General features: G+C 73.1%; 52 protein-coding genes (2 of these 52 only partly in view). 33 read left to right on the forward strand and 19 right to left on the reverse strand.

Features of this window, described 5'->3' with window-relative positions:
- Positions 1–447, reverse strand: the 5' portion of a protein-coding gene (locus AB0E19_RS26630) for an ATP-binding protein (protein ID WP_362184713.1). It extends 51 nt beyond the left edge of the window; 447 of the gene's 498 nt are visible here — the first part of the coding sequence; the start codon lies at positions 445–447; its stop codon lies off the left edge, out of view.
- 375 nt (positions 448–822) lie between these two features.
- Here AB0E19_RS26630 and AB0E19_RS26635 point away from each other — a divergent pair, with 375 nt between their 5' ends.
- The 4 genes from AB0E19_RS26635 to AB0E19_RS26650 all read left to right on the forward strand — a co-directional run bounded on the left by AB0E19_RS26635 (position 823) and on the right by AB0E19_RS26650 (position 5,174).
- Positions 823–1,680, forward strand: coding sequence for a helix-turn-helix transcriptional regulator (locus tag AB0E19_RS26635; protein WP_362184777.1), 858 nt, complete (start codon positions 823–825; stop codon positions 1,678–1,680).
- Positions 1,681–1,774: 94 nt separating this feature from the next.
- Positions 1,775–3,232, forward strand: coding sequence for an aldehyde dehydrogenase family protein (locus tag AB0E19_RS26640; protein ID WP_362184714.1), 1,458 nt, complete (start codon positions 1,775–1,777; stop codon positions 3,230–3,232).
- Between the two features lie 72 nt (positions 3,233–3,304).
- On the forward strand, positions 3,305–3,850 hold the full coding sequence (locus AB0E19_RS26645) for a DinB family protein (RefSeq protein ID WP_362184715.1): 546 nt from the start codon (positions 3,305–3,307) through the stop codon (positions 3,848–3,850).
- A 103-nt stretch (positions 3,851–3,953) separates the two neighbouring features.
- Entirely contained in the window at positions 3,954–5,174 is a 1,221-nt protein-coding gene (locus AB0E19_RS26650; RefSeq protein ID WP_362184716.1) for an exo-alpha-sialidase, read from the forward strand.
- A gap of 7 nt (positions 5,175–5,181) precedes the next feature.
- On the opposite strand, the gene AB0E19_RS26655 is transcribed toward AB0E19_RS26650, so the two are convergent.
- The 3 genes from AB0E19_RS26655 to AB0E19_RS26665 all read right to left on the reverse strand — a co-directional run bounded on the left by AB0E19_RS26655 (position 5,182) and on the right by AB0E19_RS26665 (position 8,475).
- The gene (locus AB0E19_RS26655) at positions 5,182–6,603 is read right to left on the reverse strand and encodes a glutamate decarboxylase (protein ID WP_362184717.1); all 1,422 of its coding nucleotides are present in this window, start codon (positions 6,601–6,603) and stop codon (positions 5,182–5,184) included.
- Between the two features lie 58 nt (positions 6,604–6,661).
- Positions 6,662–7,939, reverse strand: a complete 1,278-nt coding sequence (locus AB0E19_RS26660) for an ion channel protein (protein ID WP_362184718.1) — start codon at positions 7,937–7,939, stop codon at positions 6,662–6,664.
- A 167-nt stretch (positions 7,940–8,106) separates the two neighbouring features.
- Positions 8,107–8,475 (reverse strand): YbjQ family protein, encoded by a 369-nt coding sequence (locus AB0E19_RS26665; RefSeq protein ID WP_362184719.1) that lies wholly within the window; start codon positions 8,473–8,475, stop codon positions 8,107–8,109.
- Positions 8,476–8,647: 172 nt separating this feature from the next.
- Here AB0E19_RS26665 and AB0E19_RS26670 point away from each other — a divergent pair, with 172 nt between their 5' ends.
- Entirely contained in the window at positions 8,648–9,901 is a 1,254-nt protein-coding gene (locus tag AB0E19_RS26670; RefSeq protein WP_362184720.1) for a VTT domain-containing protein, read from the forward strand.
- Positions 9,902–9,909: 8 nt separating this feature from the next.
- Here the strand turns inward: AB0E19_RS26670 and AB0E19_RS26675 are convergent, their stop codons facing one another.
- Both AB0E19_RS26675 and AB0E19_RS26680 read right to left on the reverse strand, forming a co-directional pair.
- A complete protein-coding gene (locus AB0E19_RS26675) occupies positions 9,910–11,565 on the reverse strand; it encodes a threonine/serine exporter family protein (protein ID WP_362184778.1) in 1,656 nt (551 codons plus the stop codon).
- A gap of 133 nt (positions 11,566–11,698) precedes the next feature.
- Complete coding sequence (locus AB0E19_RS26680) at positions 11,699–12,190, reverse strand: inorganic diphosphatase (RefSeq protein ID WP_043226556.1); 492 nt, start codon at positions 12,188–12,190, stop codon at positions 11,699–11,701.
- A 102-nt stretch (positions 12,191–12,292) separates the two neighbouring features.
- Between AB0E19_RS26680 and dacB the strand changes: the two genes are divergently transcribed.
- From dacB to AB0E19_RS26715, 7 genes are all read left to right on the forward strand, one after another.
- The gene (gene dacB, locus AB0E19_RS26685) at positions 12,293–13,705 is read left to right on the forward strand and encodes a D-alanyl-D-alanine carboxypeptidase/D-alanyl-D-alanine-endopeptidase (protein ID WP_362184721.1); all 1,413 of its coding nucleotides are present in this window, start codon (positions 12,293–12,295) and stop codon (positions 13,703–13,705) included.
- A gap of 82 nt (positions 13,706–13,787) precedes the next feature.
- The gene (locus tag AB0E19_RS26690; protein ID WP_362184722.1) at positions 13,788–14,927 is read left to right on the forward strand and encodes a zinc-dependent metalloprotease; all 1,140 of its coding nucleotides are present in this window, start codon (positions 13,788–13,790) and stop codon (positions 14,925–14,927) included.
- A gap of 263 nt (positions 14,928–15,190) precedes the next feature.
- Entirely contained in the window at positions 15,191–16,207 is a 1,017-nt protein-coding gene (gene tilS, locus AB0E19_RS26695) for a tRNA lysidine(34) synthetase TilS (RefSeq protein WP_362184723.1), read from the forward strand.
- A gap of 41 nt (positions 16,208–16,248) precedes the next feature.
- On the forward strand, positions 16,249–16,788 hold the full coding sequence (gene hpt / locus AB0E19_RS26700; RefSeq protein WP_067161225.1) for a hypoxanthine phosphoribosyltransferase: 540 nt from the start codon (positions 16,249–16,251) through the stop codon (positions 16,786–16,788).
- Between the two features lie 192 nt (positions 16,789–16,980).
- Positions 16,981–18,993, forward strand: coding sequence for an ATP-dependent zinc metalloprotease FtsH (gene ftsH / locus AB0E19_RS26705; protein ID WP_360602405.1), 2,013 nt, complete (start codon positions 16,981–16,983; stop codon positions 18,991–18,993).
- Between the two features lie 102 nt (positions 18,994–19,095).
- On the forward strand, positions 19,096–19,701 hold the full coding sequence (gene folE / locus AB0E19_RS26710) for a GTP cyclohydrolase I FolE (RefSeq protein WP_362184724.1): 606 nt from the start codon (positions 19,096–19,098) through the stop codon (positions 19,699–19,701).
- 36 nt (positions 19,702–19,737) lie between these two features.
- The gene (locus tag AB0E19_RS26715) at positions 19,738–20,727 is read left to right on the forward strand and encodes a hypothetical protein (protein ID WP_362184725.1); all 990 of its coding nucleotides are present in this window, start codon (positions 19,738–19,740) and stop codon (positions 20,725–20,727) included.
- A gap of 3 nt (positions 20,728–20,730) precedes the next feature.
- Here AB0E19_RS26715 and AB0E19_RS26720 read toward each other — a convergent pair whose 3' ends face one another.
- The 6 genes from AB0E19_RS26720 to AB0E19_RS26745 all read right to left on the reverse strand — a co-directional run bounded on the left by AB0E19_RS26720 (position 20,731) and on the right by AB0E19_RS26745 (position 25,622).
- On the reverse strand, positions 20,731–21,210 hold the full coding sequence (locus tag AB0E19_RS26720; RefSeq protein ID WP_362184726.1) for a DUF3180 domain-containing protein: 480 nt from the start codon (positions 21,208–21,210) through the stop codon (positions 20,731–20,733).
- A gap of 48 nt (positions 21,211–21,258) precedes the next feature.
- Entirely contained in the window at positions 21,259–21,858 is a 600-nt protein-coding gene (gene folK / locus AB0E19_RS26725; protein WP_362184727.1) for a 2-amino-4-hydroxy-6-hydroxymethyldihydropteridine diphosphokinase, read from the reverse strand.
- Positions 21,855–22,214: a dihydroneopterin aldolase gene (gene folB, locus AB0E19_RS26730; protein WP_015034453.1), complete on the reverse strand. Its 360-nt coding sequence runs from the start codon at positions 22,212–22,214 to the stop codon at positions 21,855–21,857. Before folB ends, folK begins: the two co-directional genes overlap by 4 nt.
- A gap of 110 nt (positions 22,215–22,324) precedes the next feature.
- Positions 22,325–22,810: a nuclear transport factor 2 family protein gene (locus AB0E19_RS26735; protein ID WP_362184728.1), complete on the reverse strand. Its 486-nt coding sequence runs from the start codon at positions 22,808–22,810 to the stop codon at positions 22,325–22,327.
- Entirely contained in the window at positions 22,807–23,670 is an 864-nt protein-coding gene (gene folP / locus AB0E19_RS26740; RefSeq protein WP_362184729.1) for a dihydropteroate synthase, read from the reverse strand. The genes AB0E19_RS26735 and folP overlap by 4 nt, the downstream gene beginning before the upstream one ends.
- Before the next feature lie 107 nt (positions 23,671–23,777).
- A complete protein-coding gene (locus AB0E19_RS26745; protein WP_362184730.1) occupies positions 23,778–25,622 on the reverse strand; it encodes a phosphatidylglycerol lysyltransferase domain-containing protein in 1,845 nt (614 codons plus the stop codon).
- A gap of 160 nt (positions 25,623–25,782) precedes the next feature.
- Between AB0E19_RS26745 and AB0E19_RS26750 the strand changes: the two genes are divergently transcribed.
- Complete coding sequence (locus tag AB0E19_RS26750; RefSeq protein WP_362184731.1) at positions 25,783–26,895, forward strand: alpha/beta hydrolase-fold protein; 1,113 nt, start codon at positions 25,783–25,785, stop codon at positions 26,893–26,895.
- Positions 26,896–26,923: 28 nt separating this feature from the next.
- Here the strand turns inward: AB0E19_RS26750 and AB0E19_RS26755 are convergent, their stop codons facing one another.
- A complete protein-coding gene (locus tag AB0E19_RS26755; RefSeq protein ID WP_362184732.1) occupies positions 26,924–27,892 on the reverse strand; it encodes an ATP-binding cassette domain-containing protein in 969 nt (322 codons plus the stop codon).
- Positions 27,893–28,055: 163 nt separating this feature from the next.
- Between AB0E19_RS26755 and AB0E19_RS26760 the strand changes: the two genes are divergently transcribed.
- The 5 genes from AB0E19_RS26760 to AB0E19_RS26780 all read left to right on the forward strand — a co-directional run bounded on the left by AB0E19_RS26760 (position 28,056) and on the right by AB0E19_RS26780 (position 32,212).
- Positions 28,056–28,742 carry an ABC transporter permease gene (locus tag AB0E19_RS26760; protein WP_362184733.1) on the forward strand — a complete coding sequence of 229 codons (687 nt, stop codon included), beginning with the start codon at positions 28,056–28,058 and terminating at the stop codon, positions 28,740–28,742.
- A gap of 1 nt (position 28,743) precedes the next feature.
- The gene (locus AB0E19_RS26765; RefSeq protein ID WP_360602384.1) at positions 28,744–29,412 is read left to right on the forward strand and encodes an ABC transporter permease; all 669 of its coding nucleotides are present in this window, start codon (positions 28,744–28,746) and stop codon (positions 29,410–29,412) included.
- Positions 29,413–29,449: 37 nt separating this feature from the next.
- Entirely contained in the window at positions 29,450–30,424 is a 975-nt protein-coding gene (locus tag AB0E19_RS26770) for an ABC transporter substrate-binding protein (RefSeq protein WP_362184734.1), read from the forward strand.
- A gap of 130 nt (positions 30,425–30,554) precedes the next feature.
- Entirely contained in the window at positions 30,555–31,730 is a 1,176-nt protein-coding gene (locus AB0E19_RS26775; protein WP_362184735.1) for a hypothetical protein, read from the forward strand.
- Positions 31,727–32,212: a GNAT family N-acetyltransferase gene (locus tag AB0E19_RS26780; RefSeq protein WP_362184736.1), complete on the forward strand. Its 486-nt coding sequence runs from the start codon at positions 31,727–31,729 to the stop codon at positions 32,210–32,212. The genes AB0E19_RS26775 and AB0E19_RS26780 overlap by 4 nt, the downstream gene beginning before the upstream one ends.
- A gap of 13 nt (positions 32,213–32,225) precedes the next feature.
- Here AB0E19_RS26780 and AB0E19_RS26785 read toward each other — a convergent pair whose 3' ends face one another.
- Together AB0E19_RS26785 and AB0E19_RS26790 are read right to left on the reverse strand one after the other, a co-directional pair.
- Positions 32,226–33,368 (reverse strand): NADH-quinone oxidoreductase subunit D, encoded by a 1,143-nt coding sequence (locus tag AB0E19_RS26785; protein ID WP_362184737.1) that lies wholly within the window; start codon positions 33,366–33,368, stop codon positions 32,226–32,228.
- Positions 33,369–33,518: 150 nt separating this feature from the next.
- Complete coding sequence (locus AB0E19_RS26790) at positions 33,519–34,433, reverse strand: SAM-dependent methyltransferase (RefSeq protein WP_362184779.1); 915 nt, start codon at positions 34,431–34,433, stop codon at positions 33,519–33,521.
- A 234-nt stretch (positions 34,434–34,667) separates the two neighbouring features.
- Between AB0E19_RS26790 and AB0E19_RS26795 the strand changes: the two genes are divergently transcribed.
- Both AB0E19_RS26795 and AB0E19_RS26800 read left to right on the forward strand, forming a co-directional pair.
- Positions 34,668–35,870 carry a sensor histidine kinase gene (locus AB0E19_RS26795; RefSeq protein WP_362184738.1) on the forward strand — a complete coding sequence of 401 codons (1,203 nt, stop codon included), beginning with the start codon at positions 34,668–34,670 and terminating at the stop codon, positions 35,868–35,870.
- A 149-nt stretch (positions 35,871–36,019) separates the two neighbouring features.
- The gene (locus AB0E19_RS26800) at positions 36,020–36,694 is read left to right on the forward strand and encodes a response regulator transcription factor (RefSeq protein WP_362184739.1); all 675 of its coding nucleotides are present in this window, start codon (positions 36,020–36,022) and stop codon (positions 36,692–36,694) included.
- Positions 36,695–36,722: 28 nt separating this feature from the next.
- Here AB0E19_RS26800 and AB0E19_RS26805 read toward each other — a convergent pair whose 3' ends face one another.
- Positions 36,723–37,823, reverse strand: a complete 1,101-nt coding sequence (locus tag AB0E19_RS26805; protein ID WP_362184740.1) for a DUF5937 family protein — start codon at positions 37,821–37,823, stop codon at positions 36,723–36,725.
- 92 nt (positions 37,824–37,915) lie between these two features.
- On the opposite strand from AB0E19_RS26805, the gene AB0E19_RS26810 reads away from it, so the two are divergent.
- Positions 37,916–38,155 (forward strand): hypothetical protein, encoded by a 240-nt coding sequence (locus tag AB0E19_RS26810; RefSeq protein ID WP_362184741.1) that lies wholly within the window; start codon positions 37,916–37,918, stop codon positions 38,153–38,155.
- A 329-nt stretch (positions 38,156–38,484) separates the two neighbouring features.
- Here the strand turns inward: AB0E19_RS26810 and AB0E19_RS26815 are convergent, their stop codons facing one another.
- Positions 38,485–39,768, reverse strand: coding sequence for a beta-eliminating lyase-related protein (locus AB0E19_RS26815; protein ID WP_362184742.1), 1,284 nt, complete (start codon positions 39,766–39,768; stop codon positions 38,485–38,487).
- Positions 39,769–39,906: 138 nt separating this feature from the next.
- Between AB0E19_RS26815 and AB0E19_RS26820 the strand changes: the two genes are divergently transcribed.
- The 10 genes from AB0E19_RS26820 (at position 39,907) to AB0E19_RS26865 (ending at position 48,150) form a co-directional block, all read left to right on the forward strand.
- Positions 39,907–40,902, forward strand: a complete 996-nt coding sequence (locus AB0E19_RS26820; protein ID WP_362184743.1) for a DUF2520 domain-containing protein — start codon at positions 39,907–39,909, stop codon at positions 40,900–40,902.
- Positions 40,899–41,969, forward strand: a complete 1,071-nt coding sequence (gene panC, locus AB0E19_RS26825; protein ID WP_362184744.1) for a pantoate--beta-alanine ligase — start codon at positions 40,899–40,901, stop codon at positions 41,967–41,969. The genes AB0E19_RS26820 and panC overlap by 4 nt, the downstream gene beginning before the upstream one ends.
- A complete protein-coding gene (locus AB0E19_RS26830) occupies positions 41,966–43,639 on the forward strand; it encodes an L-aspartate oxidase (protein ID WP_362184745.1) in 1,674 nt (557 codons plus the stop codon). The genes panC and AB0E19_RS26830 overlap by 4 nt, the downstream gene beginning before the upstream one ends.
- 88 nt (positions 43,640–43,727) lie before the next feature.
- Entirely contained in the window at positions 43,728–44,741 is a 1,014-nt protein-coding gene (gene nadC, locus AB0E19_RS26835) for a carboxylating nicotinate-nucleotide diphosphorylase (RefSeq protein ID WP_362184746.1), read from the forward strand.
- Complete coding sequence (locus tag AB0E19_RS26840; RefSeq protein ID WP_360602356.1) at positions 44,741–45,547, forward strand: type III pantothenate kinase; 807 nt, start codon at positions 44,741–44,743, stop codon at positions 45,545–45,547. Before nadC ends, AB0E19_RS26840 begins: the two co-directional genes overlap by 1 nt.
- Before the next feature lie 239 nt (positions 45,548–45,786).
- Positions 45,787–46,359 carry a hypothetical protein gene (locus AB0E19_RS26845; RefSeq protein ID WP_362184780.1) on the forward strand — a complete coding sequence of 191 codons (573 nt, stop codon included), beginning with the start codon at positions 45,787–45,789 and terminating at the stop codon, positions 46,357–46,359.
- Between the two features lie 14 nt (positions 46,360–46,373).
- Entirely contained in the window at positions 46,374–46,550 is a 177-nt protein-coding gene (locus AB0E19_RS26850) for a hypothetical protein (protein WP_362184747.1), read from the forward strand.
- A 160-nt stretch (positions 46,551–46,710) separates the two neighbouring features.
- Positions 46,711–47,124: a BlaI/MecI/CopY family transcriptional regulator gene (locus tag AB0E19_RS26855; RefSeq protein ID WP_362184748.1), complete on the forward strand. Its 414-nt coding sequence runs from the start codon at positions 46,711–46,713 to the stop codon at positions 47,122–47,124.
- Positions 47,125–47,139: 15 nt separating this feature from the next.
- Entirely contained in the window at positions 47,140–47,649 is a 510-nt protein-coding gene (locus AB0E19_RS26860) for an amino-acid N-acetyltransferase (protein ID WP_190224267.1), read from the forward strand.
- Between the two features lie 165 nt (positions 47,650–47,814).
- Entirely contained in the window at positions 47,815–48,150 is a 336-nt protein-coding gene (locus tag AB0E19_RS26865; RefSeq protein ID WP_362184749.1) for an Lsr2 family protein, read from the forward strand.
- Here AB0E19_RS26865 and AB0E19_RS26870 read toward each other — a convergent pair.
- Positions 48,129–48,725, reverse strand: coding sequence for an SCO3374 family protein (locus tag AB0E19_RS26870; RefSeq protein WP_362184750.1), 597 nt, complete (start codon positions 48,723–48,725; stop codon positions 48,129–48,131). The genes AB0E19_RS26865 and AB0E19_RS26870 overlap by 22 nt on opposite strands.
- 473 nt (positions 48,726–49,198) lie before the next feature.
- On the opposite strand from AB0E19_RS26870, the gene AB0E19_RS26875 reads away from it, so the two are divergent.
- A complete protein-coding gene (locus AB0E19_RS26875; RefSeq protein ID WP_362184751.1) occupies positions 49,199–51,718 on the forward strand; it encodes an ATP-dependent Clp protease ATP-binding subunit in 2,520 nt (839 codons plus the stop codon).
- A 70-nt stretch (positions 51,719–51,788) separates the two neighbouring features.
- Here AB0E19_RS26875 and AB0E19_RS26880 read toward each other — a convergent pair whose 3' ends face one another.
- On the reverse strand, positions 51,789–54,773 hold the full coding sequence (locus AB0E19_RS26880; protein WP_362184752.1) for an NACHT domain-containing protein: 2,985 nt from the start codon (positions 54,771–54,773) through the stop codon (positions 51,789–51,791).
- 477 nt (positions 54,774–55,250) lie between these two features.
- Here AB0E19_RS26880 and AB0E19_RS26885 point away from each other — a divergent pair, with 477 nt between their 5' ends.
- Positions 55,251–55,723, forward strand: the 5' portion of a protein-coding gene (locus tag AB0E19_RS26885; protein WP_362184753.1) for a M23 family metallopeptidase. Its footprint extends 232 nt past the window's final position; 473 of the gene's 705 nt are visible here — the first part of the coding sequence; the start codon lies at positions 55,251–55,253; its stop codon lies off the right edge, out of view.

Below are 55,723 nucleotides of genomic sequence, written 5' to 3' on the forward strand. Positions count from 1 at the left end.
GGTCCCGGCGAGCGGGTGCCAGCCCCAGCTGTCGCTGAACGATTCCACGAGGAACAGGCCCCGGCCCGACTCGGCCGAGAAGTCCTCCTCGCCCTCGCGCGCCTCCGGGCTCTGCCGGCTGGGATCGCGCACCGCGCACACCAGGCGGGAGGCCCAGCGCATCAGGTGCAGGCGCACCTGCGGCGCCTGCGGGTCCTCGGGGCCGCCGTCGGGGACGGCGTGCCGCAGGGCGTTGGTGACGAGTTCGGAGACCACGAGGGCCACGTCGTCGAAGCGGTCGGCGAGGTCCCAGCTGTCCAGCGTGGCGCTGGTGAACTTCCGTGCCCCGCGCACGGCTTCGTACCGTGCGGGAAGGGCGCAGGAGGCGGAGGTGGAGACGGCGCCGGGATCGATCGGCGGGAGACCCTGCCGTAAAGGCTCGAGCACGGTCGATCCATTCGTCCCCATGCGAGGCACTCCCGGGAATCGCGGTGGTGGTGCGACAACGGTGCAAGCAGTGCGAAACATTGCGAAACATTGCGACAACACGACAACGCGAACGAGTACGCGGCTGCGCGGGGTCCATGGTTCCGAATGCGCCGACGGGATGCAAGGGCAGATGCACGTGCACGCGCGGGGCGGGTGCCGGACCTGTCCGACCCTGTGGCGAATCTGTGGAAATCTTCTTGACAGAGGCGCGCCGCCTTCCGTCCGAATCTCACCCCTGCGCATCCCCTTCCGTAATCGGATGTGTACGCGCTGAAGCGTTTGATGGCAGAATCCGGGGCTCGGACGGGGGCTCGTCACCGTGAAGGGAAGGCTGGAGCCGTGACCGCAGGCGAAATGAACGGAGCGGGCGGGAGCGTCGTCCGACGGATTCTGCTGGGCTCCCAGCTGAGGCGCCTGCGCGAATCGAGGGGCATCACCCGCGAGGCCGCCGGCTACTCGATCCGCGCCTCCGAATCCAAGATCAGCCGCATGGAGTTGGGAAGGGTGAGCTTCAAGGCCAGGGACATAGAGGATCTGCTCACTCTCTACGGAGTCACCGAGGAGACCGAGCGCGGCGCGCTCCTGGGTCTCGCCCGCGAGGCCAACCTCGCCGGCTGGTGGCACAGCTTCGGCGACGTCCTGCCGGGCTGGTTCCAGACCTACATCGGGCTCGAAGCGGCCGCCTCCCTCATCCGCGTCTACGAAGTGCAGTTCGTGCACGGCCTGCTGCAGACCGAGGAGTACGCCCACGCGGTCGTCTCCCGGGGCATGCCGGGCGCCTCGCGCGCCGAGATCGACCGCCGGATCGCCCTCCGCCTCGAACGCCAGAAGGTCCTCGTCTCCGAGCGCGCCCCGCACTTCCACGTCGTCCTCGACGAAGCCGCGCTCCGCCGCCCCTACGGCGACCGGGCCGTCATGCGGGGGCAGTTGAAGCACCTCATCGAGGTCTCCGAGCACCCCGCCGTCACGCTCCAGGTGATGCCCTTCAGCTTCGGCGGGCACGCCGGCGAGAGCGGTGCCTTCACCATGCTCAGCTTCCCCGAGTCCGACCTCTCCGACGTCGTCTACCTGGAGCAGCTCACCGGCGCCCTCTACCTCGACAAGCGCGAGGAGGTCGCCCAGTACGCCACGGTGATGGAGAAGCTGGCGAAGGACAGTCCCGATCCGGCCGAAAGTCGTGATCTTCTTCGTGGACTCCTCCAACTCTCCTGAGACATCAGTACGATGACGGCGCATCAGTAGCCCCGGCGGCCGGGCGCCCGCGCGCGCCCGGGTGACCGGCAGCCGGCAGAGGGGTTCACCGTCCATGTCGCACTTCACCGACCTGGCCCACCAGTTCATCGACGGCGAGTGGAAGCCGGGCAGCGGCTCCTGGGACATCATCGACTTCAACCCGTACACCGGGGAGAAGCTCGCCTCGATCACGGTGGCCACCGTCGAGGAGGTGGACCGCGCCTACCGGGCCGCCGAGCGCGCGCAGACCGCCTGGGCCGAGACCAACCCGTACGCCCGCCGCCTCGTCTTCGAGCGGGCCCTGCGGATCGTCGAGGACCGCGAGGCCGAGATAGCCGAGACGATCGTCGCCGAGCTCGGCGGCACCCGCCTGAAGGCCGCCTTCGAGCTGCACCTCGCCAAGGAGTTCCTGCGCGAGGCGGTCCAGCTGGCGCTGCGCCCCGAGGGCCGCATCCTGCCGTCCCCGGTCGACGGCAAGGAGAACCGCGTCTACCGCCTCCCGGTCGGCGTCGTCGGCGTCATCTCCCCCTTCAACTTCCCCTTCCTCCTCTCCCTCAAGTCGGTCGCCCCCGCGCTCGCGCTCGGCAACGCCGTCGTCCTCAAGCCGCACCAGAACACGCCGGTCTGCGGCGGCACCCTGGTCGCGAAGATCCTGGAGGAGGCGGGCCTCCCGGCCGGTCTGCTCAACGTCGTCGTCACCGACATCGCCGAGATCGGCGACGCGCTCCTCACCCACCCGGTCCCGAAGGTCATCTCCTTCACCGGCTCCGACAAGGTCGGCCGCCACGTGGCCGAGGTCTGCGCCCGGAACTTCAAGCACGCCGTCCTCGAACTCGGCGGCAACAGCGCCCTGATCGTCCTCGACGACGCCGACCTCGACTACGCCGTCGACGCCGCCGTCTTCAGCCGCTTCGTGCACCAGGGCCAGGTCTGCATGGCCGCCAACCGCGTCCTGGTCGACCGGCGGGTGGAGGCGGAGTTCACCGAGAAGTTCGTGGCGAAGGTGAAGACCCTGCGCGTCGGCGACCCGGCCGACCCCGCCACCCACATCGGCCCGCTCATCAACTCCCAGCAGGCCGAGTCGGTCGACGGGGCCGTCGAGCAGGCCGTCGCGGCCGGCGCCACCGCGCTGCTGCGCGGCGGGGTGGAGGGCAACGTCGTCTCCCCGTCGGTGCTGACCGGCATCCCCGCCGGCGCCCCCGTCCTCTCCCAGGAGATCTTCGGCCCGGTCGCCCTGATCCTGCCCTTCGACGGCGAGGACGAGGCCGTGCGGATCGCCAACGACACCCCGTACGGGCTCAGCGGCGCCGTCCACACCGCCGACGTGGAGCGGGGCGTGCGGGTCGCCAAGCGCATCCACACCGGCATGATCCACATCAACGACGGCACCGTGCACGACGAGCCGATCGTCCCCTTCGGCGGCGAGAAGCACTCGGGCATCGGCCGGCTCAACGGCGACGCGATGATCGAGGCCTTCACCACCCAGAAGTGGATCTCCATCCAGCACGGCCGGAGCAGCTTCCCCTTCTAGGACCGGATCTGTCCTAGTCCTTCCGTACCGTGGGTGACGCACCCGGAGAAGACGACGGAAGGCGGACCCATCATGGTGGCTCTTGTTCCCGCGGAGGCCCCCGGCGACGAGCGCGGCGCGTTCCTCAACTTCGTGGAGGCCCAGCGCGCCGCACTCCGCCGGGCCCTCCTCGGCCTCACCGAGGAGCAGGCGGCGAGCCGGCCCAGCGCCAGCGAGCTGAGCCTCTCCGGCCTGGTCAAGCACGTGGCCGAGGTGGAACTGAACTGGCTCCGCCTCGCCCAGCAGAAGGAGAACGAGCGGCAGCGGACCCAGGAGACCTGGGGCGAGGCCTTCCGGCTCGTCGGCGACGAGACGATCCCCGAGGTCCTCGCCTTCTGGGCCGCCGTGGCCGAGGAGACCGAGGCGTTCGTCCGTACGGCTCCGAGCCTGGACGACACCTTCCCGCTGCCGCCCGCGCCCTGGTTCCCGGCGGAAGGGCGGGTGTCGGTCCGCTGGATGCTGCTCCACCTCGTGCAGGAGACGGCCCGGCACGCCGGGCACGCGGACGTGATCCGCGAGTCCCTCGACGGCAAGGTCTCCTTCGCGCTGATCGCCGAGGAGAACGCGGCGGCCCGCTGACGGAGGCCCGGCCGGGCCGGAATCGCCGCCGCTCGGCGGTGAACTCCGGTCCGTATCCGGGTAGTCCGGAGGAGAAGGGCGCCGAGGGACAGGGGGAGGTCCGATGCGCGTTCCCGTTTCCCGGGCGCCGGCTCCGCTCCGCGCGCTCGCCGCACTGCTGCTGGCCGGGACGCTCGCCGCCTGCACCGGAGGCCCGGAGCCGGACCCGGGCGGTGAACGGCCCGGCGACGACGGCGCGTTCGGCGCCCCGCCCCGGATCGGCGACGGCGCCGGGCTGCCCGGCTGGGCCGCCGGACTCGAACTCGCCTCCGACGGCAGCGGCTTCGCCCTGCTCGCCGAGTGCGTGAACGACCCGGCCATGCCCGAGAACGGCTTCTGCCGGCAGCGGATCGCGGTCCTCGACCGGGGCGCGGAGCGGTGGGAGCTGCGCGCCTCGCCGCTGCCCGAACTGCGCGGCACGGCCGGCGTGTCGGCGCGGCTGCGGACGCTCGGCCCGGGGCGGGCGCTGGTCGAGGACGGCGGCGGCGAGGAGCCGGCGCGGGGCTGGTACAGCGGGGACGGCGGACGGAGCTGGCGGAGCGTCGACCCGCGCCTCGCCGGCCGTACCCCGGACATCCCCGCGGGCGCGGTGCTCACCGCCGAGTGCGCCACGGACCCGGGCGCGCCGCCGGAGCGGTGCGACCGGGAGCGGCTCGTCGTGATCTCGCCCCGGGACGGGCGGCGGCGGGAGCTGGTGGCACAGCCACGGCTCGGCGCGCACCCCCGGCCGGCGGAGGTCGTGGAGCCGGACGGGTCCTGGTGGGTGTCGGGCGTCGTGCCGGGCACCGGGCGGCCGGCGGTCGCGGTCTCCCGGGACGCGGGCCGCAGCTGGTCGGTGAGCCCGCTGCCGAGCCCGGCCGGCACCCCGCCCTGGCGCACGGCGGTGGTGGTGGGCCCGGACGCGGTGTACGCGGCGGAGGTGGGCGAGGTGCCGGGCGGCGAGCAGGTCCCCGATCAGCTGCGGGCGCTGTACCGCTCCGCGGACGGGGGCGGGAGCTGGCAGCGGGTGTGGACCACCGGCCCGGAGGGGGAGCCGCGCTCCCTGGCGGGGCTGCCGGTGCCGGGCCCCGGCGGCCGGGTCGAACTCGCCGCCCAGCGGTCCGGTCACCTCAGCCTGGACGGCGGCCGCACCTTCCGGGAGCTGGACGACGGCACCGCGTACGTCCGCCGCACCGGCGCCGGACTCCTGCGGGAGCACGCGCCCTGCCGGTACGAGCTGACGCGCGACGGGGTCCGCTGGTCGGAGTTCCGGCTGGCCTGCGGCGCGGAGGACGACGCCGGCTAGAGACGGCCTAGTGGTGGAAGGCGGTCGCGGCGGCCTTGTCCCGGGTGAAGGGGTGGGGCTGGCTGCGGAGTTCGGGCAGGAGGCGGTGCAGGTCCTCGACGAGGAGGCTCGCGAGGTCGGCGGAGAAGCCGTTGCGGCAGACGATCCGCAGGACGGACAGGTCCTCGCGGTGGGCGGGGAAGGTGTAGGCGGGCACCAGCCAGCCGTGTTCGCGCAGCCGACGGGAGACGTCGAAGACGTCGAAGGAGGTGACGTCGGGGGCGGTGGTGAAGGCGAAGACGGGCAGCTGGTCGCCGCGGGTGAGGAGGCGGAAGTCGCCCATGGCCTCGATGCGTTCGGCGAGGCCGCGGGCGACGTCCCGGCTGGTCTGCTGGACGGCCCGGTAGCCCTCCCGGCCCAGCCGGAGGAAGGTGTAGTACTGCGCGACGACCTGGGCGCCGGGGCGGGAGAAGTTGAGGGCGAAGGTCGGCATGTCGCCGCCGAGGTAGTTGACCCGGAAGACCAGCTCCTCGGGGAGTTCCTCGACGCCGCGCCACAGGGCCCAGCCGACGCCGGGGTAGACGAGTCCGTACTTGTGGCCGGAGGTGTTGATCGAGGAGACGCGGGGGAGCCGGAAGTCCCACACCAGGTCCTCGTCGAGGAAGGGCGCGACCATGGCGCCGGAGGCGCCGTCGACGTGGACGGGGACGTCGAGGCCGGTGCGGGCCTGGAGCTCGTCGAGGGCGGCGCAGATCTCGGCGACGGGCTCGTAGGAGCCGTCGAAGGTGGAGCCGAGGACGGCGACGACGCCGATGGTGTTCTCGTCGCAGAGGGCGGCGGCGGAGGCGGCGTCGAGGTGGTAGCGGTCCCCTTCCATGGGGACGAGGCGCGCCTCGACCTCCCAGAAGTCGCAGAACTTCTCCCAGCAGACCTGCACGTTGACGCCCATCACCAGGTTGGGGCGGGCGGTGGCCGGATAGCGGTCGGCGTTCTTCTTGGCCCAGCGGCGCTTGAGCGCCATGCCGGCCAGCATGCAGGCCTCGCTGGAGCCGGTGGTGGAGCAGCCGACGGCGGCGGCCGGGTCGGGGGCGTGCCAGAGGTCGGCGAGCATGGCGACGCAGCGGCGTTCGAGCTCGGCGGTGCGCGGGTACTCGTCCTTGTCGATCATGTTCTTGTCGCGGCACTCGGCCATGAGGACACCGGCCTGGGGCTCCATCCAGGTGGTGACGAAGGTGGCGAGGTTGAGCCGGGAGTTGCCGTCCAGCATCAGCTCGTCGTGGACCAGCTGGTAGGCGCTGGACGGCGCCAGCGGCCCCTCGGGCATGCGGTGCCGCGGCGGGGCCTCGGTCATCCCGCCGACGGGGTCGGCCTCGCCGAAGAAGGGGTTGAGGGCGAGCCGCCGGAAGTGCTCGCTGTCGGTGACGTCGGTTCCCTTGTGGAGGGGTGCCATCGGGGGCTCCTTCTGCGGCGGGAGGGCGGGGGCGGGGGGTTCAGGCGGAGGCGGGGGTTCAGCGGAGGGACTTGCCCTGGTGGTCGAGTTCGAGCTGCGGGCGGCCGGTGACGACCAGCCAGGCGGGCAGGGTGGCCAGGCAGAGCAGCGAGAGCATCGCGGGGGAGGAGGCGATGACGGCGGCGATGAAGAGGCTCACCCACCCCTGCCGGGTGGTGGCGAGGAGGACGCCGAGGACGGCGGAGGAGACGGCGACCGCCGGGTGGATCTCCGGGACGAGCGCCTGGGCGACGAGGCCGAAGGCGGCGCCGATGAAGACCGCGGGGAAGACCCGGCCGCCGCGGAAGCCGCAGGCGGCGGCCACCAGCAGGGCGGCGAGCTTCACCACGGCCAGCTTCGCCAGCTCCCCGGAGGAGTACACCCCGATGGAGCCGACGAGCTCCTTCGTCTCGTGGAGGCCCTTGAAGAGGGTCAGGTGCCCGCCGAGGGCGCCGAGGAGGCCGAGGACCAGTCCGCCGAGGGGCAGCATCAGCATCGGGTGCCGCAGCCGGCCGAAGGCCCGGTGGAGAAGGGGGAAGGCGTAGCAGCCGAGGAGGCCGAAGAGGGCGCCGAGGGTGGCCACGACGAGGGCGGCGAGCAGGTCCTCCCAGCCGGGGTCGGTCAGCGGCGGCAGGCCCATGGCGAAGCTGGGGTCCGAGAGGAGCTGGGTGGTCATCGCGCCGGCGCCGGCGGCGAGGAGCGGCGCGAAGAGCCGGTCCCACAGGGAGCCCCGGCCGGGCTGCCCGGTGAGCGCCTCGGAGAGGACGAGGGCGGCGGCGACGGGGGTGCCGAAGAGGGCGCCGAAGGTGCCGGCGATGGCGAGCGAGACCCAGAAGGCGCCCGGCACGTCCGGCGCGGCCCGCAGGCCCAGCCAGGCCGCCAGGGAGATCGCGGCGGCGATCGTCGGCTGCTCGGGGCCGAGGCTGACGCCGCCGGCGAGCGCGAGGGTGGAGGCGACGAGGAGGCCGGGCACCACGAGGGGCGGCAGCGGCGGCCCGCCGAGCCCCTCGGAGGCCGGGTCGGGCCCGGCGTGCCCGGGCGCCTTCCAGACGACCAGGCCGACGGCGACACCCGTGACGGTGAGGACGGTGATCATCCACAGCGAGGAGTACCGGCCGATGTCCAGGGCGTCGGGCACGGTCTCCCAGAGCACCGACTGGAGCTCCTCGGCGAGCGTGCTGACGCCGAGGAAGAGCAGGCCCGATCCGACGCCCACCGCGAGGGCGGGCAGCACCTGCGGGAGCAGGATCCGTGCCGGGGCTTCGGTGGGGGCGGTCGCGTCATGATCGGTGGCCACCGCCCCACCATAGGTGAGCAAATGCCGCACAACACCTCGAAAGGCCGGGCGTGTGGGCGTGTGCCTCACGTCACGTCAGGAGCGGGGCCGACACGTCGGGAGGGAGCCGACGGCGGCGGCGGTGGCCCACCGAGGCCCACCGCCGCCGCCCGCCGTACCGCCCGGGGTCAGGCCCGCGGCGCGATGACGACGGCGGTGCCGTAGGCGCAGACCTCGGTGCCGACGTCCGCCGCCTCGGTCACGTCGAAGCGGAACATCAGCACCGCGTTGGCGCCGCGCGCCCTGGCCTGCTCCACCAGGCGGTCCATCGCCTGGTTGCGGGTCTCCACCAGGGTCTTCGTCAGGCCCTTCAGCTCGCCGCCGATCATCGACTTCAGACCGGCGCCGATCTGGCTGCCCAGGTGCCGGGACCGCACCGTCAATCCGAAGACCTCGCCGATCACCTGGCGTACCTCGTAGCCTGGGACGTCGTTCGTCGTCACCACCAGCACGTCGGGGTGCGGTCCCTGACCGCCTCCGTACTCCTCGATGCCCATCGGCCATCACCTCCTGGTCACCCAGGGTCGCCGGAAGCCGGCCGTCCCGCATCCCCGGCCACCGGATGGAACCGGGGCCCACCCTTCCGCGTTGATAGCTTGGGGCGCGCCGCAGGCATGTCCCGCCCGCACCGCGACATGCCCCCACCCCGAACCGCAGGAGCCCGGAACCGTGAACACGCTTGCCCTCGGACCGAGCTGGCTGGATCCGGACTACCTGATCCAGACCTTCGGCCTGATCGGCGTCCTCGCCATCGTCTTCGCCGAGTCCGGTCTCCTCATCGGGTTCTTCCTCCCCGGCGACTCGCTGCTCTTCACCACCGGCCTCCTCGTCACCACGGGCAAGCTCGACTCCCCGCTGTGGCTGGTCTGCACGCTGATCGTGGCCGCGGCGATCCTCGGCGACCAGGTGGGCTACCTCTTCGGCCGGAAGGTCGGCCCCTCGTTCTTCCGGCGCCCCGACTCCAAGCTCTTCAAGCAGGAGAACGTCGAGAAGGCGCACGAGTTCTTCGAGAAGCACGGCCCGAAGTCCCTCATCCTGGCCCGCTTCGTGCCGATCATCCGCACCTTCACGCCGATCATCGCCGGCGTCAGCCGGATGAACTACCGCTCCTTCATCACCTTCAACATCATCGGCGGCGTGCTGTGGGGCGCGGGCGTGACCCTGCTCGGCGCCTCCCTCGGCAAGATCGACTTCGTGCACCGGCACATCGAGGCGATCCTCATCGCGATCGTCCTCATCTCGGTCGTCCCGATCGTGATCGAGTACCTCAAGGCCCGCTCCCAGTCGAAGAAGGCGGCGGCCCGGGCCGCCGCCGAGGGCACGCCCCCCACCGCCCCGGCGGCCCCCGCCGACCCGACGCCCCCCGGCGACCAGGCCGGCTACGGCGAGCAGGGCGGGTACGGCCACCAGGGCGGGTACGGCCACCAGGACGGCTACGCGAACCAGGGCGGCTACGCGAACCAGGGCTACGGCTACGGCACCCAGAACGGCTACGGCGAGCAGGGCGGCTACGGCAACCAGGGCGGCTACGCCGAGCAGGGCAACGGCTACGCCGGTCAGGGCGGCGGCTACGCCGGTCAGGGCGGCTACGGGTACGGCAACCAGGCCGGGTACGCCGGTCAGGGCGGCTACGACGGCCAGTCCGGCCAGGCCTACGACCGACAGCAGCCCGGCTACGGCTACGGCCAGCAGCCCGCCCAGCAGCAGCCCGGCTACGGTCAGCAGCCCGGTTACGGTCAGCAGCCCGCACAGCCCGGCTACGGCGGCTACGACGGCCAGGGCGGTTACGAGGGTCAGGGCGGTCAGGGCGGCCAGGGCGGTTACGAGGGTCAGGGCGGCCAGGCCGGTTACGGCGGTCAGGACGGCCAGGGCGGCCAGGGCGGCTACGACGGCCAGAACCCGCCGCCGCACGCCCCCCGCTAGTCCACCGGCTAGAAGCCCCGGGTCCGCTTCGCCGCGCTGCGGGCGGATCCGGCGCCCGGGGCCCGCATGAAGAGGCGGGCCAGCTCGCCTCCCAGGTTCACCCCGATGGCGATCGCCAGGGCCAGGGCCGCCGCCTTCGCCAGCGAGGCGAAGCCCTGGTCCAGGTTGTTCTGGGCGATCGCGAGGACACCGAAGTACGTCGCCGAACCCGGCAGCAGCGGCCCGATCGCCGCCGTCACGTACGGCAGCGAGGACGTGTGGTGGTAGCGGGCCATCAGCTGCCCGAAGAGACCCACCAGGCCGGCCGCGAGCGCCGTCGCCATCACCGTCGACCCCTCCGCGGTCACCGCGATCGACGCGTACACCACCCAGGCCACCCCGCCGTTCAGCGTCGCGAAGAGCACCGTCCCCCGCGACTGCTGCAACAGGATGGCGAAGGTCGCGCACAGCACCATCGACGACACGATCTGCGTCACCGGCCGCTCGGCCGGGCTCAGCGCCCCCTCCGGATTGAGCTGGGCGTCGAACTGCACGGCCACGTACAGCACCGACAGCACGCCCACCACGATCGCCACGAAGAAGTAGGCGACCTCCAGGAGCCGCGCCGAGGCCGTGATGTAGAAGCCGGTCAGGCCGTCCTGCACCGCCGCCACCAGCGCCCGCCCGGGGATCAGCGCGAACAGGCCGCCGGTGATCACCGCCGACGGCCGCAGATCCGCGTGGAGCAGCGTCAGCAGCACCCCCATTGCGGCCGGCGGCATCGCCGCCACCAGGAACTGGTAGAACTCCGGCAGCCCGCGCCCCGCGCACAGCCACGCGAGCCGGTCGCCGAGCACCGCGCCGAGCGCGGCCACGAAGAAGACCCACGGCCCGCCGCCGAGCAGCGTCGAGGCCGCCCCCGCGAGGACGCCCGCCGCGGCCGTCAGCACCCAGCCCGGGTACGGGTGCCGGTTGCGGCGGATCTCCGCCAGACGCCGGTAGGCCTCCTCCGGCGACACCTCGTGCGCCGGCGCGTTGATGTCCGCGAGCAGCTGGTAGACGGCCTCCAGACGGGTGTAGTCGGTGCCCCGGCGGCGTACCGTCCGGTTCGCCGTCACCGGGTCGTCCACCAGCGACGGCTGGTAGGTGATCGACAGCAGCGTGAACGTCACCGTCGGCTCGCAGCGGTCCAGGCCGTACGAGCGGCAGATCGCGAACATCGCCGCCTCGACGTCCTCCGCGCCCTCCCCGCCCGCGAGCAGCAGCTCGCCGATGCGGAGCGTCAGGTCGAGCACGCGCGGCACCGAGGGCCCCGTCTCGTCCTTCGCCGCGGGCGCCTCCGGCACCGGCCGGTCACCCACCGGCAGCCGCAGCATCGTCCGCATCCGGTCCTGCCACGGGGCGTTGTGCGGCAGCCGCGCCAGGGGGACCCCGTACGCCGGGGTGAAGGCCGCCGGGGAGTCCTTGGCGGAGTAGGTCGACGGCATGGCGAACGCGGAGCCCTCCGGCTCGGGGGACGCCGGCTCGGCGGCCAGCCCCTCCGGCACCACGAACGCCGAGCCCTCCGGCTCCGGTGGCGGCTCGGGAACCAGCCCCTCGGGCAGGGCGAACTCCGAGGTCGCCTCGTCCGACAGGGGCTTCCGGTCCTCCGGAGCCTCCTCGGGGCCCGCCGGCTCCGCCACCACGCTCTCTCCGCTCACACCCAGGGAATCTTGGATTCCAGTATGGGCGTCAAACGGACGTACGAAACGTGGATGCGCGAAAGGCGGTACACCCCGAAGGGTGCACCGCCTTCCACGAGGTCCACGGGACCGGGCGTCAGTGAGCGCCCTGCTCCTTGGCGCGCGCGATCGACTTCTCGATCTCGGCCTCGGCCTCCTCACGGCCGACCCAGTCGGCGCCCTCGACCGACTTGCCCGGCTCCAGGTCCTTGTAGACCTCGAAGAAGTGCTGGATCTCCAGGCGGTCGAACTCCGGCACGTGGTGGATGTCGCGCAGGTGCTCCATGCGCGGGTCCGTCGCCGGAACGCACAGCAGCTTGTCGTCGCCGCCGGCCTCGTCCGTCATGCGGAACATGCCGATGGCGCGGCACTTGATCAGGCAGCCCGGGAAGGTGGGCTCGTCGAGGATGACCAGCGCGTCGAGCGGGTCGCCGTCCTCGCCGAGGGTGTTCTCCACGTAGCCGTAGTCGGTCGGGTACGCCGTCGACGTGAAGAGGCGACGGTCCAGACGGATACGACCGGTCTCGTGGTCGACCTCGTACTTGTTCCGCGATCCCTTGGGGATCTCGATGAGAACGTCGAACTCCACGGGTGGCTCCTCCTGAATCAACACAAGTGAATGCTCGCGACGGCGCGCGGTGATTAAGTGTCTCTCACGCAGGTACGTGATCGCGAAAGGGGCTGGTCAGCAATGCCGGAGCCGAGGGTGTGGCAGCTCACGGCGGGCTCCGCCGTGCTCGGTCTGGCTCTCGCCGCCGCGGCGGCGACCGCGGCAGGCCCCTGGGACGGAGGCCAGCGTACGGCCGAGCGGGCCCGCGCCGCCGCCCCCGCGACGGGTGGCGAGCGTCACGCCGGTGCCGCCCCCGCCCCGGCCGCCGCCCCCGCCGCCCGCCAGCGCCCGGAACCGGCCCCCGCCCCCAGCGCCCCCGACGTCCTCACCGGCATCGCCGGACCGGACGACGGCACCCTCCCCGCCGACCTCGCCCGCACCCTCGTCCCCCTCCTGGCCGACCCGGGCCTCGGCACCGCCCGCACCGCCTCCGTCGTCGACGCCGCCACCGGCAGACAGCTGTACGGAGAGGGCGCCGGCACCCCCATGACACCCGCCTCCACCGTCAAGCTCGCCACCGCCGCCGCGGCCCTCTCCGCCCTCGGCGCCGACCACCGGATCGCCACCACCGTCACCGCCACCCCCGACGGCAAGGCCGTCACCCTCACCGGCGGCGGCGACCCCACCCTCGACGAGCCCCGCCTGAAGGCCCTCGCCGCCGACACCGCCCGCGCCCTCGGGAAGCGGGGCCGCACCTCCGTGCGCCTCGCCTACGACGCCGGCCTCTACCGGGGACCCGTCCTCCACCCGATCGGCCCCAACGAGAACCTCGCCCCCGTCACCGCCCTCATGACCCGCGGCGGCCGCCTCGACGACAGCACCACCGGACCCGCCCCCCGCTCCGGCGACCCCGCACGCGACACCGCCACCGCCTTCGCCGCCCACCTCGCCGACGCCGGAGTCGAGGTCACCGGCGCCCCCGCCCCCGGCCGCACCCCCAAGGGCGCCCCCCTCGCCCGTACGAACTCCGCCCCCCTCGCCGACCTCGTCGAGCGCACCCTCACCCACAGCGACAACGACCTCGCCGAGGCCCTCGCCCGGCAGACCGCCCTCGCCCACAAGCAGCCCGCCTCCTTCGCCGGTGCCGAGAAGGCCGTCCGCGCCGAACTCGCCCGCCGCGCGTTCCCCGTCAACGGCGCCCGCTTCGCCGACGGCAGCGGCCTCGACCGCCGCGACCGCGTCTCCGCCCTCTTCCTCACCACCCTCCTCTCCCGCGCCGCGGGAGACCCCGGACTGCGCCCGCTCCTCACCGGCCTCCCCGTCGGCGGCTTCACCGGCACCCTCGCCGGCCGCTACGGCCAGGCCCCCGCCGGCGCCGGCCTCGTCCGCGCCAAGACCGGCACCCTCACCGGGGTCAACACCCTCGCCGGCACCGTGGTCACCGCCGAAGGCCGCCTCCTCGCCTTCGCGTTCCTCGCCGGCCGCACCCCCTCCCCGGACCTGGCCCAGCCCGCCCTCGACCGCCTCTCCGCCGCCCTCACCGGCCAGAACTGACCCCCGAGACCGACCGGAACCGGCCCCCGGCGCCACCCTCCGGACCGGACCCGAACCGGGCCCGAACCCGTACCGTTGACCCATGACGAGCATCGGTGGTGCAGGCACGTCCGGAATGGTCGACTGGAACCTCGCGGTGGCGACCGCGACCAGGCTGGTCCGCCCCGGCCCCGACGTCGGACGCGACGAGGCCCGCGCCGTCGTCGCCGAGCTCCGCCGCCACGCCAAGGCCGCCGAGGAACACGTCCGCGCCTACACCCGGATGCTCCCCGAAGGCACCGAGGCCCACGACACGCCCGTCCTCGTCGTCGACCGCGCCGGCTGGATCAAGGCCAACGTCGCCGGCTTCCGCGAACTCCTCACCCCGCTCCTCGGCAAGATGCAGGAACGCCGCACCACCACCCCCGGAAGCACCGTCCTCGGCGCCGTCGGCGGCAAGGTCACCGGCGTCGAGCTCGGCATGCTGCTCTCCTTCCTGGCCTCCCGCATCCTCGGCCAGTACGAGACCTTCGCCCCCGTCACCCGCGACCTCCCCGGCGCCCCCGAAGGCGGCGGCCGGCTCCTCCTCGTCGCCCCCAACATCGTCCACGTCGAACGCGAACTCGGCGTCTCCCCCCACGACTTCCGCCTCTGGGTCTGCCTCCACGAGGAGACCCACCGCACCCAGTTCACCGCCGTCCCCTGGCTCCGCGACCACCTCCAGGGCGAGATCCAGTCATTCCTCGCCGCCACCGAGGTCGACCCCGGCACCTTCCTCGAACGCCTCCGCGAAGCCGCCCAGAGCCTCGCCGGCGGCCGCCCCGAGGCCGAGGAGGGCGACGCCTCCCCCTCCCTCGTCGAACTCGTCCAGACCCCGGAACAGCGCGAGATCCTCGGCCGCCTCACCGCCGTCATGTCCCTCCTCGAAGGCCACGCCGACTACGTCATGGACGGCGTCGGACCCCAGGTCGTCCCCTCCGTCGCCGAGATCCGCGAGAAGTTCCAGGCCCGCCGCGCCCGCGGCGCCTCCCGCCTCGACCTCGCACTGCGCAAGCTCCTCGGCCTCGACGCCAAGCTCCGCCAGTACCGCGACGGCGAGCGCTTCGTCCGCGCCGTCGTCGAGCAGGTCGGCATGGACGGCTTCAACCGCGTCTGGACCTCCCCCAACACCCTCCCCACCAAGAGCGAGATCGCCGCCCCCGCCGACTGGATCGCCCGGGTCCACCGCAAGGCCGACTCCTGAGCGGACTCCCGAGCGGACCTCCGGGCGGGGGCGCACCGTAAGGCAGACTCCTGGGGCGGAAGCGGCGGACGGCACCGAAACACGACAGAACACGCCACCAATCACCCATCCGAGGGACCCTGAGCGTGGGGTGAGGCGTGCAATGCTCGGGTAAGGGCCACGTTTCTGTCACCATCGACGCACTCTGAGTGACCGAACACCCCATTCCGACCGTTAAGACTCCGACCGAGGCACCCCACCCCATCCACGAAGGGCACCGAACCATGGGTCCCCATCCTGCGGTCGCGGCGATACGCCTGGCGGTCCGCCGCGTACTCCACGACGTCCTCACCGAGCACCCCGCCGACCCCGCCACCCCCCGCGACACGCACCCCCTCGTGCTCGTCGCCTGCTCCGGCGGAGCCGACTCCATGGCGCTCGCCTCCGCCCTCGCCTTCGAGGCCCGCAAACTCCCCGTCCGCGCCGGCGGCATCACCGTCGACCACGGCCTCCAGGACGGCTCCTCCGGCCGCGCCGACGAGGTCGCCGACCGCATGACCGCCCTCGGCCTCGGCCCCGTCGAAGCCGTCTCCGTCACGGTCGGACGCGAAGGAGGACCCGAGGCCGCCGCCCGCGACGCCCGCTACGCCGCCCTCGACGCCGCCGCCGAGCGCCACGGCGCCACCGCGATCCTCCTCGGCCACACCCGCGACGACCAGGCCGAGACCGTCCTCCTCGGCCTCGCCCGCGGCTCCGGCATCCGCTCCCTCTCCGGCATGGCCGCCGTCTCCGGGACCCAGGGCCGCTACCGCCGCCCCTTCCTCCAGCTCGACCGCCAGACCGTCCGCAAGGCCTGCATCGCCCAGGAACTCGCCGTCTGGGACGACCCCCACAACAGCGACCCGGCCTACACCCGCTCCCGGCTGCGCCACGAAGGCCTCCCCGCCCTGGAGAAGGCCCTCGGCAAGGGCGTCGTCGAAGCCCTCGCCCGGACGGCCCAGCTCTCCCGCGACGACGCCGACGCCCTCGACACCTGGGCCGCCGACGCCGAGACCGCCGTACGCGACGAGGCGGGCGCCCTCGAATGCGCCAAGCTCTTCGGACTGCCCCCCGCCGTACGCCGCCGCGTGCTGCGCCGCGCCGTCATCGCCGAGGGCGCTCCCGCCGGCTCCCTCTTCGCCCGCCACATCGAAGAACTCGACCGGCTCATCACCGGCTGGCGCGGTCAGGGCGCCATCAACCTGCCCGGTCGCGTCGAAGCCCGCCGCCAGGGTGGCAGACTGGTCATCCGGCAAGGCTGACGCACGCTGCAACGAAAGTGACCCGGGTGAACGAGAAGGACATGGGCACCGACCTCCAGTCGGTGCTCATCACCAAGGAAGAGATCGACGCCAAGCTGGCCGAGCTGGCGGCGAAGATCGACGCGGAATACGCGGGCAAGGACCTGCTCATCGTCGGAGTCCTCAAGGGCGCCGTGATGGTGATGGCGGACCTGGCACGCGCCCTGTCCACCCCCGTCACCATGGACTGGATGGCCGTCTCCTCCTACGGCGCCGGCACCCAGTCCTCGGGCGTCGTCCGCATCCTCAAGGACCTCGACACCGACATCAAGGGCAAGCACGTCCTGATCGTCGAGGACATCATCGACTCCGGCCTGACGCTGTCCTGGCTCCTGTCGAACCTCGGCTCGCGCGAGCCGGCCTCCCTGGAGGTCTGCACCCTGCTGCGCAAGCCGGACGCCGCCAAGGTCGCCATCGACGTCAAGTGGATCGGCTTCGACATCCCCAACGAGTTCGTCGTCGGCTACGGCCTCGACTACGCCGAGAAGTACCGGAACCTTCCGTTCGTCGGCACGCTCGCCCCGCACGTCTACGGCGGCTGAGCAACCCCCGCGCAGCGGGGAACCCGCACCGCCTTCCCCCCGTTGAACCACGGGAAGGCGGTCGCGGGCGACGATGCTGAGGTACCGTCCGAAGAACAGCTTTTCCCACACCGTGCTTCTCGCACAGCTTTTCTCATAACAGCGGCATTTACCTACGGGCAGGAGGGACGGGGCGATTCTCGCTCCGTATGGATGGACGTGAAGCGATACTTCCGTGGGCCGGTCATGTGGATCGTGCTGGCCGTCCTCGCCGTGGTCGTGCTGATGCAGGTCGTCGGCTCGTCCGAGGGCTACAAGACGGTGGACACCGGCAAGGTCGTCCAGGCGATCGACAAGAACCAGGTCAAGCAGGCAAAGATCACCACCGGTGACGAGCAGATCGTCAAGATCGAGCTCACCGGCGACACGAAGATCGACGGCAGCAGCAAGGTCCAGGCCAGCTACATCGGCACCCAGGGCGCCGACCTCGCCGACAAGCTGCAGGAGAAGTTCGAGGCCGGACAGATCGAGAAGGGCTACACCGTCTCCCCGACGAAGCAGTCGCCCTTCGTCTCGATCCTGCTCTCGCTCCTCCCCTTCGTCCTCATCGTGGTCGTCTTCCTCTTCCTGATGAACCAGATGCAGGGCGGCGGCTCCCGCGTCATGCAGTTCGGCAAGTCCAAGGCCAAGCTCATCACCAAGGACACGCCCAAGACGACCTTCGCGGACGTCGCCGGCTCGGACGAGGCCGTCGAGGAACTCCACGAGATCAAGGAATTCCTCCAGGAGCCCGCCAAGTTCCAGGCCGTCGGCGCCAAGATCCCCAAGGGCGTCCTGCTCTACGGCCCGCCCGGAACCGGCAAGACGCTCCTCGCGCGCGCCGTCGCCGGCGAGGCCGGGGTGCCCTTCTACTCGATCTCCGGCTCCGACTTCGTCGAGATGTTCGTCGGCGTCGGCGCCAGCCGCGTCCGCGACCTCTTCGAGCAGGCCAAGGCGAACGCCCCGGCCATCGTCTTCGTCGACGAGATCGACGCGGTCGGCCGCCACCGCGGCGCCGGCCTCGGCGGCGGACACGACGAGCGCGAGCAGACCCTCAACCAGCTCCTGGTCGAGATGGACGGCTTCGACGTCAAGGGCGGCGTCATCCTGATCGCCGCCACCAACCGCCCCGACATCCTCGACCCCGCCCTCCTGCGCCCGGGCCGCTTCGACCGGCAGATCGCCGTCGACCGCCCCGACATGCAGGGCCGCCTGGAGATCCTCAAGGTCCACCAGAAGGGCAAGCCGGTCGCGCCGGACGTCGACCTCGGCGCCGTCGCCCGCCGCACCCCCGGCTTCACCGGCGCGGACCTGTCCAACGTCCTCAACGAGGCCGCGCTCCTCACCGCCCGCAGCGACCAGAAGCTGATCGACAACAAGGCTCTGGACGAGGCGATCGACCGCGTGGTCGCGGGCCCGCAGAAGCGGACCCGGATCATGTCGGACAAGGAGAAGAAGATCACCGCGTACCACGAGGGCGGCCACGCCCTGGTCGCGGCGGCCTCCCCGAACGCCGACCCCGTCCACAAGATCACCATCCTGTCCCGCGGCCGCGCCCTGGGCTACACGATGGTCCTCCCGGACGAGGACAAGTACTCCACCACGCGCAACGAGATGCTCGACCAGCTCGCCTACATGCTGGGCGGCCGCGCCGCGGAGGAGCTCGTCTTCCACGACCCGACCACGGGCGCCGCGAACGACATCGAGAAGGCCACGGCCACCGCCCGCGCGATGGTCACCCAGTACGGCATGACCGAGCGGCTCGGCGCCATCAAGTTCGGCGGCGACAACACCGAGCCCTTCCTCGGCCGCGAGATGTCCCACCAGCGCGACTACTCGGAAGAGGTCGCCGCGCTGGTCGACGAAGAGGTCAAGAAGCTCATCGAGACCGCGCACAACGAGGCGTGGGAGATCCTGGTCGAGAACCGCGACGTCCTCGACAACCTGGTCCTGGCCCTCCTGGAGAAGGAGACCCTGGGCAAGGAGGAGATCGCCGAGATCTTCGCCCCGATCGTCAAGCGCCCGGCCCGCCCGGCCTGGACCGGTTCGGCCCGCCGCACCCCGTCCACGCGCCCGCCGGTCCTCTCCCCCAAGGAGCTGGCCCTGACGAACAGCGCGAACGGCACGGCCTCGGTGGACACCACCAAGGGCATCGACATCGCCCCCGAGGACACCCCGGAGCCCTGAGCCCCGGCCCCCCCGGAATGGAAGCCGCGCCCCCACAGGTTCTAGCCTGTGGGGGCGCGGCTTTTTTGCGCGCCATGTCAGACCAGACGGAACGAGGCACAGATGACCGACCCGGTGACGCTGGACGGCGAAGGCACGATCGGCGAGTTCGACGAGAAGCGCGCCGAGAACGCCGTACGAGAGCTCCTCATCGCGGTCGGCGAGGACCCGGACCGCGAGGGTTTGCAGCAAACCCCTGCACGCGTTGCACGTGCATACAGGGAACTCTTGTCGGGGATGCGGCAGGAGCCCGAGGATGTTCTGACCACGACTTTTGACCTCGGTCACGATGAGATGGTCCTCGTGAAGGACATTGAACTAGTTAGCTTCTGTGAACATCACTTGCTCCCGTTCCACGGTGTGGCCCACGTGGGCTACATCCCGGCGGAGAGTGGCAAGATCACGGGACTGTCCAAGCTGGCCCGCCTGGTCGATGTCTACGCCCGCCGCCCGCAGGTGCAGGAACGTCTCACCACGCAGGTGGCGGACTCGCTGATGCGCATCCTTGAGGCGCGCGGGGCGATCGTGGTGATCGAGGCCGAGCACATGTGCATGTCGGTACGAGGCATCCGCAAGCCGGGCGCGAAGACGACGACCTCGGCGGTACGCGGGCAACTTCGCGACGCTACCACCCGCGCCGAGGCCATGTCTCTGATTCTGTCCCGTTAGGGGCGAATAGCCCGCCGTGCTCCCTACTGTCGCGGCATGGGATACGGCCTTGCGAGCAAGATGCTCGTCAATCTGGTCGGAGGCTGCGTTCAGGCGAAGAACGTGGCCTCCGGCGACCTCATGTGGACGCTGGACGGCGATCGGACCGTGCAGACCACTGTCACCGGCGTGACCGCCGCCAAGGCGCGGCACGCCGTCGAGGTGGTCACCGACCATATGACCTTCCTCGCCAGCCCGGACCTGCTGCTGCTCACGCCGGACGGGTGGACGCATGCGGCGGACGCGGCGGGGACGACGGTCGCGTGGACGCCTGCGCGAAAGCTGTGCCGGGAGCGGCCGACGATCAGGCCGGGGTACGACTTCGGCTACTTCGTAGGTGCTACCTGCGCGGACGGCACGGTCGGCAAGAACTACGTCTCCCTCGTGGTGAACGAGGAGGGCTTCGCGAGCCGGTACGCGGCCGCGCTGACGGCGTGCACGGGGTTGCCCGCCCGGCTGGAGGCCGTGACCCGTCCATCGGGCTACCTGAGGCGGGATCTGCCGGGCTTCCGTGTGCGGGTGGTCTCCTCGTTCCTCTCCGACGCCCTGCGCCACTATGCGGGCGGCGACGCCCACCATCTGCGACAGCGTTTTCCGCGCGTGGTCCTACGGGACGCCGAGACCTTCGGGGGCTTCCTCGACGGATACATCGAGGGCGACGGCTGTGCGAAGGGCCGGGCCGGCCGCGTGGTCGTGAGCGCCAATGTTTCCTTCCTGGCAGAGCTGGCGCGGATCATCGGGGCCAGGTTCACCCCCTCGAAGAGGGGGGTGCGCTCAGAGCTCTACGTCTCCGGGCGCTGGCAGTCCCGTGGCACCTTCGCCCCCGAGAACCACCCCCTGGCCCCGCCCGAGTCCACCTGGGTCCAGGTCCACGAGGTCCGCCCCCGTCCCGCGCTCGGCGCGAAGCCCTTCACCTTCTACGGGTACCGGCTCGCCCCGTACCCGACCTTCCTGGTGAACGGGCACCTGGCCCGGGCGTCCTGGTAGGGATCAGGCGGCGGGGGCGTGGCCCTTGTCGTCGTCCTCCGGGAGCTTGCAGACGCGTTCCAGGAAGAGGGCGGCGGCGATGACGCCGAAGCCGGCGACGACCGCGGCGGCGGCGTAGAGGGCCTGGTCGCGGCGGGCGGGGACGTCGAGGGAGCCGAGGAGGAAGACGCCCACGCCGCCGTAGAGGCCGGCGACGAGGGCGGCGACCAGGGCGCTGGCCTGGCCGAAGACGACCGCGCGGGCGGCCATCAGGGGTTCGACGCCCTTGGCGCCGGGGCGGCGCTCGCGCTGGGCCTTGAGGCGGACCCGGATCGAGAGGGCGGTGGCGGTGAGGACCACCGCGATCACGGCCAGGACGATGGGCGCGGCGAGCGGCACGCTGGGGAGCGTGCCGACCGAGTCCCAGAGGCGGGCGCCGCCCCAGGAGAGGATGCCGGCGACCAGGAAGAGTCCGGCGAGCACCTTGAGCCGCAGTTGTTTCACCGGGTGTCCTTCACGTGGTCGCGGGCGGTCTGCCACGTAGCGTAACGATTACTCGGGGAGACGGAGTTCCAGGTCGGGGCGGGGTGTCAGGCCTTCGTGGCCGAGGGCGGCCAGGAGGGCGGCCACGGGGCCGTGGCCGGGGAGCTGCGCCTCGGGGTCCACGTCGTGCCAGGGGGCCAGCACGAAGGCGCGCTGGTGGGCCCGGGGGTGCGGGAGGGTGAGGACGGGGTCGTCGGAGACCACGTCCGCGTAGGTGACGATGTCGACGTCGAGGGTGCGGGCGCCCCAGCGCTCGTCCCGGACGCGGTGGAAGGCCTCCTCGACGGCCTGGGCGCGCTCCAGGAGGGAGGAGGGCGGCAGGGTGGTCCGTACGACGGCGACGGCGTTGAGGTACGAGGGCTGGCTGCCGGGCTCGACGCCCCAGGGCGCGGTCTCGTAGACCGGGGAGACGGCCTTGACGCGGAGGCCGGGGGTGTCGGCGAGGGCGTCGACGGCTCCCTGGAGGTTCTCCAGGCGGTTGCCGAGGTTGGCGCCGAGGGCGACGACGGCCCATCGGGGGTTGGAGAGGGTGGTGTCGGCGGCGTCGACGGTCGCGACGACGGAGGCCGGCACGGGCTGGACGGTGGGGTCGCTCTGGCTCGGTTTCATCGTCGGCTCCGGGTGATCGTGATGGTGACGTCGTCGAAGGGGACGGTGATGGGGGCGTCCGGCTTGTGGACGACCACCTCGACCTCCTGTACGCCCGCGTGGCTGAGGCACTGCTGGGCGATGCGCTCGGCGAGGGTCTCGATCAGGTCCACGGGCTCGCCCTGGACGACGTCGACGACCTCCTCGGCGACGACGCCGTAGTGGACGGTCTTGGTGAGGTCGTCGTCGGCGGCCGCCGGGCGGGTGTCGAGGCCGAGGACCAGGTCCACGATGAAGGTCTGCCCCTCCTCGCGCTCCTTGGGGAAGACGCCGTGGTGACCTCGGGCCTTGAGGCCGCGCAGCGCGACACGATCCACGCGAATCACTCCTGCTGTCGTAGGTAGGGGGCACGCAGCCGGGTGCGGACGGCCGGGTGTCCTCCATCGAATCTACCTGCGGGCCCCGACAGCGCTTGCTGTCGGGGCCGTCAGGCGGAGGGTCCGGTGTCGTCGTCGGGGGCCGCGGGGGGCGTGCCGCTGTCGGCTTCGGCGATGACGGGGGAGGCGTGGTGGGACCAGATCCGCCACCCTTCGGGGGTCCTGCGGTAGGCGTTGGTGGCGACGACGAGCTGGCCGACGAGGGGGCCGAGCTCGGCGCCGTCCTCGGCGGGGCCGCCGCTGAGGATGTTCTCGGTGCAGGTGACGAGGGCGGTGTCGCCGGCGAGGGAGACCCGGACGTCGGTGAGGAAGAACTGGATGTAGTCGGTGTGCGCCATGATCAGCGCGTACGAGCGGAGGACCTCGCCGCGGCCGGTGAGGACGGGCCAGCCGGGGTGGACGCAGGAGATCCCGGTGGCGCCGTCGTCGAGCCAGAGGTCTTCGAGGCGGTCGAAGTCGCCTTCCTCCATCGCGGCGTAGAAGGCGGTGTTGGCGGCTTCGACGGCGGCGAGGTCGGCTTCGCGTCCGGTGGTCACCGGGCTCCTTCGACGGCGCGGGCCACGCGGACGGCGTCGGCGGTGGCGCGGACCTCGTGGACGCGGACGGCCCAGGCGCCCTCGTGGGCGGCGAGGGCGGAGACGGCGGCGGTGGCGGCGTCGCGTTCGCGGGCGGGCGGCGGGGTGGCGCCGGGTCCGCGGGTGAGGACGTGGCCGAGGAAGCGCTTGCGGGAGGCGGCGACGAGGAGGGGGCGGCCGAGGGCGCGCAGCTCGGGGAGGTGGGCGACGAGGGCGAGGTCGTGGGGGGCGAGTTTGGCGAAGCCGAGGCCGGGGTCGAGGACGATCCGCTCGGGGGCGACGCCGCCGTCGACGACGGCCTCCATCCGGGTGCGGAGTTCGGTGACGACCTCGGTGACGACGTCGTCGTAGACGGCGAGGCTGTTCATGTTCTCGCTGAAGCCGCGCCAGTGCATGACGACGAAGGGGACTTCGGCGGCGGCGACGGCGGGGACCATGCCGGGGTCGGCGAGGCCGCCGCTGACGTCGTTGACGAGGGTGGCTCCGGCCTGGACGGCGGCGGTGGCGACGGAGGCCCGCATGGTGTCGACGGAGACGGTGACGCCTTCGGCGGCGAGGCCGCGGACGACGGGGACGACGCGCCGGAGTTCCTCCTCCTCGTCGACGCGGGTGGCGCCGGGGCGGGTGGACTCGCCGCCGACGTCGACGAGGTCGGCGCCCTGGGCGACGAGGTCGAGGCCGTGTTTGACGGCGGTGGTGGTGTCGAACCAGCGGCCGCCGTCGGAGAAGGAGTCCGGGGTCACGTTGACCACGCCCATGACCGCGCAGCGGTCCCACTCGGGGAGGCCGAGGGGAGCGCCCCGGTCGATCGTCGTACTCATACGACCAGCGTAGGGCCCGGCGGGGGCGGGGGCGGTGTCAGGCGGTGTCGATCTCCGGTCTCAGGCGGTGCCGACCTCCGGTTCGGGCGCTGCCGACCCCTCCGGTCTCAGGCGGTGCTGATCTCTTCGTGGCCGGTGCGCTGGGGGACGACGTGGGCGCAGGGGCGGGGGGTCTTCGCGGGGCGGCGGCGGGTGAAGGGGCGGGGGAGGGCGAGGGTGAGGAAGCCCTCGGCCTGCATGGCGGCGAGGCCGATGCGGGGGAGGTCGCGGCCGGCGCGGTAGACGACGAAGCGGGGTTCCCAGCGGGGCTGGAACTTGGCGTTGAACTTGTAGAGGGACTCGATCTGGAACCAGCGGGAGAGGAAGAGGAGGAGGCCGCGCCAGAGGCGGAGGACGGGTCCGGCGCCGATGCGTTCGCCGCGGGCGAGGGCGGAGCGGAACATGGCGAAGTTGAGGGAGACGCGGCGGATGGCGAGGCCGGGGGCGGCCTGGAGGGCGGCGACGATGAGGAGTTCGTTCATGCCGGGGTCGGCGGAGCGGTCGCGGCGCATGAGTTCGAGGGACATGCCGTCGGGGCCCCAGGGCACGAAGTGGATCATGGCTTTGAGGTCGCCGTAGGGGCCGTCGGGCCGGTCGGGGTCGGTGAGGTGGGCGGTCGCTATGACGGCGTCGCCGTCTCCGGGGGCGCCGATGCGGCCGAGGGCCATGGAGAAGCCGCGTTCGGTGTCGGTGCCGCGCCAGGCGGCGGCGGCTTTCCGGACCTGGTCGAGTTCGTCGTCGGAGAGGTCGCGGACCCGGCGTACGCGGGTGGTGTAGCCGCCGCGTTCGATCCGCTTGACCATCTGGCGGACGTTGCGCATGGCGCGGCCGGAGAGGGAGAAGGCGTCGACGTCGATGACGGCCTCGTCGCCGAGTTCGAGGGCGTCGAGTCCGGTCTCGCGGGTCCAGACCTGGCCGCCGGTCTCGGAGCAGCCCATGACGGCGGGGGTCCAGGAGTGGGCGCGGGCCTCGTCCATGAAGCGTTCGATGGCGCCGGGCCAGGCCTCGACGTCGCCGATGGGGTCGCCGCTGGCGAGCATGACGCCGGAGACGACGCGGTAGCAGACGGCGGCCTTGCCGCTGGGGGAGAAGACGACGCCCTTGTCGTGGCGGAGGGCGAAGTGGCCGAGGGAGTCGCGGCCGCCGTGGCGGTCGAGGAGGGCGCGGAGCCGGGTCTCGTCGTCGGCGGTGAGGCGGGCGGCGGGGTGTTCGGGGCGGAGTGCGAGGTAGAGCGTGGTGAGGGCGGTGAGCATGCCGAGGGCGCCGAGGGAGTAGCCGACGGTCCAGTCGACGCCGTGGGTGTAGGCGACGGGGCCTTCGACGCCGACGAGTCCGAGGAGGACGTGTTCGAGGCGGTCGGTGAGGCTGGGGTCGCCGACGACGCGGCGGGGGTGGGCGCTGACGACGACGAGGCCGAGGGCGAGGGAGCCGGCGCCCAGGACGATGAAGTTGGCGAGGGCGCGCCAGCGGCTGCGGGGGTCGGGGAGGGCGGCGAACTGGTCGCGGTGGCGCAGCAGCAGGGCGAGCAGGGTGAGGGAGAGCAGGGAGCCGAGGACGGAGTGGCGCCAGACGAACTGGGCGACGGCGCCGAGCGGCAGGAGGAGGACGACGGCTCGCCAGGCGCGGCGTTTGTGGCGTTTGAGGCCGTGGGCGAGGAGGAGCAGGAGGACGCCGGCGGAGAGCGAGACGGCGGCGGAGAGGGGGCCGAGGGTGCCGGGGAGGACTTCGGCGAGGGCGTGGACGCGGCTGGCGCGGAAGCGGGGGAAGACTCCGGCGGCGATGTCGAGGAGTCCGACGAGGGTGCAGGCCGTGCCGATGAGGGAGGGGACCCGTTCCGGTCGTGGGCCGCGGAGAATTCGGCGGACCCGAACCGGAACCGATGATGTTTTGTCCCCATCTACCGTGACAGACATCGCTTCCTGCGCTTCCCGTGCTTCCGTGGTCGTTTTCGGCCCTGTTCGGGGCGCTCCTTAGGACGGGGCTGCGCGGGGGCGGGTTCATTCGGGCACAGGAAATTCTCAGGAAGTCGTCGGGACGTCCGGGAAGTCGTACTCGGGAAGGTGCGGACGTCTGATGGGTCTCACGAGTGGCGGGGCGCTGGTCACGGCGGTGGCGGTGGCCCTCGCGCTGTTCGCGGTCACGGTGGTGCTGTGGCCGCGGCTGGCACGCCGGGGGTGGCGGCCGGTGTTCGGCAGGGTGGGGCTGCTGTTCGCGACGCAGCTGGCGCTGTTCGCGGCGGTGGGGCTGGCGGCGAACCGCTCCTTCCTCTTCTACGGCTCCTGGGCCGATCTGTTCGGCCAGGAGCAGGAGATGGGGGTGGTCGTCGACCACGGCGCCGCGGCGAAGGACGTCCGGGTGGTGGGGACGCGGGCCGTGGACGTGCCGGGCGGGGCGCGGCCGTCGGTGGGCGGGCAGATCCAGGAGGTGGTGGTGCGGGGCGACCGGTCGGGGATCACCTCGCCGGCCTTCGTCTACCTGCCGCCGGAGTACTTCCAGGAGCGGTACGCGAAGCGGTCGTTCCCGGCGGCGGTGGTGCTGACGGGGTATCCGGGCACGGCGGAGAACCTGATCAAGGGGCTGAAGTACCCCCGGACGGCGTACCTCCAGGCGAAGGAGGGGCGGATGCAGCCGATGGTTTTGGTGATGCTGCGGCCGACGGTGGCGCCGCCGCGGGACACCGAGTGCGTGGACGTGCCGGGCGGCCCGAAGACGGAGACCTTCTTCGCGGAGGATCTGCCGCGGGCGGTCTCGGAGTCGTACCGGGTGGGGTCGAAGCCGCGGAACTGGGGGTTCATGGGGAACTCGACGGGGGGTTACTGCGCGCTGAAGATCGCGCTGCACCACCCGGACCGGTTCGTGGCGGGGGCGGGGTTCTCGGCGTACTACCGGGCGGCGGAGGACGTGACGACCGGTGACCTGTTCCACGGGGACCGGGAGCTGCGGCGCCGGTCGGACCTGCTGTGGAGCCTGGACCACCGGCCGCAGCCGGCGTCGTCGTTCCTGGTGACGACGTCGCGGCAGGGCGAGGGGAACCTGAAGGGGACCCGGGAGTTCGTCCGCAAGGTGAAGAGCCCGGCGCGGGTCTCCTCGATCACGCTGGAGAGCGGCGGGCACAACTTCACCACGTGGAAGCGGGAGATCCCGCCCGGCCTGGTGTGGATGAGCGGGAAGCTGCGGGCGGACTGAGCTCCGCGGAGGGTCCCCGCCGCGCGGCTCAGCCCGCGCGGCGCAGGGCCCGGTGCACTCCGGCGGGGGTGAGGGTGCCGAGCGGCCGTCCGTCGGTGCCGGTGACGGTCAGGTGGCCGGAGTCGTCCTGGAGGAGCAGGGCGAGCGCCTCCTTGAGGGTGCCTCCGAGGGGTACGGATCGGGGCGCGGGTGCCGCGTCCGGTGCGGGTGCGCCGGCGGGCAGCGGGTCGAGGTCCTCGGCGGTGACGGGGGTGACGGCGAGGCGCTTGAGGGCGCGGTCGCCGCCGACGAAGTCGGCCACGTACGGGGTGGCGGGGGAGGCGAGGACGGTGGCCGGGGTGTCGAACTGCTCGATGCGGCCCTGTCCGTAGACGGCCATGCGGTCGCCCATCCGGACGGCCTCCTCGATGTCGTGGGTGACGAGGAGGACGGTCTTGCGGACGGTGGCCTGGAGGGCGAGGAACTCGTTCTGGAGCCGTTCGCGGACGACGGGGTCGACGGCGCCGAAGGGCTCGTCCATGAGGAGGACCGGCGGGTCGGCGGCGAGCGCGCGGGCCACGCCGACGCGCTGGCGCTGTCCGCCGGAGAGCTGCGCGGGGTAGCGGGTGCCGTGGACGGCGGGGTCGAGGCCGACGAGTTCGAGGAGTTCGGCGGCACGCGCGCGTGCGGCGGCCTTCTTCCAGCCGAGGAGGGCGGGGACGGTCGCGGTGTTGTCGAGGACCGTGCGGTGGGGGAAGAGCCCGACCTGCTGGATGACGTAGCCGATCTTGCGGCGGAGGGCTACGGGGTCCACCCCGGCGATGTCGTGGCCGTCGACGAGGACGCGGCCGGCGGTCGGCTCGACCAGCCGGTTCACCATCATCATCGTGGTCGTCTTGCCGCAGCCCGAGGGGCCCACGAGCGTGACGAGCTCACCTTCGGCGACCTCGAAGGAGAGGTCGTCGACCGCGGTGGTGCCGTCCGGATAGCGCTTGGTCACCTGTTCGAACCGGATCATGGGCCCATTGTGTCCCCTCGTCATCCGGCGTGTGTGAAGGAGGTGTTGCGGCGAGGTGGCGGATGGGCGCCACAGGGCCGTGGACCGGCCGTTTCGCGGGTGGGGCGGGTTAGGGTCGTCGTCAGACACACGTTCTAGTGGCGGCGGCCTGGGGGAGGTCCGGATGAGCGCACCGAACTGTCTGGTCGCCAACGACTGGATCTGCGGGGAGTATCTGCGCACCCGCCGCGAGGAGCTGACCGACGCCCTGGTCCAGCACATCGGCCTCACCGCCGCCTCCGTGGCCATCGCGCTGCTCGTCGCCGTGCCGCTGGCCCTCCTGGTCCGGGCCCGCCCGCGCCTGGCCACCCCCGTCCTCGGGCTCACCACCCTGCTCTACACGGTGCCGTCGCTCGCCATGTTCTCGCTGCTGCTGCCCGTCTTCGGGCTCTCCTCCGCGCTCGTCGTCACCGGTCTCGTGCTGTACGCCCTGACGATCCTGGTGCGGAACGCGCTGGCCGGACTCGAAGCCGTGCCGGCCGAGACCCGGGAGGCCGCCCGGGGCCTCGGCTTCGGTCCCTGGCGGCTGCTCTGTCAGGTCGAACTGCCGCTCGCGCTGCCGGTCCTGATGGCCGGCGTCCGGATGGCCACGGTCTCCACCATCGCGCTCACCACCATCGGCTCGGTCGTCGGCCGCGGCGGCCTCGGCAATCTCATCGAGGACGCCCTGCCCACCTTCTTCAAGGCGCAGGTGCTCGCCGCCTCCGTGCTCTGCGTGCTGCTCGCGGTCGCCGCCGACCTCCTGCTCCTGGGCGTCCAGCGGCTGCTCACGCCCTGGTCGAGGGCCCAGGGCGCGCCGGGGGGTGAGTGAGGTGGGGGTCGTGACGGACGCGTGGACCTGGCTCACCACCGGCGCGCACTGGACCGGCGAGGAGGGCATCGCGGCGCGCCTCGCCGAGCACGTGTACGTGAGCGGGCTGGCGCTGCTGATCGCCGGCGCGGTCGCGCTGCCGCTGGGACTCTGGCTCGGCCACCTCGGGCGGGGCGGCGCCCTCGCGGTGAACGTGTCGAACGTGGGGCGGGCGGTCCCGGTCTTCGCGGTCCTCGCCCTCTTCATGGTCTCCCCGCTGCGGAACGCGGGCTATGTGCCGACCGTGACCGCGCTGGTCCTCTTCGCGATACCGCCGCTGCTGACCAACGCGTACGTGGGCGTGCGCGAGGTCGACCGGTCGGCCGTCCGGGCGGCCCGGGGCATGGGGATGACGGGCGCCCAGGTCTTCGGGCGGGTCGAGCTGCCGCTGGCGGCCCCGGTGGTCATGACGGGGGTACGCTCCGCCGCCGTGCAGGTGGTCGCCACCGCGACGATCGCCGCCATGGTCGGCCAGGGCGGCCTCGGCCGGATCATCACCGCGGGCTTCGCGCTGTACGACACCGCGCAGGTGGTCGCGGGCGCCGTCCTGGTGGCGCTCCTCGCGCTCGTGGTGGAGGGGGTGCTGGTCGGCGTGGACCGGCTCCTGGTGCCCCGGCCGCCTCGGACTTGACGTATTCGGTACACCGTAAAGAGAAGGACGGAAAGACGTGAACAGGATCTCGCGCGCCACCGGCGCGCTGCTTGGTGCCGCCGTGCTGGCCGTCTCGCTCACCGCGTGCGGCGGCGACAGCCTGGAGAAGGGCAAGGAGACGAGCTCCGGCGGCTCCGGCGGCGACAAGGGCACCCTGGTGGTCGGCGCCGCCGCCTTCACCGAGTCGAAGGTGCTCGCCGAGCTGTACGCGCAGCTGCTGCGCGACGCCGGCTACTCGGCCTCGGTCACCACCGTGAAGAACCGCGAGCTGTACGAGCCCGCCCTGGAGAAGGGCGAGATCGACGTCGTACCGGAATACGCGGCGACGCTCGCGGAATTCCTCAACGCGAAGGCGAACGGCCCGAAGGCGCCCGAGGAGAAGCCGGTCGCCTCCGGTGACGCGAAGGCCACCGTGGACGCGCTGCGGAAGCTCGCGGAGCCGCGCGGACTGAAGGTCCTGGAAGTCGGCGGGGCGGTCGACCAGAACGCCTTCGCGGTGTCGAAGGAATTCGCCGAGAAGAACAAGCTGAAGACCCTTTCGGATCTCGGCGCGGCGAAGCTGAAGGTGAAGATCGCGGCGGGCGACGAATGCGCGGTCCGTCCCTTCTGCGCCCCCGGTCTGAAGAAGACCTACGGCATCGACGTGACCGGCGTCGACCCCAAGGGCGTCGGCACCCCGCAGGCCAAGCAGGCCGTCAAGGACGGCGTGGACCAGCTGGTCCTCACCACCACCACGGACGCCACGATCGAGGGCTTCGGCCTGGTGTTCCTGGAGGACGACAAGCACCTGCAGAACGCGGACAACGTGCTGCCGGTGGTGAACGCCAAGGAGGCCGGCGCGCCCGAGGTCGCCGCCGCCCTCGACAAGCTCACCAAGGTGCTGACCACCGTGGATCTCGCCGAACTCAACCGCAAGGTCGACGCCGAGCGGGCGAAGCCGGAGGACGTCGCCGCCGCCTATCTGAAGGAGAAGGGGCTGGTCGGCAAGTAGCCGCCGGAGAGGGGAAGTCGGCCCGAAGCGGAAGCGGAACGAGGTCTGCCCGATTCCGTTGTCGAGAAGTGGCCAAATGATTGCCGGGCCGACCCCCCACGCCGCGCCTACGCACGGTAAATTTCAGGCCATGCCACGTGGACGCCACCGCCATTCCCCGCCTCTGCACAAGCTGATGCCGCCCTCCGCGGTCGCCGGCGCCGCGGTCGTCTGCGCCGCGGCGGCCTGGATCCCCGGGGAACTCGTGGTCGTGCGGCTGCTCGCCGTGGCGGCGTCGGCCGCCGCCGTCACCGGTGCCGTCCTCATGCGCGGCTGGGACCGCAGCGCCGGCCGCCAGGTCGCCGAGCTGACCCGCGCCCGCACCGCCGACCAGTGGAAGGCCGAGGAGCGCCTCGCCGAACTGGAGGCGGACCTGGAGGAGTCCCGCGCCCTGCGCATCCGCCTCGACGCCAAGCTCCGCGCCAAGCGCGTCGAACTGGCCGGGCTGCGCGGCGAGCACGCCGACCTGCTGCGCCGCTACGCGACCGCCGAGACCGAGCGCGCCAGCGCCCTCGAAGGCCGTCGCGTCCTGGCCCAGGCGAACGCCGAGGCCCCCAAGGAACTGCCCGCCGCCGGGTCGACGCCCACCCCGGAGGCGTACCGCCGCGCCGCCCAGGCCCTGCGCGACCTGCCGCGCAACGCCGCCGCCCAGCAGGCCCGCCGCACCGCCGAGGCGGCCCGCGCCCGCGACCTCGCCGAGCGCGCCGCGCAGACCGAGGAGCCGCGCGGCCGGCACGCCGCCGAGCACACCCACCCGGCGGGCCAGGACGCCCCGGCGGCGCTCGCCCCCGCCGCCACCGCGAAGGCCCTGCCCCCGGCGGCCCCGGACCGGAGCCCGGCCGTCCCGGCGGCCAGCGCGATCGCCCCGTACGCGGCCCGCCGGCCCGCCCCGCGCACCGAGGGCGGCTTCGACTTCTTCGGCACGCAGGCCGGCCCGCAGACCGGCACGCACAAGGCGGCCATCGAGGCCGTCCAGGACACCGACCTCGCCGACGTGGTGGGCGAGGAGGTCCTGGAGGAGGCCCGCGCGGCCGCCGCCCTCCCGGCGCAGGGCCCCGCCCTCACCCCGGTCCCGGCCTCGGCCGCCGTCGGCCCCCGCCCGGACCGCGCCGACGAGGCGCCGGCCGGGGAGGCTCCCGCCGAGGAGGAGCCCGTGGCGCCCCGCCCCTCCGCCGCCGGACCGATCGGTCAGGTCATCGACCTGACCGCGCACGACGAGACCGAGCAGCTCGATCTCGCCGAGCTGCGCGGCGCCGTCAACCAGTGACCCACCGCCTCGGCCTCCTCCGCCCGGAGGAGGTCCCGGCCCGCCGCGACGAGCTGATCGCCCTGTGCGCCCAGGCCTTCGCCGGCGCCCCCTGGCACGACACCCCGCTCGGCGCCGTACGGACCGCGGACCGGCTCCTGGAGTCGGCCGCCCGCGGCGACGGCTTCCACGCGGTGACGGCCCTCGGCCCCGACGGGGAACTCCTCGGCCTCGCCGCCGGCTGGACCGGCACGGCCCTCTCCGGGGCGGAGCCCGCCTTCGAGCTCGCCGAACTCCTCGTCGCCCCCGCCCACCAGGGCCGCGGCCTCGGCCGGGCCCTCCACGACGCCCTGCTGGTGATCGCCGAGGCCGGGCCCGCCCTGCTGATGACCCTCGACGTGCCGGAGCTGACGGACCGGTACGCCCGCTGGGGCTGGAGGGTCGTCGACCGCCGCCGCCCCGGCCGGGAGGAACGCGACTACGTGGTGATGCGCCAGGGCTGAGCGCCCCGGCCGGTCACTTGTCGATGTCGCCGACGACGAAGAAGAACGACCCCAGGATCGCGACCATGTCCGCGACCAGCGTCCCCGGCAGCAGCTCCACCAGCGCCTGGATGTTGTTGTACGAGGCCGAGCGCAGCTTCAGCCGGTACGGGGTCTTCTCGCCCTTCGACACCAGGTAGTAGCCGTTCAGCCCCAGGGGGTTCTCGGTCCAGGCGTACGTGTGCCCCTCCGGCGCCTTCAGGACCTTCGGCAGCCGCTGGTTGACCGGCCCCTGCGGCAGCTCGGCGAGCCGGTCCAGACAGGCGTCCGCCAGCTCCAGGGAGTTGTGGGTCTGGTCGAGGAGGCACTCGAAGCGGGCCAGGCAGTCGCCCTCCTGGCGGACCACGACCCGCAGGGTGTCCTGGAGCTCCCCGTAGGCCAGGTAGGGCTCGTCGCGCCGCAGGTCGAAGTCGACGCCGGAGGCGCGGGCGATCGGCCCGGACACCCCGAAGGCGTGCACGGTCTCGGGGGCCAGGACGCCGACCCCGCGCGTGCGGGCCCGGAAGATCTCGTTCCCGAGGACCAGCCGGTCGTAGACGTCCATCCGCGACCGCACGTCCGCGACCGCCTGCCGCGCCCGGCCGAGCCAGCCCGCCGGCAGGTCCTCCTTGAGGCCGCCGACCCGGTTGAACATGTAGTGCATCCGGCCGCCCGAGACCTCCTCCATCACCGTCTGGAGCTCCTCGCGCTCCCGGAAGGCGTGGAAGACGGGCGTGATCCCGCCCAGCTCCAGCGGATAGGACCCCAGGAACATCAGATGGTTCAGGACCCGGTTCAGCTCCGCGAGCAGCGTCCGCAGCCAGACCGCCCGCTCCGGCACCTCCATGCCGAGCATCCGCTCGACGCCCATCACGACGCCCAGCTCGTTGGAGAAGGCGGACAGCCAGTCGTGGCGGTTGGCCAGCATGACGATCTGGCGGTAGTCGCGCGCCTCGAAGAGCTTCTCGGCACCCCGGTGCATGTAGCCGACGACGGGCTCGGCGTGCCGGATCACCTCGCCGTCGAGCACCAGCCGCAGCCGGAGCACGCCGTGCGTGGAGGGGTGCTGCGGGCCGATGTTCAGCACCATGTCGGTGCTCTCCGCCGCGCCGCCGATGCCGACCGTGGTCTCCGTCATGCCGGACAGTATCCCCCGCCGCACGGCCCGCCGACGGGCCAGGGCCCCAGCCTGTGGACAACCCCGCCCCTGGGGAAACCCCGGAGCCCTGGGGGGGCTCACAGCGACGGCTCACAGCGACGGATCACACCGGCGGCTCACACCGGCGGATCACACCCGCTGGCTCAGCCACAGGAAGTCGCCCAGGCCGCCCCGCGCGGTCAGTTCGGCCGCCTCACCGGCACCGGACAGCGCCCGCACGTACGCCGCCGGGTCCGTCGAGGCGAGCGCGAGGGGCGGGCGGGCGCCGGTGACCCCGAGGCCGCGCAGCGCCTCCCGCTGGGTCGTCAGCTCCGCCGGCACGCGCGCGTGGACCGCCGCCGCGCAGGCGTCCAGGGCCACGTGGGAGGTCAGGTCGCCGGTGCCGTCCGGGACCGGCGCGACCTCCCGGCCCGCCCGGAAGCCGGTCAGCGTGCCGAAGGGCGGCCGGGAGTCCCGTACATGCCCGTAGTCCACGGCCACCGCCAGGCCCGCCGCCAGCGAGCCGACCGCCGCCGCCCACGCCTCGTCCCGGGGCCGGCCGATCTCGGCCCGCCCGCCCGGCTCGGCCAGCGGCCACCAGCGGGCCAGCCACCGCGCGTCCGGACCCGTGACCGGGGCGCCGAGCCGCTCCGTGCCGTCGGCGCGGACCTCCACGTACCGGACGGTGCCGTCCTCGCCCACCTCGGCGACGTCCACCGGCACGTTGTCCAGCCACTCGTTCGCGAAGAGCAGTCCCCGCACGCCCTCGGGAAGCCGGTCGGTCCACTCCACGCGCGCGTGCAGCCCGTCCGGCCGGGCGGCCCGCTCCACCGCGTACGCCCGCACCCGCAGCCCCTCCGGGACCGCCGCCAGCACCCCGGCCAGCAGCTCGCCCCGGCCCGCGCCCACGTCCACCACGTCGACCTCGTCGCTCCCCAGCTCCTCCGCCGTCGCGACGAGCAGTCGGGCCACCGCCGCCGCGAAGAGCGGCGAGGCGTGCACCGAGGTGCGGAAGTGGCCCGCGGGGCCCTCGGGGCGCAGGAAGAAGCCCCCGGGGCCGTACAGCGCCTCCTCGGTGGCCTCCCGCCAGCCCCGCCACTCCCGGCCGCCCCACTCCCGGCCACCCGGCTCCCGGCCGTCCCGCGGCCGTGCCGTCGCGCCCGTCGCTCCGCCCGTCACCCCGTCCGTCCCGTCATCCGTCACGCGCCCCAGTCTCCACCCCGGGGTGTACGGGTCCCGCCGCAAGGATCGACCGCTCGGTTGATCCCCGGCCCCCGGGCTTTCCCTACTCTGGGTTACGTGCAGCGCCTCTACGACTTCATCCGCAGCCACCCGACGGGCGTCGACGTCTTCTGGGCCGTCGTCCTCCTCGGGTTCTCCGGGCTGTGGATCGGGTCGATGACCCCGGCCCTCGACCACGCCGTCGGCTACGGGGCGGTCGCCACGCTCTTCTCCCTGGTCGTCGCCCTGCGGCGGCGGGCACCCGAGAAGATGCTGGTCCTGGCCGTCGCCCTCGGCGTCGTCCAGCTGGTCCTCGACATCCAGACCTTCATGGCGGACTTCGCCATGCTCGTCATCATCTTCACCGTCGCCGCGCACGACGGCCCCCGCTGGGCCTCCCGGCTCGCGCTCGTCGGCGGACTGTGCGCCGCCCCGCTGTCCCAGCTGAGGTGGCCGCTGGAGGAGACGGTCTCGGTCCCCGCCCGGGTCTTCTTCACGGTGATCATGGCCGTGCCGTTCGCCCTCGCCTGGGTCCTCGGCGACTCGCTGCGCACCCGCCGCGCCTACTTCGCCCAGCTGGAGGAGAAGGCCGCCCGGCTCGAACGGGAGCGGGAGGCGCAGGCCAAGGTCGCGGTGGCCGCCGAGCGGGCCCGGATCGCCCGCGAGCTCCACGACGTCGTCGCGCACAACGTGTCGGTGATGGTGGTGCAGGCCGACGGCGCCGCCTACGTCATGGACTCCTCCCCGGAGACCGCCAAGCAGGCCCTGGAGACCATCTCCACCACCGGCCGGCAGGCGCTCGCCGAGATGCGCCGCCTCCTCGGCATCCTGCGCACCGGCGAGCACCAGGAGGCGGGGGAGTACGTGCCGCAGCCCGACGTGGAGCAGATCGAGGAGCTCGTCGAGCAGGTGCGGGGCGCCGGGCTCACCGTCGACCTCGCCGTCGAGGGCACCCCGCGCGAGCTGCCCACCGGCGTCGGCCTGACCGCCTACCGGATCGTCCAGGAAGCCCTCACCAACACCCGCAAGCACGGCGGCCCCGACGCCGGCGCCAGCGTCCGGCTCGTCTACTTCGACGACGGCCTCGGCCTGCTCGTCGAGGACGACGGCCGGGGCGCGCCCCAGGAGATGTACGAGGACGGCGGCGCCGACGGGCGCGGTCACGGTCTCATCGGCATGCGGGAACGGGTCGGCATGGTGGGCGGCACCCTGGACGCGGGGCCGCGCCCCGGCGGCGGTTTCCGGATCAGCGTCCTGCTGCCGCTCAAGCCCGCACACTGAGAGTCCGCGCACGGAGAGTCCGCGCACGGAGAGTCCGCGCACGGAGAGTCCGCGCACGGAGAGTCCGCGCACGGAGAGTCCGCGCATTGGAAGCTCGTGCACGGAGAGTCCGCGAGTCCCGTTCCGTCCTCACCCACCGAAGGAACCCCATGTCCATCCGCGTGATGCTCGTCGACGACCAGGTGCTGCTGCGCACCGGTTTCCGCATGGTGCTCGCCGCCCAGCCGGACATGGAGGTCGTGGCCGAGGCGGGCGACGGCGCGGAGGCCCTGGAGGTGCTGCGGACCACCGAGGTCGACGTCGTCCTCATGGACGTCCGGATGCCGCGCCTCGACGGGGTCGAGGCGACCCGGCGGATCTGCGCGGTGCCCGACGCCCCGAAGGTGCTCATCCTGACCACCTTCGACCTCGACGAGTACGCCTTCTCCGGCCTGAAGGCGGGTGCGAGCGGCTTCATGCTGAAGGACGTGCCGCCGGCCGAGCTGCTGGGCGCGATCCGCTCGGTGCACAGCGGCGACGCCGTCGTCGCCCCCTCGACCACCCGCCGGCTCCTGGACCGCTTCTCCCCGATGCTGCCGTCCTCCGGCCGCGAGCCCGAGCACCGCGAGGTGGAGAAGCTGACCGAGCGCGAGCGCGAGGTCATGCTCCTGGTCGCCCAGGGCCTGTCCAACGGCGAGATCGCCGCCCGGCTCGTCCTGTCGGAGGCGACGGTCAAGACCCACGTGGGCCGCATCCTCACCAAACTGGGCCTGCGCGACCGCGTCCAGGTCGTCGTCCTCGCGTACGAGACGGGCCTGGTCCGCGCGGGCGGCGCCAAGGGCTGAACGCGCGGAGCCCCGGCGCGGCGGCGGCTCAGCGCAGCACCGACTCCAGGAAGTCGCTGCCCAGGCGGGCGACGACGGAGAAGTCGAGCTGGTGCAGGACGTAGCGGCCCCGGCGGCGGGTGGTGAGCAGGCCGGCCTTGCGCAGGACGGCCAGGTGGCGGGAGACCTCGGGAGCGGTGATGCCGTGGGTGTCCGCCAGCTCGCTCGTCGAGTACGGGCCGCGCGCCAGGCTCCGGCACATCCGCATCCGCACCGGGTGGGCGAGCGCTTCGAGGCGGAGCCCCACGGTGCCGACGGACTCCAGGCCGCCGACCTCGCGGCTGGCCGCCGGATACATGATCACCGGCTGCCAGCCGGGCGTGTAGAGGGCGATGAGGTGGGGCCGGCCGAAGGCGCTGGGCACCAGGGTCAGGGCTCCGGCCCTGGCCTCCGTCCGGGCCTCGACCAGCTTGTCGACCACGATCCGGGTGCCCTCGTGGTCCTCCTCCAGGCACAGCGCCCGGGAGGCGTCCGCGAGGGCGTCGGCCAGGCCCTTGCGGCGCATCAGCTCCGTCTTGTGGCGGGCGTCGGCGGCGAGCTGCACCCGGACCCGCCGCCAGGTGTCGGCGAAGAAGGCCTGGTCGCAGTCCTCCAGGAGCCGCCGGAGCCACGCGCGCGTGGCGGTGGGGGCGGAGATCATCCGCTCCGCGAACGCGGCCTGGCGCGGGCCGCGCGCGGCGGCCAGGTCCAGGGCGCGCCGCCGGGACCCCTCGTCGACCAGCGGCGACGGGATGCCGCCCCGGGCGTAGCGGGGGCTGCAGGAGATCTCCAGGGCGGAGCCGACGAAGGTCTCGTCGTCGATGCGGTCGAGGTCGTCGAGCTCCTCGGCCAGGGTCTCGCGCGGCCGGGCGGGCAGCAGGAAGTCCGAGCGGGTCGACCGCCACATGAAGTCGGCTTCCAGGAGGCGGTCCGCGAGGCCGGGTTCGAGCGCGGCGTTGGTCGCCGTCGCCCACGCGTGGTGGGCGGGGTGGTGGCCCGGTTCGGCGAGGACGTGGACGGCGTTGCCGAGCTCGGCCAGCGGCGAGGGGCTGAAGGCGATCCGCTCGGGCGGCACGCCGGTGATGTCGATGGTCACGCTCACGCCCCCCATGGTGCGGGATGTCCCCGGGCGGCCGTCGCGCCGATTGACGAGGGCCGTCAATCGGCGCGCGGGGCGGGCCGGGGCGGGCCCAGGGTGAGCCCATGGACGCGCTGCAGCAGCACCTCTTCGACAGCTACCGGGCCGTGCGGCGGGGCGAGCCCGCGCCGCCCGCCCCCGGCACCCACGACCTGGCCGTGCTCCGGGCCCTCCGCGACCGACGCCGCTTCGCGCGCGTGCTCGCCGGCCGCCCCGCGACCGGCCCCCTCGGCACGGCCCTCGCCGCCCTCCTGTCCCGCCTCGGCCTCCGCCGCCCGCGGGGCGGCCCCACGGGCCGCCCTTGACCGGGGTCTCGGGCTGTCCTGACCGGGGCCTCGGGCCGCCGGCAGAGCCCGTACGGAGTCCCTGACCCAGCTCCGGCGGTCGTACGGGTACGGCTTCCGGCCGTGGGCTCGGCGGCCGGGCGGGTTACGGCTCCCGGTCGGCGCCCGGCCGCGACCCCGCCCGTGGCCCCGCCCGTGGCTGTGGCCCCGCCCGTGGCCGTGGCCGTGGCCGTGACCCCGGCCGCCCGGAGGGCGTGTACGCCCCGGGGGGCAGGCCCCCGGTCGTCGGGAGGCTCGTACGCACCCGCACCCGCACCCGCACCCGCCCCCCGGGGGCCCGGCCCGGGAGCTCAGCCGTCCACGAGCGCCAGGAAGTCGCGTACGGCCTTCCTGACGTCCTCGGCCGTCCACTCCAGGCCTCCCTCGGCCACCGTCACCTCGGTGACGGCCGTCCCCGGCGGGCCGCCCGCGCCCGGCGCGAACCAGCGGCGGAAGAGACAGGCACCGGTCCGCTCGGTCAGCGCGAGCGCCGCCGCCGTCAGGACGTCCGGCTCGTACGGCAGCCACACCTGGAACTGGTGGGTGTGCGGCACCTCCGGATGGACCCGGAACCAGCCGGGACCGTCCTTCTCCGCGAGCGCCTCGCGCAGCGCCTCCGCGACCACGCGCGCGTGGGCCACGTACGAGGGCAGCCGGGGCAGCTCGGTGTCCAGGCCGCGCAGCGCCGAGAGCACGGTCGGGTACTGCTGGAAGACCAGGCCCCCGTACCGGTGGAGCCAGACCCTGGCCTCCGCCACCAGCTCCTCGGGCCCGGCCAGCACGGCCCCGGACATCCCGCCGAGGGACTTGTAGAACGACACGTACACGCTGTCCGCGAGCCCGGCGATCTCCGCGAGCGGGCGCCCGAAGTGCGTCGGGCACTCCCACAGCCGGGCACCGTCGAAGTGGACCACCGCGTCCCGCTCCCGGGCCGCCTCGACGGTCGCGGTCAGCTCCTCCCAGGACGGCAGCACGAAGCCCGCGTCCCGCAGCGGCAGCTCCAGCATCAGCGTGCCGAAGGGCTCCGGATGGTCCCGTACCTCCTCGGCCGTCGGCAGCCGGGGCGCGTCCGTCGGATGGACCGTGCGCAGCCCCGACACGGTCCGGAAGGCGTCGTCCTCGTGGACCTCGGGGTGGGCGAGCGGGTGGAGAGCGACGACCGGGCTGCCGGTGCGCCCGGCCCAGCAGCGCAGCGCCACCTGCTGGGCCATGGTGCCGCTGGGGAAGAAGACGGCGGCCTCCATCCCCAGCTCCTCGGCGACCCGCCCCTCCAGGACCTCCACGAGACCGTCGCCGTAGAGGTCGGGGAGCGCGTCCGCGAGGTCCGCCGCGTCCGTCCAGTCGGCCAGCTCGCGCAGTCGCCCGCCGACCGTGCCGTCCACGGACGGGCGCCACAGCGAGCGCGCGGCCCCGCCCCACACCTGGCTCCGGTACCGCCGCGCCGCACCCTCGTCAAGGGCCTTCCCGGCCACCTCGCCCGATACCTCGCCGGTCCCGTCTCCGGTCCCGTCTCCGGTCACCTCTCCGGTCCCGTCTCCGGTCACCTCTCCGGTCCCGTCCTCGGGCGTCTCCGGTGGCAGCTGATCCCTGTTCATGGAGGGATCATCACACCGCCCCCCGCACCCCCGCCTGCGGGTTTCGGGCGGCCGGGAGGAGGGACGAAACGCTGGCGTAGCATGACGAGAAATCGTCCGGTACCCGCCGAGGACTGGAACGGAAGGCCCGTAACCACCGTGAACGCACCCGCAGCGCCAGAGCCCAGGGCCGAGGACCGGCCCGCCCGGCTGACCGTCGGGGTCGTCGGCGCAGGCCGCGTCGGCCCCGCGCTCGCCGCCTCCCTCCGGCTCGCCGGACACCGCCCCGTCGCCGTCTCCGCGGTCTCCGACGCCTCCCGGCGCCGGGCGGCCGCGCTGCTGCCGGACGTGCCGGTCGTGGAGCCCGCGCGGGTGCTCGCGCTCGCCGACCTCGTCCTGCTCACCGTCCCGGACGACGCCCTGCCGGGCCTCGTCGAGGGCCTCGCCGGGACCGGCGCCGTCCGGCCCGGCCAGCTGATCGTGCACACCTCGGGGCGGTACGGCGCCCGGGTCCTGGACCCGGCCCGGCGCGCGGGCGCGCTCCCGCTGGCCCTGCACCCGGCGATGACCTTCACCGGCACCGCCGTGGACGTGCAGCGGCTCGCCGGCTGCTCCTTCGGGGTGACCGCGCCGGAGGAGCTGCGGCTCGCCGCCGAGGCGCTGGTCATCGAGATGGGCGGGGAGCCCGAGTGGATCGCCGAGGAGGCCCGGCCGCTCTACCACGCGGCCCTCGCTCTCGGCGCGAACCACCTGGTCACCCTGGTGGCCCAGTCGATGGAGCTGCTCCGCACGGCCGGCGTCGCCGCCCCCGACCGGATGCTCGGCCCCCTCCTGGGCGCCGCGCTCGACAACGCGCTGCGGTCCGGCGACGCGGCCCTGACCGGCCCCGTCGCGCGCGGCGACGCCGGCACGGTCGCCGCCCACGTCGCCGAGCTCCGCAAGCACGCGCCCGGCACCGTCGCCGGGTACCTGGCGATGGCCCGGACGACCGCCGACCGGGCCCTCGCGCACGGCCTGCTCAAGCCGGAGCTGGCCCAGGACCTGCTGGGCGTCCTCGCCGCCGACCCCGCCGCCGACACGACCGGCCCCGCCGACACGACCGGCCCCGCCGACACGACCGGCCCCGCCGACGGGCCGCGAGGAGACGACCGATGACCCTGACCGACCGGAAGAAGCCCGGGCGCCACGCGCCGGCGGAGCTGGTCTCCACGGTCGCGGAACTGGCACGCGCGCGTGCGGGCTTCGGCGGCCCGCCGGGGCACAACGCCGTCGTCATGACCATGGGCGCCCTCCACGAGGGCCACGCCACCCTGATCCGGGCCGCCCGCGAGCGGGTCGGCGCGGACGGCTTCGTCGTCGTCACCGTCTTCGTCAACCCGCTCCAGTTCGGCGCCGGCGAGGACCTCGACCGCTACCCCCGCACCCTCGACGCCGACCTGGAGTTGGCCTTCGCCGCCGGTGCCAGCGCCGTCTTCGCGCCCTCCGCCGACGAGGTCTACCCCGGCGGGCAGCCGCAGGTCCGGATCACCGCCGGTCCCATGGGCGACCGCCTGGAGGGCGCCTCCCGGCCCGGGCACTTCGACGGCGTCCTCACCGTCGTCGCCAAGCTGCTCCACCTCACCGGGCCCGACCTGGCCTTCTTCGGCCAGAAGGACGCCCAGCAGCTCGCCGTCATCCGGCGCATGGCACGGGACCTGAACTTCCCGGTCGAGATCGTCGGCGTCCCGACGGTCCGCGAGGACGACGGCCTCGCCCTGTCGAGCCGCAACCGCTACCTGTCGGCCGCCGAGCGGCACACCGCCCTCGCCCTGTCCCGGGCCCTGTTCGCGGCCCGCGACCGGCTCGCCGCGCAGGAGGCGCTGCACGCGCGCGCCGTCGCCCTGCCCGGCGCCCAGGGGCGGGCCGGGAACCGCGCCGAGGGGCTGTCCCGGCTCGGCGAGGCCCGGGCCGCCGCCGACGCGCACGCGGTCGCGCAGGCCGCCGAGGGCGGCGGCGCCGAGGCCGTCCGGGCCGCGGCCCGCGCCGTCCTCGACGAGGCCGCGAGGGCCGAGCCGCCGCTCGTCCTCGACTACCTGGCGCTGATCGACCCCGCCGACTTCACCGAGGTCGAGGACGGCCACCGGGGCGAGGCCATTCTGGCGCTCGCCGCGCGCGTGGGCACCACCCGGCTGATCGACAACATCCCGCTGACCTTCGGAGCCACCCAGGGAGCCGCCTCGTGACCGGAATACGACTGCACGCCCCCGCGCCCGGCTGGGCCATCGACGCCGACGTCGTCGTGGTGGGCTCGGGCGTCGCCGGACTGACGGCCGCCCTGCGCTGCACCGCCGCCGGGCTCCGTACGGTCGTCGTCACCAAGGCCAACCTGGACGACGGCTCCACCCGCTGGGCCCAGGGCGGCATCGCCGCCGCGCTCGGCGAGGGCGACACCCCGGGGCAGCACCTGGACGACACCCTCGTCGCCGGCGCCGGGCTCTGCGACGAGCCGGCCGTCCGCCTCCTCGTCACCGAGGGCCCCGACGCCGTCCGCCGCCTCATGGCCACCGGCGCCGACTTCGACCGCACCGACGACGGCGAGATCGCCCTCACCCGCGAGGGCGGCCACCACCGCCGCCGGATCGCCCACGCGGGCGGCGACGCCACGGGCGCGGAGATCTCCCGCGCGCTGGTCGAGGCCATCCGCGAGCAGGGGGTCCGCACCATCGAGCACGCGCTCGTCCTCGACCTCCTCAAGGACGACGAGGGCCGCACGGCCGGCGTCACCCTGCACGTCATGGGCGAGGGCCAGCACGACGGCGTCGGCGCCGTCCGCGCCCCCGCCGTGGTCCTCGCCACCGGCGGCATGGGCCAGGTCTTCTCCGCGACCACCAACCCGTCCGTCTCCACCGGCGACGGCGTCGCCCTCGCGCTGCGCGCCGGCGCCGAGGTCTCCGACCTGGAGTTCGTGCAGTTCCACCCGACGGTGCTGTTCCTCGGCGCCGGCGCCGAGGGCCAGCAGCCGCTGGTCTCCGAGGCGGTCCGCGGCGAGGGCGCCCACCTGGTCGACGCGGACGGCGTCCGCTTCATGCTCGGGCAGCACGAGCTGGCCGAGCTCGCGCCCCGGGACATCGTCGCCAAGGCGATCACCCGCCGCATGCAGGAGCAGGGCGCCGAGCACATGTACCTCGACGCCCGCCACTTCGGCGCCGAGATGTGGGAGCACCGCTTCCCCACGATCCTGGCCGCCTGCCGGTCGCACGGCATCGACCCGGTCACCGACCCGATCCCGGTCGCCCCGGCCGCGCACTACGCCTCCGGCGGCATCCGCACCGACCTCGACGGCCGCACCACCGTCCCCGGCCTGTACGCCTGCGGCGAGGTCGCCTGCACCGGCGTGCACGGCGCCAACCGGCTGGCCTCGAACTCGCTCCTGGAGGGGCTGGTCTTCGCGGAGCGGATCGCCGCCGACATCGCCGAGCACGGCCCGCACCGCGAGGGCGTGGCGCGGAACGAGAACGGCGAGGTGCTGACCCTCGTCGCGCCCGAGACCCGCCGCGAGATCCAGCGGATCATGACCAGGGACGCGGGCGTGCTGCGCTCGGCCGCCTCCCTGACGGCCGCCTGCGACGCCCTGGAGGCGCTCCGGCAGGACACCGAGGAGGAGCGCAAGGCCGCCGAGCCGGGCGTCGACTCCTGGGAGACCACCAACCTGCTGTGCGTCGCCCGGGTCCTGGCCGCGGCCGCCCTGGCCCGCGAGGAGACCCGCGGCTGCCACTGGCGGGAGGACCGCCCGGACCGGGACGACGAGAAGTGGCGCCGCCACCTGGTCGTCCGGATCGCCGCCGACCGCCGCCCGGTGGTCCGCGTCACCGAGGGCGCGGACTTCCCGCCCGTGACCCCCGCAGCCCCGTGATCCCCGAAGCCCCGTGACCCGGGGCCTCTCGACCTCCCGCATCCCCGTCATCCCCCCGAAGCCCCGTCACCCCCAGGGAGCAGCAGCCGTGAGCACGCCCGAGGAATCCCGTCCCGAGCCCGTGGACGTCCCTCTCATCCAGATCAGCTCGTACGAGGAGTCCGGCGGCTGCGGCGACGGCTGCGGCTGCGGCGACGCCGAGGAGTACGAGTGCGGGCTCGACCCCGCGCTCGCCCAGCTGCTCGCCGACGCCGGCCTCGACCCCGTACAGGTCGAGGACATCGCCCACCTGGCGATCGCCGAGGACCTCGACGGCGGCGTCGACGTCACGACCGTGGCGACCGTCCCCGAGGACGCCGTCGCGACCGCCGACTTCGTGGCCCGGGAGGCCGGCGTGGTCGCCGGTCTGCGGGTGGCGGAGGCGGTCCTGTCGATCGTCTGCACCGAGGAGTTCGAGGTCGAGCGGCACCGGGAGGACGGCGAGCGCGTCGAGCCCGGCGACCTGCTGCTCAGCGTCACCGCCCGCACCCGTGACCTGCTCACCGGCGAGCGCAGCGCGCTGAACATCCTGTGCCGCCTCTCCGGCATCGCCACCGCCACGCGCGCGTGGGCGGACGTCCTGGAGGGCACGAAGGCCAAGGTCCGCGACACCCGCAAGACGACGCCGGGCCTGCGCGCCCTGGAGAAGTACGCGGTCCGCTGCGGCGGCGGCGTCAACCACCGGATGTCGCTGTCGGACGCGGCGCTGGTGAAGGACAACCACGTGGTGGCGGCCGGCGGTGTCGCCGAGGCCTTCCAGGCCGTCCGCGAGGCCTTCCCCGAGCTGCCGATCGAGGTCGAGGTCGACACCATGCACCAGGTCCGCGAGGTCCTCGACGCGGGTGCCGACCTGATCCTGCTCGACAACTTCACCCCGGACGAGACCGAGGAGGCGGTGGCCCTGGTCGACGGCCGCGCGGCCCTGGAGTCCTCCGGCCGGCTGACGCTGGAGAACGCGGCGGCGTACGCGGCGACCGGCGTGGACTACCTGGCGGTCGGCGGTCTCACGCACTCCTCCCCGATCCTCGACATCGGCCTCGACCTGCGCGAGGTGCGCGACTGATGCTCCTCACCATCGACGTCGGCAACACGCACACGGTCCTCGGGCTCTTCGACGGCGAGGAGATCGTCGAGCACTGGCGGATCTCCACGGATCCCAGCAGGACCGCCGACGAGATGGCGGTCCTGCTCCAGGGCCTCATGGGCATGCACCCGCTGCTCGGCGCGGAGCTGAGCGACGGGATCGAGGGAATCGCGATCTGCGCCACGGTCCCCTCGGTCCTGCACGAGCTGCGCGAGGTGACCCGCCGCTACTACGGGGACGTGCCGGCGGTCCTCGTGGAGCCCGGCGTGAAGACGGGCGTGCCGATCCTCACCGACAACCCGAAGGAGGTCGGCGCGGACCGCATCATCAACGCGGTCGCCGCCGTCGAGCTCTACGGCGGCCCGGCGATCGTCGTCGACTTCGGCACGGCGACCACCTACGACGCGGTGACCGCGCGCGGGGAGTACGCGGGCGGTGCGATCGCCCCCGGCATCGAGATCTCGGTCGAGGCGCTGGGCGTGAAGGGCGCGATGCTCCGCAAGATCGAGCTGGTCAGGCCGCGCGGGGTGATCGGGAAGAACACGGTCGAGGCGATGCAGTCCGGCATCGTCTTCGGGTACGCGGGCCAGGTCGACGGGGTCGTCGCCCGGATGAAGCGCGAACTGGTCGGCCCGAAGGGCGACCCCTCGGCGGTGACGGTCATCGCCACCGGCGGCCTGGCCCCGATGGTCCTCCGCGACTCGGCCGAGATCGACCGCCACGAACCCTGGCTGACCCTCATAGGCCTCCGCCTGGTCTACGAACGCAACGTCTCCCGCATGTGACCCACCGGCCTCCGCCGTCCTCTGCGGGGGCCGTCCCCCGCCCCGGCACCTGCCGGGGCTCGGCCACCGGGCCCGTCCCGCGCGAGCGGTTGCCACCGCGACGGGGCGTGCGCGGGCGGGCGACGTCTCCGCAGGTGGAAGGGGTTCCGTACCGACGCGCCGGATGATCGCTAAGCGAAAATTGTCCGATTAGCGCGTATCGTCGCCCCATGCCCACGCCCTACGGATCCCGCGGCGGCATGGCGTTCAGCGCGGACGAGCTGCGTGTGCTCCGACGCGCCCTCGCCAACGCCCTCCACCCCGCCCCCCTCCCGGACGAGGACGTCCGTGACGCCCTCCGTCTGGCCGATTCCGTGGACGAGGCGGTGCGCGAGGCGGGCCGGCTGCGCGCCTTCCTCCTCGCCGACCTGGTCCGCTACCGCGAGAGTCTCCCCGGCTCGCTCGCCGGCTACCTGGAACGCCTGGAGGAGGCCCTGGCCGGCGGGTACGACCCCGGGGCCGACGACCTCGCCGCCCTGCGCGCCCTGCGTGCCAACCCGCCCGCCGCCCGGCTGCTCGACCGCTGCCAGGCCCTCGCCGAGCGCTCCGTGCGCGCCCGCCTCGCCCGCGTCTCGCAGGCCACCGCGAGCGTCCCGACCGCCTCCCGCGCCCGCCTGCTCTCCCTGCCCGGCGGCCGCGCGGCCCAGGAGCCCCGTCCCAAGCCGCCGACCCCGACCCCCTCCGAGCGGCCGGTCCCCAAGCCCTCCGAGGTCTTCCCGCCACGCCGCCGCCCGGTTCCCCCGCCCCCGCCCGAGGAACGGGTCGCGGGCTAGCTACTCTGGTCGGCATGGACTACGTCTCCGCGCTCGTGCCGCCCGTCGTGATGGCCGCGTTCTTCATCGCCCTCATCGTCGTGATCGTCAAGACGCAGGGCGGCCCCAACAAGGCCAAGGAGGACGCCGTGGTCGACGCGGCCCTGGCCCGCGCGGAGGCCGCCCGCCAGTCGGACGGCCCCGACGCGTAGCTCCCTCCGGACCCCGAGGGGCGTACGACCGCAAGCGGTCGGCGCCCCTTTTGTCGTGTTACAGGACGTTGCGGCGCGTGACGACGGGCTCTCACGCGCTACGGCCGCGCTTCGACTGCCAATAACCGTTATTCCCGTTACCTCCCACTAGGGTGAGCCTGTGCCGCGCCCCTTGGGAGAACTCGAAGACGCCGTCATGACGCGCATCTGGCAATGGAACCGCCCGGTGACCGTCCGGGAAGTCCTGGAAGACCTCCAGCAGGAACGCTCCATCGCCTACACCACCGTCATGACCGTCTTGGACAATCTCCATCAGAAGGGCTGGGTGCGCCGGGAAGTCGAAGGCCGCGCCTATCGATATACGGCGGTCTCCACCCGCGCCGCCTACTCGGCCGCCCTGATGAACGAGGCCTGGGCGCAGAGCGACAACCCGGCCGCCGCCCTCGTCGCCTTCTTCGGGATGATGTCCCCGGAACAGCGCGAGTCCCTGAACGACGCCATCCGGATCGTCCAGCGCGACAGCCCGCTCCCCGCCCCGCCCGAGGAGGGCGAGGGCGGACCGGCGCCCTCCTAGCGGTACCGTCCCCCCATGTCGAAAGCCGTCACCGTACGCCGTGCCCGCACCTCCGACGTCGCCGCCGTGCGACGTCTGGTCGACCCCTACGCGCGCCGCGGCATCCTCCTCGACAAGGCGACGGTGACGTTTTACGAGGCCATCCAGGAGTTCTGGGTCGCGGAACGCGACGAGGACGCGGAGGTCGTCGGAGTCGGCGCACTCCATGTCATGTGGGAAGACCTCGCGGAAGTCCGCACGCTCGCCGTCGATCCCGACTTCAAGGGCGCCGGCGTCGGTCATCAGCTGCTCACCAAGTTGTTGCAGACCGCGCGCTGGCTCGGTGTGCGCCGGGTTTTCTGTCTCACCTTCGAAGTCGAGTTCTTCGCGAAGCACGGCTTCGTCGAGATCGGCGAGACGCCGGTCGACGGAGATGTCTACGCCGAGCTCCTCCGTTCCTATGACGAGGGTGTCGCCGAGTTCCTCGGTCTCGAACGAGTGAAGCCGAACACCTTGGGCAACAGCCGGATGCTTCTGCACCTGTGACCTATCCTCCTGGCGGAAGCCCGCTGGAACCCCGGTGGAACCCTATGTCCGAATCGCGCATGTTTCCCGCGTTCCCGGGGATCTGAACCTCTCCCAGGGGTTTGTGTTTTTCCGGGAAAAGCGGTTTCCTTTCCGCGTACTGCATTTTCGATGAAAGGAAATCCGGTGGCACAGAAGGTTCAGGTCCTTCTTGTCGACGACCTCGACGGCGTCGAGGCGGACGAGACCGTGACGTTCGCGCTGGACGGCAAGACCTACGAGATCGACCTCACCACCGCCAACGCGGAGAAGCTCCGTGGCCTGCTCGAGCCGTACACCACGAGCGGGCGCCGCACCGGCGGCCGCACCACCGCGGGCCGCGGCAAGGGCCGCGTGACCGCCTCCGGCAGCCAGGACACGGCGAAGATCCGCGCCTGGGCCAAGGAGAACGGCATGGAGGTCAACGACCGCGGTCGCGTCCCCGCCCACGTCAAGGCGGCCTACGAGGACGCGAACCGCTGAGGCGTCCCCCGCTGAGCCGCCGGCCCGCCGGCCCGGGCGCTCAGCAGCCGCAGCCGGTGGCACTCCACCGCGGCCGCGGCCACCAGGCGCGTCAGACACGGGGCCTCCGCACGGCCCCACGGCCCGGACCGCGGAGCCGGCAGCGAGGACTCCACCTCGCGCCCCGGCTCGGGGGCCCGCAGCCAGGCGCCGACGCCCGACGCGCCGGATCCGCCCCGCCCCGGCGGCGGGGGAGCGGTCATCCGGCCGTCGGCGCCGAGCGCCACGAGGTCCAGTGAGATCCCGCCCCACTCCAGCCACTCCAGCAGGCCGGGCAGCTCCTCCGCGCTCCCCGCGGCCACGAGGAGACGCATCCGGCGCCCCAGGAGGGCCACGGGACCGGTCGCCGCGCCCACCCGGCGCAGCACCCCCCGGCCGGCCGCGGCGGGCAGTTCGAGGACGTCGAAGCGGAGCCCCGTCACCAGCTGCGCCGGCGGCCCCGGCACCGTCGCCCACCCGAGCTCCCGCTCGTACCAGAGCGCGAGCTCCCGGCCGCCGTCGAGCGGCGAGCGGGGAGACGGGACGGTGAGGGCCATGCCCGGGGAACTCCCGGGGGGCCGGGGAGGTTACGGCCCCGGGCGTCACCGGTGACGTAACGTTCCGGTCCGGGGACCCGAGGTGTCCGGTAATGGGGCGTACGAGCGCATTCGGCGACGCAACTCTGTTCGCTGGTAGCGGAGGGGACCCGGGTGTGCCGCATGGAGTGTCGGACCGTACGGGTAAGACATTCCTAGTGGAGAGGGGTGACCCGTACGGCCGGTCCGTCTCGCGTTCGCCATCGGCGTACTCAAGGCGGGGGTAACTACTTGGCCTGCGGGAACATCGTCTCGCACCATCGAGTTGGAGCATTTGTCGGCTGTTCGGCAGCGGGCCACCCCAGGGACAAGGGGGTGATCCGGACGGATGTCGGCAGTTGGAATGAGCGGTCCCCGCTTGCGGGACTAAGCTGCGGAAGGACAGGGAGGGGATCGACCCCTAACTGACTGACCGCTCTGAGGAGCGATTAACGATGTTCGAGAGGTTCACCGACCGCGCGCGGCGGGTTGTCGTCCTGGCTCAGGAAGAAGCCCGGATGCTCAACCACAACTACATCGGCACCGAGCACATCCTTCTGGGCCTTATCCACGAGGGTGAGGGTGTCGCCGCTAAGGCCCTGGAGAGCCTCGGGATTTCGCTCGAGGCGGTCCGCCAGCAGGTGGAGGAGATCATCGGCCAGGGCCAGCAGGCCCCGTCCGGCCACATCCCCTTCACTCCTCGCGCCAAGAAGGTCCTGGAGCTCTCGCTCCGCGAGGCCCTCCAGCTCGGCCACAACTACATCGGCACCGAGCACATCCTGCTCGGCCTGATCCGCGAGGGCGAGGGCGTCGCCGCCCAGGTCCTCGTGAAGCTGGGCGCCGATCTCAACCGGGTGCGGCAGCAGGTCATCCAGCTGCTCTCCGGCTACCAGGGCAAGGAAGCCGCCACCGCCGGCGGCCCTGCCGAGGGCACCCCCTCGACGTCCCTGGTCCTCGACCAGTTCGGCCGCAACCTCACGCAGGCCGCTCGCGAGTCCAAGCTCGACCCGGTCATCGGGCGCGAGAAGGAGATCGAGCGGGTCATGCAGGTGCTGTCCCGCCGCACCAAGAACAACCCGGTCCTCATCGGCGAGCCCGGCGTCGGCAAGACCGCCGTCGTCGAGGGCCTGGCGCAGGCCATCGTCAAGGGCGAGGTGCCCGAGACCCTCAAGGACAAGCACCTCTACACCCTCGACCTCGGCGCGCTGGTCGCCGGCTCCCGCTACCGCGGTGACTTCGAGGAGCGCCTGAAGAAGGTCCTCAAGGAGATCCGCACCCGCGGCGACATCATCCTGTTCATCGACGAGCTCCACACCCTCGTGGGTGCGGGCGCCGCCGAGGGCGCGATCGACGCCGCCAGCATCCTCAAGCCGATGCTGGCCCGCGGCGAGCTCCAGACCATCGGTGCCACCACGCTCGACGAGTACCGCAAGTACCTGGAGAAGGACGCCGCGCTCGAGCGCCGCTTCCAGCCCATCCAGGTCGCCGAGCCGTCGCTGCCGCACACCATCGAGATCCTCAAGGGCCTGCGCGACCGGTACGAGGCGCACCACCGCGTCTCCATCACCGACGAGGCGCTCGTCCAGGCCGCGACCCTGGCCGACCGGTACATCTCGGACCGCTTCCTCCCGGACAAGGCGATCGACCTGATCGACGAGGCCGGCTCCCGGATGCGCATCCGCCGGATGACCGCGCCGCCGGACCTCCGCGAGTTCGACGAGAAGATCGCCGGCGTCCGCCGCGACAAGGAGTCCGCGATCGACTCGCAGGACTTCGAGAAGGCCGCGTCCCTGCGCGACAAGGAGAAGCAGCTCCTCGCCGCGAAGGCCAAGCGGGAGAAGGAGTGGAAGGCCGGCGACATGGACGTCGTCGCCGAGGTCGACGGCGAGCTGATCGCCGAGGTCCTCGCGACCGCCACCGGCATCCCGGTCTTCAAGCTGACCGAGGAGGAGTCCTCGCGTCTGCTCCGCATGGAGGACGAGCTCCACAAGCGCGTCATCGGCCAGAAGGACGCCGTCATCGGCCTCTCGCGGGCCATCCGCCGTACCCGTGCCGGCCTGAAGGACCCGAAGCGTCCCGGTGGCTCGTTCATCTTCGCCGGTCCGTCCGGTGTCGGTAAGACCGAGCTTTCGAAGGCCCTCGCCGAATTCCTCTTCGGCGACGAGGACGCGATGATCTCCCTCGACATGTCGGAGTTCAGCGAGAAGCACACGGTTTCGCGTCTCTTCGGTTCGCCGCCCGGATACGTCGGCTACGAAGAGGGCGGCCAGCTCACCGAGAAGGTGCGCCGCAAGCCGTTCTCCGTCGTCCTCTTCGACGAGGTCGAGAAGGCCCACCCCGATATCTTCAATTCCCTGCTCCAGATCCTGGAGGACGGTCGCCTGACCGACTCCCAGGGCCGGGTCGTGGACTTCAAGAACACGGTCATCATCATGACGACCAACCTCGGGACCAGGGACATCTCGAAGGGCTTCAACCTGGGCTTCGCCGCCCAGGGCGACACGAAGTCCAACTACGAGCGGATGAAGGCGAAGGTCAGCGAGGAGCTGAAGCAGCACTTCCGCCCCGAGTTCCTCAACCGTGTGGACGACATCATCGTCTTCCCGCAGCTGACCCAGGACGACATCCTCCAGATCGTCGACCTGATGATCGGCCGCGTGGACGAGCGCCTCAAGGACCGGGACATGGGCATCGAGCTCTCCCAGTCCGCGAAGGAGCTCCTCGCCAAGAAGGGCTACGACCCGGTCATGGGCGCCCGGCCGCTGCGCCGGACGATCCAGCGCGAGGTCGAGGACTCGCTCTCCGAGAAGATCCTCTTCGGCGAGCTGCGCCCCGGCCACATCGTGGTCGTGGACACCGAGGGCGAGGGCGACGAGCAGAAGTTCACCTTCCGCGGCGAGGAGAAGTCGGCCCTGCCCGACGCTCCGCCGGTCGCGGCGGGCGAGACGGGCCCGAACCTCTCCAAGGACGCCTAAGCGGTAGCGGTACGCCCAAGGGGCGGCCCCGGAACCATCACGGTTCCGGGGCCGCCCCTTTCGTGTGGGGTCAGTACTGTCCGACCCAGACGGAGGGCTCCAGTGCCTCGGCGCCCGTGACGGTGCCGACCGTGCGGAGGTGCCGCAGGGAGCGGAGGACGGAGAGCGGGGCGACGTCCGGGACGGCGCCGCCCTCGCCGCGGAGTTCCAGCTGCTCCAGGAACGGGAAGGTCCGGGGCAGCTCGTCGAGCGCGGGCGCGTCGTAGTAGGCGAGCCGGACCGTCCGTACGCGGTCGAGGACGAGGTCCTCGGGGCGGCTCCGGAGATCGGTCTCGGTCAGCGAGAGGGTGTGCACCGCCGGGAGGGAGGCGAGGGCCCGCCAGGTGTCGGCGTCCAGCGGGTCCGTCTGCCACACCTGGAGCGAGGTCAGGCTCCCGAGCCGGGCGAGGCCGCCGAGCCCCTCCCTCGGCCAGCTCTCCGGAAGGTCGATGTGGGCGAGGGGCGCGGCCACGGGCAGGTCGGCGACCGACCACGAGGTGGCGGCGCTCGTCTCCAGGGTGAGGGAGGCCAGGCGCGTCAGGGAGGACAGGGCGGAGAGGCCGGCCCGCTCGCCGAGGCGCTGGAGGTGGAGCGTGACGGGGTCGCAGGCGCCGAGGAGCCGGGCGAGGGCCTCGCCCGAGAGGCCGTCGCCGACGTCCAGCCGGGACGGACGCAGCCCCAGCCGGAGCAGCTCGTCGGCCTGCTCGTCGCCGGCGACGCTGTACCGCAGGTCCGTCGGATCCAGACGCGCGACGATCTCCTCGCCGTAGAGACGGGTGTCGTAGCGCGACCAGGCGTGGATCAGCTGGGACCGGATCATCAGCGACGGGTGGCCGGCGAAGCGGGCCAGATAGGGGACGGCGGCCTCGGCCGGGATGTGGGAGGCCGCGGTCACGCAGTAGGAGGCGGACATCTCGTCCAGTTCCCCGGGTCCGCCGAGCAGGCGCAGCACCGCGGGGCCGCCCGCCGCCAGCTGGCGGGCCTCCTCGAAGGAGCGGGGCGGCACGATCTCGGCCGTCCGGGCCAGGATCTCCGCGCGGACCTCGGGAGCGACCTCCGTGGCGTGCTCCAGGGCCGTCGCGGCGAGCACCAGGACGCGCAGCTGCGTCGCGCGTTCCTTCGCCGCGTCCGCCGCCTTGAGGAGTTCGCGGAGGATCTCCGCGCATTCGCGGGGCCGGGCGTGGCCCACGGCCATGCGGATGACGTCCTCCCACTGGTCGTCGGAGGCGTGCTCGACCAGGACGCCGATGTCCCAGTCGTCCACCAGCGCCTTGGCCGCCAGGTAGTCCTGGAAGGTGCGGTGGACGAAGTCGACGGTGTCGGCGGTCGGCTCGCGGAGCAGTCCGCTGCGGTGCAGGAGATGGGTGAAGACCTGATCGGGAGGGCAGTCGGCGGCCACGGCGGGGACGGCCTGCGCGACGATCGTCTCGGCGCGGGCCCGGTCGATCTCGGTGCGGCCGTTGCGCGTGAGCCAGTACGCGAGGCGCTGGACCAGCTGGATCTGCGGGGCCTCGTCGAGGGCGATGCCGTACGGGGTCCCCATGTCCCGTTCGCGGTCGCGTCGGGAGAGCAGCATGGCGAGGGCTGCCTCGTAGAGCGCCTTGCGGCCGCGCGGCAGGTAGCCGCGCCGGTCGCGGTGGAGGGCGCAGATGAGGCCGCACATGAGGGGGTTGGTGGCGAGCTGGGCGACGGGTGAGTCACCGCGCAGGGCGTCGAGGAGCGTCTGCTCGTACGGGGCGGCGTCGGGCCCGGCGGCCCGGTGCCAGCGGTGCACGAAGGTGGCGACCCCGGCCCGGGTCATGGGGGAGAGCGTCAGCTCGGTGAAACCGTCACCGGCGAGCCAGTCGCCGTCCACGGCGGTGGGGCGTGAGGTCACGAGCCAGCGGTTGCCCTCGTACGCGCCGGTGAGGTCGCGGAGCCAGCCGCGGGCCCGGCCGCGTTCGGCCTCGGGGATCTCGTCGATGCCGTCGACGAGGACGAGGCCGCGGCCGGCCGCGAGGACCCGGTCGGTCCAGCCGTCGGGCGGGGTGAGCGGGCAGCCGGCGGCGGTGAGGAAGCGGTCGGGGGAGGGGAGCCGTTCGCCGTGCCGGGTGAGGGTGCGCAGGGGGAGGACGAAGGGAATGCGGCCGTGGAGGTGGGCCATGCCGTCGGCGCGGCCGGGGTCGGCGGCGGAGACGGTGAGCCACTGGACGAGGGTGGTCTTGCCGGAGCCGGCGAGGCCCCGGAGGAGGACCCGGTCGTGGCGGGCCAGGGCGAGGTCGGCGCGGACGGGGGCGGCGATGTGCTCGTGCTCGTGGGGGGCCCGGCCGATGGCCTCCAGGGAGAGGTAGGCGACGTCGAGGGGCCACTCGGCCGACGAGTCGCGCAGGTCGATGCCGTAGATCGTCAGCCGGCCGTGCTTCTTCGCCAGGTGCGCCAGGTAGCGGCGCTCGAAGGCGGCGTCCTCGGCGAGCGGGCCGGGGTGCGCCGCCGCCATCGCGTCGAGCTTCGTGGACAGCGCGGCCTGGCCCCGGGTCTGTTCGACCAGGGTGCGGGCGACGAAGGAGGGGCGGCTGGTGAAGAACTCCAGGATGTGGCGGCAGGCCCGGGTGGTGGCGGCCTCCAGGTAGTGGACGGAGTCGGCGGAGAGGCCGTCGGGGGCGGGCGCGGCGGCGCGCAGGCGCCGGGCGAGGGCCTCGTGGCCGAGGTGGACGGCCTGGACGTCGTCCATGTCGAGGTCGCCGAGGGCCAGCAGGTTCGCGGTGAGCGCGTCGGTGACGGCCTCGGTCTCGTCGGCGGGGAAGGGCCGCTCGCCGGGGCCCTCGCAGGTGCGGGCCACCAGCGTCGCGGCCAGTTTCGCGACGTCCTTCTCGGTGAGGGTGCGCTTCTCGCCGCGGAAGGAGAGGAGGGAGGCGAGCCGCACGGGGCGGTCCGCGCCGGTGAGTCCGGCCCCTGGCGCGTCGCCGGCCAGCAGTTTCTTCAGCAGCGGGCCGATCGCGGCCGACGCGAGGCGCGTGCCGATGAGTGCCGGTTCCATGTCTGTCCCCCCGTACGTCCCCGGATGCCGTCAGCGTAGTGCGGGACGGTCTCCGGGCGGCTCCGGTTGCGTGACCCAGGTCGCAGTGGCAGGGGGGGGCGCGGTGACAAGCGGCACAGGGCTTTCGAGGGGTACTAGACGGGATCGTAGTGTCGATAAGGGGCGAATCGGGACGTTCGGTGGTCAACCACCGGGACGGAGGTCCCGAGCGGCTCGAATCGGGCGAGGCGCCGCCTTTCGGGCCTTTCCCGGCCTTGGCGACATGGGCTTAAACCCGGAATCTTGGGTTGGTATGTCCGATTTGAGGGATGGGCGTCCCGGGCGTCAAGAGTCGTATTCCTGGGGAGATCGCTACGATCTCGTGTCGTAGATGGGGTGTTTTGGGATGACCTGGGTGGCGGGTTACCAAGGAACAGCCAGCCCGGCGCAACGCACCGATCGCGTCGGGTCCCGTTCTTCCCGGAGGTCTTCCCCCGTATGTCGAAGCGCGTCATGAACCCCGCCGTCCGCACCACCGCCGTCGCCCTCGCCACCGCGGGTCTGGGAGCGACGCTGGTGGCCGGAGCCGGGTCCGCCTTCGCCGCCGAGAGCAAGGCCGCCCCGGTCGCCGGTACCGCGGCCGCCGCCGTCGCGGCGCAGGCCGAGACCCAGGCCAAGGCCGCCGCCCAGGTGAAGGTCGCCAAGGCGCAGGCCGCCAAGGCCGCCCAGGTGAAGGCCGCGGCCAAGAAGGCCGCCGCCAAGCCCGCCGCCGCGAAGAAGGCCAAGGGCTGGGTCAAGCCGGTCGCCTCGTACGCCCTGAGCGCCAGCTTCAACCAGGGCGGCGCCATGTGGGCCCACAAGCACTCCGGCCAGGACTTCGCCGTCCCGACCGGCACCCCGGTCAAGGCCGCCGGCGCCGGCACCGTCGTGAAGGCCGGCCCGAACGGCGGCGGCGACGGCCCCGCCTACGG

Origin of the sequence: Streptomyces sp. NPDC047974 (genome assembly GCF_040653375.1) — a bacterium.
Taxonomy (GTDB): domain Bacteria; phylum Actinomycetota; class Actinomycetes; order Streptomycetales; family Streptomycetaceae; genus Streptomyces.

Excerpts from the sequence above, each read along its gene's own strand:
- AB0E19_RS26635 (WP_362184777.1), top strand. The coding sequence starts at position 823 with ATGAACGGAGCGGGCGGGAGCGTCGTCCGACGGATTCTGCTGGGCTCC.
- AB0E19_RS26640 (WP_362184714.1), top strand. The coding sequence starts at position 1,775 with ATGTCGCACTTCACCGACCTGGCCCACCAGTTCATCGACGGCGAGTGG.
- AB0E19_RS26645 (WP_362184715.1), top strand. The coding sequence starts at position 3,305 with ATGGTGGCTCTTGTTCCCGCGGAGGCCCCCGGCGACGAGCGCGGCGCG.
- AB0E19_RS26650 (WP_362184716.1), top strand. The coding sequence starts at position 3,954 with ATGCGCGTTCCCGTTTCCCGGGCGCCGGCTCCGCTCCGCGCGCTCGCC.
- AB0E19_RS26655 (WP_362184717.1), bottom strand. The coding sequence starts at position 6,603 with ATGGCACCCCTCCACAAGGGAACCGACGTCACCGACAGCGAGCACTTC.
- AB0E19_RS26665 (WP_362184719.1), bottom strand. The coding sequence starts at position 8,475 with ATGGGCATCGAGGAGTACGGAGGCGGTCAGGGACCGCACCCCGACGTG.
- dacB (WP_362184721.1), top strand. The coding sequence starts at position 12,293 with ATGCCGGAGCCGAGGGTGTGGCAGCTCACGGCGGGCTCCGCCGTGCTC.
- AB0E19_RS26690 (WP_362184722.1), top strand. The coding sequence starts at position 13,788 with ATGACGAGCATCGGTGGTGCAGGCACGTCCGGAATGGTCGACTGGAAC.
- tilS (WP_362184723.1), top strand. The coding sequence starts at position 15,191 with ATGGGTCCCCATCCTGCGGTCGCGGCGATACGCCTGGCGGTCCGCCGC.
- hpt (WP_067161225.1), top strand. The coding sequence starts at position 16,249 with ATGGGCACCGACCTCCAGTCGGTGCTCATCACCAAGGAAGAGATCGAC.
- ftsH (WP_360602405.1), top strand. The coding sequence starts at position 16,981 with ATGGACGTGAAGCGATACTTCCGTGGGCCGGTCATGTGGATCGTGCTG.
- folE (WP_362184724.1), top strand. The coding sequence starts at position 19,096 with ATGACCGACCCGGTGACGCTGGACGGCGAAGGCACGATCGGCGAGTTC.
- AB0E19_RS26715 (WP_362184725.1), top strand. The coding sequence starts at position 19,738 with ATGGGATACGGCCTTGCGAGCAAGATGCTCGTCAATCTGGTCGGAGGC.
- folK (WP_362184727.1), bottom strand. The coding sequence starts at position 21,858 with ATGAAACCGAGCCAGAGCGACCCCACCGTCCAGCCCGTGCCGGCCTCC.
- folP (WP_362184729.1), bottom strand. The coding sequence starts at position 23,670 with ATGAGTACGACGATCGACCGGGGCGCTCCCCTCGGCCTCCCCGAGTGG.
- AB0E19_RS26745 (WP_362184730.1), bottom strand. The coding sequence starts at position 25,622 with ATGTCTGTCACGGTAGATGGGGACAAAACATCATCGGTTCCGGTTCGG.
- AB0E19_RS26750 (WP_362184731.1), top strand. The coding sequence starts at position 25,783 with ATGGGTCTCACGAGTGGCGGGGCGCTGGTCACGGCGGTGGCGGTGGCC.
- AB0E19_RS26755 (WP_362184732.1), bottom strand. The coding sequence starts at position 27,892 with ATGATCCGGTTCGAACAGGTGACCAAGCGCTATCCGGACGGCACCACC.
- AB0E19_RS26760 (WP_362184733.1), top strand. The coding sequence starts at position 28,056 with ATGAGCGCACCGAACTGTCTGGTCGCCAACGACTGGATCTGCGGGGAG.
- AB0E19_RS26775 (WP_362184735.1), top strand. The coding sequence starts at position 30,555 with ATGCCACGTGGACGCCACCGCCATTCCCCGCCTCTGCACAAGCTGATG.
- AB0E19_RS26785 (WP_362184737.1), bottom strand. The coding sequence starts at position 33,368 with ATGACGGAGACCACGGTCGGCATCGGCGGCGCGGCGGAGAGCACCGAC.
- AB0E19_RS26800 (WP_362184739.1), top strand. The coding sequence starts at position 36,020 with ATGTCCATCCGCGTGATGCTCGTCGACGACCAGGTGCTGCTGCGCACC.
- AB0E19_RS26805 (WP_362184740.1), bottom strand. The coding sequence starts at position 37,823 with ATGGGGGGCGTGAGCGTGACCATCGACATCACCGGCGTGCCGCCCGAG.
- AB0E19_RS26810 (WP_362184741.1), top strand. The coding sequence starts at position 37,916 with ATGGACGCGCTGCAGCAGCACCTCTTCGACAGCTACCGGGCCGTGCGG.
- AB0E19_RS26815 (WP_362184742.1), bottom strand. The coding sequence starts at position 39,768 with ATGAACAGGGATCAGCTGCCACCGGAGACGCCCGAGGACGGGACCGGA.
- panC (WP_362184744.1), top strand. The coding sequence starts at position 40,899 with ATGACCCTGACCGACCGGAAGAAGCCCGGGCGCCACGCGCCGGCGGAG.
- AB0E19_RS26840 (WP_360602356.1), top strand. The coding sequence starts at position 44,741 with ATGCTCCTCACCATCGACGTCGGCAACACGCACACGGTCCTCGGGCTC.
- AB0E19_RS26845 (WP_362184780.1), top strand. The coding sequence starts at position 45,787 with ATGGCGTTCAGCGCGGACGAGCTGCGTGTGCTCCGACGCGCCCTCGCC.
- AB0E19_RS26850 (WP_362184747.1), top strand. The coding sequence starts at position 46,374 with ATGGACTACGTCTCCGCGCTCGTGCCGCCCGTCGTGATGGCCGCGTTC.
- AB0E19_RS26860 (WP_190224267.1), top strand. The coding sequence starts at position 47,140 with ATGTCGAAAGCCGTCACCGTACGCCGTGCCCGCACCTCCGACGTCGCC.
- AB0E19_RS26870 (WP_362184750.1), bottom strand. The coding sequence starts at position 48,725 with ATGGCCCTCACCGTCCCGTCTCCCCGCTCGCCGCTCGACGGCGGCCGG.
- AB0E19_RS26875 (WP_362184751.1), top strand. The coding sequence starts at position 49,199 with ATGTTCGAGAGGTTCACCGACCGCGCGCGGCGGGTTGTCGTCCTGGCT.
- AB0E19_RS26880 (WP_362184752.1), bottom strand. The coding sequence starts at position 54,773 with ATGGAACCGGCACTCATCGGCACGCGCCTCGCGTCGGCCGCGATCGGC.